The 57,671-nt window shown below is 48.7% G+C and carries 58 protein-coding genes and 1 other annotated feature (1 of these 59 running past the window's edge); of the genes, 52 read left to right on the top strand and 6 right to left on the bottom strand.

The features are described from left to right. Positions 1–3,228, top strand: the 3' portion of a protein-coding gene (locus ON063_RS01945; RefSeq protein ID WP_274664047.1) for a pyruvate carboxylase. Its footprint begins 207 nt before the window's first position; the window shows 3,228 of its 3,435 coding nt (coding positions 208–3,435); its start codon lies beyond the left edge, outside the window; the stop codon is at positions 3,226–3,228. 53 nt (positions 3,229–3,281) lie between these two features. Beyond that, positions 3,282–4,634, top strand: a complete 1,353-nt coding sequence (locus tag ON063_RS01940; RefSeq protein WP_274664046.1) for a cryptochrome/photolyase family protein — start codon at positions 3,282–3,284, stop codon at positions 4,632–4,634. 32 nt (positions 4,635–4,666) lie between these two features. Here the strand turns inward: ON063_RS01940 and ON063_RS01935 are convergent, their stop codons facing one another. Next, a complete protein-coding gene (locus tag ON063_RS01935) occupies positions 4,667–5,572 on the bottom strand; it encodes a COX15/CtaA family protein (protein WP_274664045.1) in 906 nt (301 codons plus the stop codon). 333 nt (positions 5,573–5,905) lie between these two features. Between ON063_RS01935 and cyoE the strand changes: the two genes are divergently transcribed. The 9 genes from cyoE to ON063_RS01890 all read left to right on the top strand — a co-directional run bounded on the left by cyoE (position 5,906) and on the right by ON063_RS01890 (position 13,229). Then, positions 5,906–6,826, top strand: coding sequence for a heme o synthase (cyoE, locus tag ON063_RS01930; RefSeq protein WP_214691742.1), 921 nt, complete (start codon positions 5,906–5,908; stop codon positions 6,824–6,826). Between the two features lie 61 nt (positions 6,827–6,887). Beyond that, a complete protein-coding gene (gene coxB, locus ON063_RS01925) occupies positions 6,888–7,904 on the top strand; it encodes a cytochrome c oxidase subunit II (RefSeq protein WP_442899489.1) in 1,017 nt (338 codons plus the stop codon). 38 nt (positions 7,905–7,942) lie between these two features. Further along, positions 7,943–9,811, top strand: coding sequence for a cytochrome c oxidase subunit I (ctaD, locus tag ON063_RS01920; RefSeq protein ID WP_074035326.1), 1,869 nt, complete (start codon positions 7,943–7,945; stop codon positions 9,809–9,811). Continuing rightward, positions 9,812–10,438 carry a cytochrome (ubi)quinol oxidase subunit III gene (locus ON063_RS01915; RefSeq protein WP_015881284.1) on the top strand — a complete coding sequence of 209 codons (627 nt, stop codon included), beginning with the start codon at positions 9,812–9,814 and terminating at the stop codon, positions 10,436–10,438. Between the two features lies 1 nt (position 10,439). Next, positions 10,440–10,769, top strand: coding sequence for a cytochrome C oxidase subunit IV family protein (locus ON063_RS01910; RefSeq protein ID WP_214691743.1), 330 nt, complete (start codon positions 10,440–10,442; stop codon positions 10,767–10,769). A 134-nt stretch (positions 10,770–10,903) separates the two neighbouring features. After that, positions 10,904–11,827 (top strand): cytochrome c oxidase assembly protein, encoded by a 924-nt coding sequence (locus ON063_RS01905; protein WP_214691744.1) that lies wholly within the window; start codon positions 10,904–10,906, stop codon positions 11,825–11,827. A 23-nt stretch (positions 11,828–11,850) separates the two neighbouring features. Then, positions 11,851–12,312: a DUF420 domain-containing protein gene (locus ON063_RS01900; protein WP_274664044.1), complete on the top strand. Its 462-nt coding sequence runs from the start codon at positions 11,851–11,853 to the stop codon at positions 12,310–12,312. Positions 12,313–12,333: 21 nt separating this feature from the next. Next, positions 12,334–12,948: an SCO family protein gene (locus ON063_RS01895; protein WP_274664043.1), complete on the top strand. Its 615-nt coding sequence runs from the start codon at positions 12,334–12,336 to the stop codon at positions 12,946–12,948. A gap of 5 nt (positions 12,949–12,953) precedes the next feature. After that, positions 12,954–13,229 (top strand): hypothetical protein, encoded by a 276-nt coding sequence (locus ON063_RS01890; RefSeq protein ID WP_214691747.1) that lies wholly within the window; start codon positions 12,954–12,956, stop codon positions 13,227–13,229. A 56-nt stretch (positions 13,230–13,285) separates the two neighbouring features. Here the strand turns inward: ON063_RS01890 and ON063_RS01885 are convergent, their stop codons facing one another. The 4 genes from ON063_RS01885 to ON063_RS01870 form a co-directional block, all read right to left on the bottom strand. Then, positions 13,286–13,639, bottom strand: coding sequence for a hypothetical protein (locus ON063_RS01885; RefSeq protein ID WP_214819577.1), 354 nt, complete (start codon positions 13,637–13,639; stop codon positions 13,286–13,288). Positions 13,640–13,681: 42 nt separating this feature from the next. Beyond that, the gene (locus ON063_RS01880; RefSeq protein ID WP_015881291.1) at positions 13,682–14,044 is read right to left on the bottom strand and encodes a YugN family protein; all 363 of its coding nucleotides are present in this window, start codon (positions 14,042–14,044) and stop codon (positions 13,682–13,684) included. 193 nt (positions 14,045–14,237) lie between these two features. Next, positions 14,238–15,410 carry an IS200/IS605 family element RNA-guided endonuclease TnpB gene (gene tnpB, locus ON063_RS01875; protein ID WP_274664042.1) on the bottom strand — a complete coding sequence of 391 codons (1,173 nt, stop codon included), beginning with the start codon at positions 15,408–15,410 and terminating at the stop codon, positions 14,238–14,240. An 80-nt stretch (positions 15,411–15,490) separates the two neighbouring features. Continuing rightward, positions 15,491–16,249: an ATP-grasp domain-containing protein gene (locus ON063_RS01870; RefSeq protein ID WP_274664041.1), complete on the bottom strand. Its 759-nt coding sequence runs from the start codon at positions 16,247–16,249 to the stop codon at positions 15,491–15,493. Positions 16,250–16,402: 153 nt separating this feature from the next. Between ON063_RS01870 and ON063_RS01865 the strand changes: the two genes are divergently transcribed. From ON063_RS01865 to ON063_RS01845, 5 genes are read left to right on the top strand one after another with little or no spacing between them, the layout of a single operon-like run. Continuing rightward, the gene (locus tag ON063_RS01865; RefSeq protein WP_274664040.1) at positions 16,403–16,852 is read left to right on the top strand and encodes a YlbF family regulator; all 450 of its coding nucleotides are present in this window, start codon (positions 16,403–16,405) and stop codon (positions 16,850–16,852) included. Beyond that, entirely contained in the window at positions 16,806–17,090 is a 285-nt protein-coding gene (locus ON063_RS01860) for a YlbG family protein (protein ID WP_243834772.1), read from the top strand. Before ON063_RS01865 ends, ON063_RS01860 begins: the two co-directional genes overlap by 47 nt. Before the next feature lie 52 nt (positions 17,091–17,142). Next, on the top strand, positions 17,143–17,709 hold the full coding sequence (gene rsmD, locus ON063_RS01855) for a 16S rRNA (guanine(966)-N(2))-methyltransferase RsmD (RefSeq protein ID WP_214691750.1): 567 nt from the start codon (positions 17,143–17,145) through the stop codon (positions 17,707–17,709). A 5-nt stretch (positions 17,710–17,714) separates the two neighbouring features. Beyond that, positions 17,715–18,209, top strand: coding sequence for a pantetheine-phosphate adenylyltransferase (gene coaD / locus ON063_RS01850; RefSeq protein WP_214691751.1), 495 nt, complete (start codon positions 17,715–17,717; stop codon positions 18,207–18,209). Beyond that, positions 18,206–19,198 (top strand): SepM family pheromone-processing serine protease, encoded by a 993-nt coding sequence (locus tag ON063_RS01845; RefSeq protein ID WP_274664039.1) that lies wholly within the window; start codon positions 18,206–18,208, stop codon positions 19,196–19,198. Before coaD ends, ON063_RS01845 begins: the two co-directional genes overlap by 4 nt. Here the strand turns inward: ON063_RS01845 and ON063_RS01840 are convergent. Then, positions 19,177–20,307 carry a tRNA(Met) cytidine acetate ligase gene (locus ON063_RS01840; protein ID WP_274664038.1) on the bottom strand — a complete coding sequence of 377 codons (1,131 nt, stop codon included), beginning with the start codon at positions 20,305–20,307 and terminating at the stop codon, positions 19,177–19,179. The genes ON063_RS01845 and ON063_RS01840 overlap by 22 nt on opposite strands. A 156-nt stretch (positions 20,308–20,463) precedes the next feature. Here ON063_RS01840 and ON063_RS01835 point away from each other — a divergent pair, with 156 nt between their 5' ends. The 36 genes from ON063_RS01835 to ON063_RS01660 all read left to right on the top strand — a co-directional run bounded on the left by ON063_RS01835 (position 20,464) and on the right by ON063_RS01660 (position 57,441). Beyond that, entirely contained in the window at positions 20,464–20,991 is a 528-nt protein-coding gene (locus tag ON063_RS01835) for a YceD family protein (protein ID WP_074034907.1), read from the top strand. A gap of 22 nt (positions 20,992–21,013) precedes the next feature. Further along, positions 21,014–21,187 (top strand): 50S ribosomal protein L32, encoded by a 174-nt coding sequence (gene rpmF, locus ON063_RS01830; RefSeq protein ID WP_015881300.1) that lies wholly within the window; start codon positions 21,014–21,016, stop codon positions 21,185–21,187. 120 nt (positions 21,188–21,307) lie between these two features. Then, the gene (locus ON063_RS01825) at positions 21,308–22,147 is read left to right on the top strand and encodes a ketopantoate reductase family protein (RefSeq protein ID WP_274664037.1); all 840 of its coding nucleotides are present in this window, start codon (positions 21,308–21,310) and stop codon (positions 22,145–22,147) included. Continuing rightward, positions 22,141–22,500 (top strand): DUF3397 domain-containing protein, encoded by a 360-nt coding sequence (locus tag ON063_RS01820; protein ID WP_074034903.1) that lies wholly within the window; start codon positions 22,141–22,143, stop codon positions 22,498–22,500. The genes ON063_RS01825 and ON063_RS01820 overlap by 7 nt, the downstream gene beginning before the upstream one ends. 24 nt (positions 22,501–22,524) lie before the next feature. Continuing rightward, complete coding sequence (bshC, locus tag ON063_RS01815) at positions 22,525–24,081, top strand: bacillithiol biosynthesis cysteine-adding enzyme BshC (RefSeq protein WP_274664036.1); 1,557 nt, start codon at positions 22,525–22,527, stop codon at positions 24,079–24,081. Between the two features lie 159 nt (positions 24,082–24,240). Further along, positions 24,241–25,173, top strand: a complete 933-nt coding sequence (gene rsmH / locus ON063_RS01810; RefSeq protein ID WP_214745610.1) for a 16S rRNA (cytosine(1402)-N(4))-methyltransferase RsmH — start codon at positions 24,241–24,243, stop codon at positions 25,171–25,173. 23 nt (positions 25,174–25,196) lie between these two features. Then, positions 25,197–25,559, top strand: coding sequence for a cell division protein FtsL (ftsL, locus tag ON063_RS01805; RefSeq protein WP_274664035.1), 363 nt, complete (start codon positions 25,197–25,199; stop codon positions 25,557–25,559). Next, complete coding sequence (locus tag ON063_RS01800) at positions 25,559–27,706, top strand: penicillin-binding protein (RefSeq protein WP_274664034.1); 2,148 nt, start codon at positions 25,559–25,561, stop codon at positions 27,704–27,706. Before ftsL ends, ON063_RS01800 begins: the two co-directional genes overlap by 1 nt. A 57-nt stretch (positions 27,707–27,763) precedes the next feature. Continuing rightward, complete coding sequence (locus ON063_RS01795; RefSeq protein ID WP_214745604.1) at positions 27,764–29,068, top strand: UDP-N-acetylmuramoyl-tripeptide--D-alanyl-D-alanine ligase; 1,305 nt, start codon at positions 27,764–27,766, stop codon at positions 29,066–29,068. A 21-nt stretch (positions 29,069–29,089) separates the two neighbouring features. Further along, positions 29,090–30,049 carry a phospho-N-acetylmuramoyl-pentapeptide-transferase gene (gene mraY, locus ON063_RS01790; RefSeq protein WP_214745601.1) on the top strand — a complete coding sequence of 320 codons (960 nt, stop codon included), beginning with the start codon at positions 29,090–29,092 and terminating at the stop codon, positions 30,047–30,049. A gap of 13 nt (positions 30,050–30,062) precedes the next feature. Beyond that, the gene (gene murD, locus ON063_RS01785; protein WP_274664033.1) at positions 30,063–31,397 is read left to right on the top strand and encodes a UDP-N-acetylmuramoyl-L-alanine--D-glutamate ligase; all 1,335 of its coding nucleotides are present in this window, start codon (positions 30,063–30,065) and stop codon (positions 31,395–31,397) included. Further along, positions 31,397–32,473: an undecaprenyldiphospho-muramoylpentapeptide beta-N-acetylglucosaminyltransferase gene (gene murG / locus ON063_RS01780; protein WP_274664032.1), complete on the top strand. Its 1,077-nt coding sequence runs from the start codon at positions 31,397–31,399 to the stop codon at positions 32,471–32,473. The genes murD and murG overlap by 1 nt, the downstream gene beginning before the upstream one ends. A gap of 14 nt (positions 32,474–32,487) precedes the next feature. Then, positions 32,488–33,258, top strand: coding sequence for a cell division protein FtsQ/DivIB (locus ON063_RS01775; protein ID WP_214691763.1), 771 nt, complete (start codon positions 32,488–32,490; stop codon positions 33,256–33,258). A gap of 228 nt (positions 33,259–33,486) precedes the next feature. Next, entirely contained in the window at positions 33,487–34,773 is a 1,287-nt protein-coding gene (gene ftsA / locus ON063_RS01770) for a cell division protein FtsA (protein WP_214691764.1), read from the top strand. Between the two features lie 46 nt (positions 34,774–34,819). Continuing rightward, on the top strand, positions 34,820–35,962 hold the full coding sequence (gene ftsZ / locus ON063_RS01765; RefSeq protein ID WP_274664031.1) for a cell division protein FtsZ: 1,143 nt from the start codon (positions 34,820–34,822) through the stop codon (positions 35,960–35,962). A 54-nt stretch (positions 35,963–36,016) separates the two neighbouring features. After that, positions 36,017–36,778: a peptidoglycan editing factor PgeF gene (gene pgeF, locus ON063_RS01760; protein WP_274664030.1), complete on the top strand. Its 762-nt coding sequence runs from the start codon at positions 36,017–36,019 to the stop codon at positions 36,776–36,778. Further along, positions 36,775–37,428 (top strand): YggS family pyridoxal phosphate-dependent enzyme, encoded by a 654-nt coding sequence (locus ON063_RS01755; RefSeq protein ID WP_274664029.1) that lies wholly within the window; start codon positions 36,775–36,777, stop codon positions 37,426–37,428. Before pgeF ends, ON063_RS01755 begins: the two co-directional genes overlap by 4 nt. A gap of 23 nt (positions 37,429–37,451) precedes the next feature. Continuing rightward, the gene (locus ON063_RS01750) at positions 37,452–37,922 is read left to right on the top strand and encodes a cell division protein SepF (RefSeq protein ID WP_214691768.1); all 471 of its coding nucleotides are present in this window, start codon (positions 37,452–37,454) and stop codon (positions 37,920–37,922) included. A gap of 4 nt (positions 37,923–37,926) precedes the next feature. Next, positions 37,927–38,196 (top strand): YggT family protein, encoded by a 270-nt coding sequence (locus ON063_RS01745; RefSeq protein WP_074034873.1) that lies wholly within the window; start codon positions 37,927–37,929, stop codon positions 38,194–38,196. A gap of 3 nt (positions 38,197–38,199) precedes the next feature. Beyond that, the gene (locus ON063_RS01740) at positions 38,200–38,970 is read left to right on the top strand and encodes a YlmH family RNA-binding protein (protein ID WP_274664028.1); all 771 of its coding nucleotides are present in this window, start codon (positions 38,200–38,202) and stop codon (positions 38,968–38,970) included. Between the two features lie 19 nt (positions 38,971–38,989). Next, the gene (locus tag ON063_RS01735; RefSeq protein ID WP_074034869.1) at positions 38,990–39,538 is read left to right on the top strand and encodes a DivIVA domain-containing protein; all 549 of its coding nucleotides are present in this window, start codon (positions 38,990–38,992) and stop codon (positions 39,536–39,538) included. 3 nt (positions 39,539–39,541) lie between these two features. Further along, positions 39,542–39,761, top strand: a binding site (T-box leader). A gap of 53 nt (positions 39,762–39,814) precedes the next feature. Then, positions 39,815–42,541, top strand: a complete 2,727-nt coding sequence (ileS, locus tag ON063_RS01730) for an isoleucine--tRNA ligase (RefSeq protein WP_274664027.1) — start codon at positions 39,815–39,817, stop codon at positions 42,539–42,541. A gap of 57 nt (positions 42,542–42,598) precedes the next feature. Beyond that, positions 42,599–43,072: a signal peptidase II gene (lspA, locus tag ON063_RS01725; protein WP_214875366.1), complete on the top strand. Its 474-nt coding sequence runs from the start codon at positions 42,599–42,601 to the stop codon at positions 43,070–43,072. After that, positions 43,072–43,983, top strand: coding sequence for an RluA family pseudouridine synthase (locus ON063_RS01720; RefSeq protein WP_214691771.1), 912 nt, complete (start codon positions 43,072–43,074; stop codon positions 43,981–43,983). Before lspA ends, ON063_RS01720 begins: the two co-directional genes overlap by 1 nt. Before the next feature lie 200 nt (positions 43,984–44,183). After that, positions 44,184–44,717, top strand: a complete 534-nt coding sequence (gene pyrR / locus ON063_RS01715) for a bifunctional pyr operon transcriptional regulator/uracil phosphoribosyltransferase PyrR (RefSeq protein ID WP_274664026.1) — start codon at positions 44,184–44,186, stop codon at positions 44,715–44,717. A 50-nt stretch (positions 44,718–44,767) separates the two neighbouring features. Beyond that, positions 44,768–46,072, top strand: coding sequence for a uracil-xanthine permease family protein (locus ON063_RS01710; RefSeq protein ID WP_274664025.1), 1,305 nt, complete (start codon positions 44,768–44,770; stop codon positions 46,070–46,072). A 129-nt stretch (positions 46,073–46,201) separates the two neighbouring features. Then, positions 46,202–47,116, top strand: a complete 915-nt coding sequence (locus ON063_RS01705; protein WP_274664024.1) for an aspartate carbamoyltransferase catalytic subunit — start codon at positions 46,202–46,204, stop codon at positions 47,114–47,116. Then, the gene (locus ON063_RS01700; RefSeq protein WP_274664023.1) at positions 47,113–48,393 is read left to right on the top strand and encodes a dihydroorotase; all 1,281 of its coding nucleotides are present in this window, start codon (positions 47,113–47,115) and stop codon (positions 48,391–48,393) included. Before ON063_RS01705 ends, ON063_RS01700 begins: the two co-directional genes overlap by 4 nt. Then, positions 48,371–49,453 (top strand): carbamoyl phosphate synthase small subunit, encoded by a 1,083-nt coding sequence (locus tag ON063_RS01695; RefSeq protein ID WP_274664022.1) that lies wholly within the window; start codon positions 48,371–48,373, stop codon positions 49,451–49,453. The genes ON063_RS01700 and ON063_RS01695 overlap by 23 nt, the downstream gene beginning before the upstream one ends. A 1-nt stretch (position 49,454) precedes the next feature. Then, the gene (gene carB, locus ON063_RS01690; protein WP_274664021.1) at positions 49,455–52,658 is read left to right on the top strand and encodes a carbamoyl-phosphate synthase large subunit; all 3,204 of its coding nucleotides are present in this window, start codon (positions 49,455–49,457) and stop codon (positions 52,656–52,658) included. Then, complete coding sequence (locus tag ON063_RS01685; protein WP_274664020.1) at positions 52,655–53,374, top strand: dihydroorotate dehydrogenase electron transfer subunit; 720 nt, start codon at positions 52,655–52,657, stop codon at positions 53,372–53,374. The genes carB and ON063_RS01685 overlap by 4 nt, the downstream gene beginning before the upstream one ends. Next, positions 53,371–54,297: a dihydroorotate dehydrogenase gene (locus ON063_RS01680; RefSeq protein ID WP_274664019.1), complete on the top strand. Its 927-nt coding sequence runs from the start codon at positions 53,371–53,373 to the stop codon at positions 54,295–54,297. Before ON063_RS01685 ends, ON063_RS01680 begins: the two co-directional genes overlap by 4 nt. Next, positions 54,272–54,976, top strand: a complete 705-nt coding sequence (gene pyrF / locus ON063_RS01675; RefSeq protein ID WP_274664018.1) for an orotidine-5'-phosphate decarboxylase — start codon at positions 54,272–54,274, stop codon at positions 54,974–54,976. Before ON063_RS01680 ends, pyrF begins: the two co-directional genes overlap by 26 nt. Further along, positions 54,960–55,586 carry an orotate phosphoribosyltransferase gene (gene pyrE / locus ON063_RS01670; protein WP_274664017.1) on the top strand — a complete coding sequence of 209 codons (627 nt, stop codon included), beginning with the start codon at positions 54,960–54,962 and terminating at the stop codon, positions 55,584–55,586. The genes pyrF and pyrE overlap by 17 nt, the downstream gene beginning before the upstream one ends. 89 nt (positions 55,587–55,675) lie before the next feature. Then, positions 55,676–56,506 carry a hypothetical protein gene (locus tag ON063_RS01665; protein WP_274664016.1) on the top strand — a complete coding sequence of 277 codons (831 nt, stop codon included), beginning with the start codon at positions 55,676–55,678 and terminating at the stop codon, positions 56,504–56,506. After that, a complete protein-coding gene (locus tag ON063_RS01660; protein WP_274664015.1) occupies positions 56,503–57,441 on the top strand; it encodes an FUSC family protein in 939 nt (312 codons plus the stop codon). Before ON063_RS01665 ends, ON063_RS01660 begins: the two co-directional genes overlap by 4 nt. Positions 57,442–57,671: the final 230 nt, after the last annotated feature.

Raw genomic sequence — 57,671 nt, 5'->3', positions numbered from 1 at the left:
ATTCGCATCGCCAAGGAGTCAGGCAGTGACGCGATTCACCCGGGATATGGTTTCCTTTCAGAAAACATTGACCTCGCTCGACGTTGCCGTGAAGAGGGCATCATCTTTGTCGGTCCACACGAGTCGCACTTGCATGCGTTCGGGGACAAAGTGCGGGCGCGTCAGAGTGCGATTGCTGCAGGTCTTCCTGTCATCCCAGGCTCGAACGGCCCACTCACATCGTATGAAGATGCTGAAGCGTTTGCGAACGAGCATGGCTTCCCACTCATGGTCAAAGCATCGATGGGCGGCGGAGGACGCGGGATGCGTGTCATCCGTACAGAAGCGGAAATGAAAGATTTGATTGAACGTGCAAAATCGGAAGCGAAACAAGCATTTGGTTCTGATGAAGTGTACATAGAAAAATTAGTCGAACGTCCGAAGCACATCGAGGTCCAAATTCTCGGAGATGAGCACGGTCACATCGTTCACTTGTTCGAGCGTGACTGTTCGGTGCAGCGCCGACATCAAAAGGTCGTCGAAGTGGCACCGTGTGTGACATTGTCTGAAGAATCACGTCAAGCGATTTGTGATGCAGCGGTCCAACTCATGCGTCACGTCGGATACGTCAACGCCGGTACGGTCGAATTTTTAGTGACGGAAGATGAATCATTCTACTTCATCGAAGTAAACCCACGCGTCCAAGTTGAGCATACGATCACGGAGATGGTCACAGGGTTTGATATTGTCCAAACGCAATTGATGATCGCACAAGGAGAGTCGCTTCACGGTGATCTGATTCAAATGCCGAAGCAAGAGGACATTAAACTTCTAGGTTATGCGATTCAATCACGTGTCACGTCAGAAGACCCAGGGAACAACTTCATGCCGGATACAGGGAAAATCATGGCATACCGTTCTCCAGGCGGCTTTGGCGTCCGTCTTGACGGCGGAAACGCGTACGTCGGTGCAGAAATTTCACCGTACTACGACTCGCTTCTCGTAAAACTGTCGACACACGGCATGACATTCGAACAAGCCGCTTCGAAAATGGTCCGAAACTTGAACGAGTTCCGGATTCGTGGAATCAAGACGAACATCCCGTTCTTGATTAACGTCATGAAACATCCGAACTTCATCAATGGGGACTACAACACGTCATTCATCGATGAGACGCCAGAACTGTTCGTCTTCCCGAAACGAAAAGACCGTGGGACGAAGTTGTTGAACTATATCGGCGATGTGACAGTGAACGGATTCCCAGGAGTCGGTCTGAAAGACAAACCGATCAGCCGCTCGGTACGTATCCCACAAGACCTACCGACAGAAGCAAAACCGGGAACGAAACAAATCTTGACGGAACTCGGTCCAGACGGCCTGGCTGACTGGATCAAGCGTCAACCGGAACTGTTATTGACGGATACGACGATGCGAGATGCGCACCAGTCATTGCTCGCGACGCGCATGCGGACGCAAGACATTCTCAATATCGCAGAGCCGACAAGCAAGTTGATGCCAGAATTGTTCTCAGTCGAAGCATGGGGTGGGGCGACGTTCGATGTTGCCTACCGCTTCTTGTCTGAAGACCCATGGGTACGTCTCATGAAACTTCGTGAGAAGATGCCGAACGTCTTGATTCAAATGTTGCTTCGCGGTGCGAACGCGGTCGGCTATAAAAACTATGCGGACAACGTCATTGAGAAGTTTGTGCATGAAGCAGCGTATGCAGGAGTCGACGTATTCCGAATCTTCGATAGTCTTAACAACTTAGAGTCGATTCAATTGGCAATCGATGCAACGCTACCGACAGGGAAAGTAGCGGAGGCGGCGATTTGTTATACAGGTGACTTGTATGACGGCAACCGTCCGAAATACCATCTTCCGTACTACATTGACCTTGCGAAAAAACTTGAGGCGAGTGGTGCCCATATTCTAGCCATTAAAGATATGGCCGGGTTATTGAAACCGGAATCAGCCTATGCGCTCGTGTCAGCATTGAAAGATGCGGTCGATTTACCGATTCACTTGCATACACACGATGCTTCAGGTAACGGAATCTTCACTTACGCACGTGCGACGGATGCTGGTGTCGATATCGTCGACGTTGCCGCAAGTTCGATGTCAGGAATGACGTCGCAACCTTCAGGTGGAAGTTTAGTCTACGCGCTCAACCACCACGAACGTCAACCGAAGATTGATCCGAAACAATACGAAGTGATCAGTGATTACTGGCAAGACGTGCGCCATAACTACGAACCGTTCGAAAGTGATATGCGCGCACCACATCCGTCTGTATACGAACACGAGATGCCAGGTGGTCAATATTCGAACCTTCAGCAACAAGCGAAAGCAGTCGGGCTTGGAGACCGTTGGGGTGAAGTGAAGGCAATGTATGCCCGTGTCAACATGTTGTTCGGCGATATCGTCAAGGTTACCCCTTCTTCAAAAGTCGTCGGTGACATGGCGCTCTTCATGGTGCAGCACAACTTGACAGAAGAGGATGTGATGACGCGTGGCCATCAACTCGACTTCCCAGACTCGGTCGTCGAGATGATGCGCGGCGAGTTAGGTACACCTCCTGGCGGTTTCCCGAAAGATGTCCAACAAGTCATCTTAAAAGGGGAGGAGCCGCTGAACGTTCGTCCTGGTAAACTGATCAAGCCATATGACTTTGAATCAGCACGCCAAGAGTTGTTCGAGAAGTTTGAACGACCGGTCACAGACTTTGAGCTTCTTGCCCACGCGCTCTATCCAAAAGTATACGAAGACTATGTTAAACATACGACGACGTACGGTGACGTATCTGTCCTCGACACGTTGACGTTCTTCTACGGATTAAACGTCGGTGAGACGATTCAAGTGGAGATCGAGACAGGGAAGACGTTGATCATCAAGCTCGTACAAGTGAGTGCGGCAAACGAAGATGGCATTCGTCTCGTCTCTTATGAGATGAACGGCGTACCGCGTGAGATTGAGATTAAAGACGTGAACGTCAAATCCGCGACAACAAGCCGTCCGAAAGTGGACCGTTCGAACCCGAAACAAGTCGGTGCCTCGATGCCAGGCTCTGTTTTGAAAGTGTTGGTCGAACCAGGAAGTCGTGTTCATCGTGGAGAGCAGCTACTCGTCACGGAAGCGATGAAGATGGAAACGACGATTCAGGCAGCACAAGATGGCGAGATCAAAGCCATCCATATTAAAGAAGGCGACACAATACAAAGTGACGACTTGTTGATTGAATTTGTATAATCAAAAGAAGCATAGTTCGCTATGCTTCTTTTTTGTAGATGGGAGTGGGAATGATGAAACGAGTATGTTGGTTTCGATCGGATTTTAGATTGACCGATAATCATATGCTTCACCGGGCGCTGAACGATATGGAAGAGGGGGATGACCTCGCTTTCGTCTTTTGGCTAAACCCGAAATATTGTGACCCGTTCGAAGTCCGTCACGATTATTTCTTCTCGACGATGCGAACGTTTATGGATGATTTGGAAACAAAAGGGTTGGGGCTTCGAGTGCTCGTCGCGGAAACGGAGAAGGATTTCGTGGAACAGCTCGGGGAGATAGATGCTCTATATTTCAATGCGGAGTATGTAGAACCGTTCAAACAGCGAGACGACCGTGTCATCGAGGCACTTGGTGAAGACGTGAAAGTCGTACGACTCCTTGACCGGCATCTGTTTCATCCCGATGCGTTCAGTACGAAGAGTGGAGACCCGTATAAAGTGTTCACCCCGTTCAAAAAAGCGGCTTATGCTGAGCAACCGCCGAAACCGTACGATGTCGATATCAATCGGTTAACGGATTTCATCAGCTCGAAAAACGAGCAGCCGAGTGAACTGAAAGACTTGTTCAAACGCTGTGAGCGAGAGTGGAAAGGGCTAGGGGAGACCGAGGCGAAGAAGCGGTTGACGCGCTTCGTCAATGATCGGATGGTCGATTATGATGAAAAACGTGACATCCCGAGCATTGCCGGGACGAGCCGGTTATCCCCATACTTACGGACCGGTGTATTATCGATTCGTACGATTACCGAGCAGGTGCTGGCCGCCAGAAAATCTAAAGGACGCGACACGTATTACGACGAACTGTTGTGGCGCGAATTTTATTATATGGTGATGGCGAAGTTCAAAGGATTGAAAGATCAACCGTTCAATGACAAATACAAATCGCTCGAATGGGAAGACAATGAGGAGCAGTTCGAAAAGTGGTGTAACGGGGAGACGGGTTATCCGATTGTCGATGCAGCGATGCGTCAATTGAATGAGACCGGATGGATGCACAACCGCCTACGCATGATTGTCGCATCTTTCTTGACGAAACACCTTCTTCTTGATTGGCGGAAAGGGGAACGGTATTTTGAACGAAAGTTGATTGATTACGAGGCCTCTTCGAATATCGGGGGTTGGCAATGGGCCGCCTCGGTCGGGACGGACGCGGTTCCGTATTTCCGAATCTTCAATCCGACGACGCAATCTGAACGGTTCGACCCAGATGGGACGTTCATCCGGAAGTATGTGCCTGAGCTGAAACATGTGACAGACAAATCGATTCATTTTCCGGACCCGTCAGAGCGAGACAATTATGCGATGCCGCTCGTCGATCATAAAGAAGCGCGAGAGCGTGCCCTCGAACGATTTAAGGAATTGTAAACAAAAAAGCGCCTCGGCGCTTTTTTACTTACTTATCCGTTCATGTCTTTTAATTGTGAAACACTTTGTCGGTCCGTCGAACGGTACGCGTGGTAAGCGAGATAGGACAGGATGCCGAAGTAACAAGTGATCAAGAATGCATGGAGGAGCGGCACATATGTGGCATGCCCGCCGAGTACGATCCATGCGCCAGTCCCGACTTGAAGAAGAATGAAGAAAAGGGACGCCATCATGCCGCGTTCGATTAATCGATTCATCTCTTTTCGAGCAAGATAGAGGACATACAACGTGTACAAGACAAGTAGTCCAGCCATCACACGGTGACCCATTTGAACATAAGACTCAAACGTCCACACTTCTTGTTCACAAATCGGCCAACCGACACAAGCGTATGTAGCACCGAGGTGACGGACATAGGCTCCTGTGTACACGACGATCATCGTGTAAATCGAAAGACCGTAAAGGTGGGCTCTCAACCGTTTAGATACGACTTTATGCTCTCGGTCACCTTCGAATAACAGAATCGTCAAAATGAGTAGCGATGCGAACGAGACGAGAGAAATCCCGAAGTGAAGGGCCAAGATGGCATCTGATTGTTGCCAAATAACCGCCCCTGCTCCGATGATCGATTGGATGAGCATAAAGATAAATGCAAGAAACGCAAAGATTTTTACATCGACACGATGTTTGACCGCGATGAACGTCCAAATGGCGAGTGCGATGATCAAGAGACCTTCGATTCCCGAGACGACGCGGTGACTGTACTCGATCATCGTCTCAACACTTGGATTGGTCGGAATCAACTTACCGTGACAGAGTGGCCAGTCTGTTCCACAACCATCCCCTGAGTCTGTCTTCGTCACGGTTCCACCCATGATGAGGACAAGCATCATTCCGAGGGTGACAAACCCTGAGAAAAACGCGAGTTTTTTATGCATGCAATACCACCTGCTTCTAATCAAAATCCGTTAAAAATGTACCTTGTTTATTTATATTTTTTTCGCCATACTTATTATACGGCTTTCCGTTCAAAAAACGAAATGGAAAAGCTTGCAATCGTTATCAAAAACGTTATTCTAATATTAGTAAGGCACATAAGGTGTGACAAATATCACACTATTGACACAAAAAACTCGCTATTTTACAAGCATAAAGGGCGTATTTTATAAAAAAATATGGTATCTTTGTAGAGAGTTAAGTGTATTTTGTTCATATTGTGTTTTTTCTGTGAAGAGAATGCGAGGATTTCGTGATTATGTGGGGGGGTCAGTATGACAAAAGTCAACCCAGGAATGACTGTAGATGTAGAATATACAGAGTCAACGTCATTCCGAGATTACGTCGCCTTAGCGAAAATGGGAATCGTTCGCGCCAACTTGATGTTGGTGTTTGCAGGTTTCTTCGTGGCAGCGACGTATCAGAGCGATACGCCAGTCCTTTATTTGTTTGAAGTTTGGCCACAGCTCTTATTAACGATGTTAGGAAGCGCACTCGTGATTTCGGGGAGTTGTTACCTAAACAACTTTGTGGACCGAGATATCGATTACTTAATGGATCGTACGGACAATCGACCGAGTGTAAACGGCAAGATTTCAGGGGAGAAGATTTTACTCCTCGGATTGACACAACTTGCGTTAGGAACTCTGTTATTGCTCCTTGTATCGTACGTCGCCGCTGTATTCGGTTTAATCGGGGCATTTTTTTATGTCGTGATTTATACGATGTGGCTGAAGCGTACGAGTACGCTCAATACGGTCGTCGGTAGTATTTCGGGAGCCGTTCCACCGCTCATCGGTTGGGCAGCGCTCGACCCGGCACTTCATATCGATGCGTGGCTCATGTTCCTTGTCATGTTCTTATGGCAACCACCTCACTTCTTAGCGCTCGCTATGCGACGGACGGAAGAGTATCGAGCGGCAGGCATTCCGATGCTTCCGGTCGTGAACGGATTTGCCATCACAAAACGGCAAATCATCTGGTGGATTGCGACGCTGATTCCGGCATCGCTCTTATTTATGCATTACGGTCTTGTTTACTTGACAGTCGCAGCCGGTTTAGGGGGCTACTGGTTGTATCTCGGATTGAAAGGATTCAATGCCGAGGACGAAATTAAGTGGGCAAACAAAATGTTCTTCTATTCATTAATTTATTTAGTCGTGTGGATTATCGCGCTGATTTTGACAGCACTCTGATGATTGCACTCACTATATAGAAAACCATTACACATCATTTTGGGAGAAAGTGGGGATTGTTGTGAAATCATTTAAGAAGCTTCTGTTTGGCATCGTCCCGATGATGATGTTCGCAGTCCTGTTGTCAGGTTGCGGTCAAGAGGGATTGTCTGCATTGAAGCCGATGGGAGAAGGCGCTGAGCTTCAGCTCCGCATCATTCTCATCAGTTTGGCGATCATGCTCTTCGTACTCATCATCGTATCGGTCATTTACGTGTACGTGCTCATGAAGTTCCGTCGGAAAGATGAATCGATTCCGAAACAAGTTGAAGGTAGCAGTACACTTGAGATGATTTGGACAGTCGTTCCGATTATCCTTCTCATCATTCTCGCTGTTCCGACAATCACGACGACTGTCGAACTCGCGAAAGCGAAAGAAGCGAAAAAAGAAGAAGAAATCAACGTTACAGCAAACTTGTACTGGTGGGAATTTGAATATCCAGAAGCAGGTGTTGTCACAGGTCAAGAACTCGTCATCCCAGTTGGAAAACGAGTCGGCATCAACTTGACATCAAAAGATGTCATTCACTCATTCTGGGTACCAGCTTTATCTGGTAAAACAGATACGAACCCAGGACTTGATAACGAAATGTGGTTACATGCAAATGAACCAGGTACTTACTACGGGAAATGTGCAGAGCTTTGCGGTCCGTCACATGCCCTTATGGACTTTAAAGTCATCGCGCTCGAGCAAGAAGAATACGATCAATGGCTCGCTGACATGAAAGCCAAGCAAGACGAGAACGGTGAGAAACTCGTCGCAGACAACACGAACTTGACGACAGGTGAAGCCGTGTATGTCGAAAGCTGCTTGAGCTGTCACGGCGGCGGTAAAGTTGCACCAAGTTTAACGAACTTCGGCGATCGCGAATGGCTCGCAGGTTACCTCGAAAACAACGAGGACAACTTGAAAGAGTGGATTCGTAACCCGCAAGATAAGAAACAAGGGGCTCTCATGCCAGGTTTCAATGAAGGTCAAATCAGCAACGAAGAATTAGACGCACTCGTTGACTTCTTGTATGAGCAGAAGATTGACTAACGGGAAAAGGGGGATTTCACGTGGCACAGACCACTGCAATGCAGCAATCGCGTAAATACAATGGCATTATGGATTGGATTACGACGGTTGACCACAAAAAAATCGGTATTTTGTATTTGTTCTCAGGAATCTTCTTCCTCCTTCTCGGTGGAATTGAAGCATTACTGATTCGTTGGCAACTCGTTAAACCAATGAACGATTTCGTCAGCGGTGAAACGTTTAACCAATTGATTACGATGCACGGAACGACGATGATCTTCCTAGCGGCGATGCCGATGCTATTCGGTTTCATGAACGCCGTCGTACCACTTCAAATCGGGGCACGCGACGTCGCGTTCCCATTCATCAACTCATTAGGTTTTTGGTTGTTCTTCTTCGGTGGAGTCATGCTTAACTTGAGCTGGTTCTTCGGAGCAGCACCGAACGCAGGTTGGACAGCTTACGCTCCACTTTCGACACAACCGGAAGCAACAGGGGTAGACTTCTACGCCCTCGGTCTTCAGATTTCAGGTTTCGGTTCATTGATGGCCGGGATTAACTTCCTCGTCACCATCTTGAACATGCGTGCGCCAGGTATGAAGCTCATGCGCATGCCGCTCTTCACATGGACGACTTTCGTTGCATCGGCATTGATCGTCTTCGCATTCCCGCCACTTACGGTCGGATTGTTCATGTTGATGTTCGAGCGACTCTTTGGAGCCGCATACTTCGACCCAGCACTTGGTGGGAACGTTGTCATCTGGGAACACCTTTTCTGGATCTTCGGTCACCCGGAAGTATACATTTTGATCTTACCGGCATTCGGTATTTTCTCGGAAATCATTCCAACATTTGCGCGTAAACGCCTCTTCGGTTACACGACGATGGTCTTCGCGACAATGCTCATCGGTTTCCTTGGATTCATGGTTTGGGTTCACCACATGTTCACAGTCGGTCTTGGTCCAGTTGCGAACTCGATCTTCGCTGTTGCGACGATGGCGATCGCCGTACCGACCGGTGTTAAAATCTTTAACTGGCTCTTCACTCTGTGGGGCGGTCAAATTAAATTCAACGTGGCGATGCTTTACTCAGTCGCGTTCATTCCTTCATTCCTCGTTGGTGGGATGACAGGGGTTATGCTTTCAGTCGCACCGGCCGACTATCAGTACCACGACAGCTACTTCGTTGTCGCTCACTTCCACTACGTTATCGTAGGTGGGGTTGTATACGGTCTCTTCGCAGGTCTTTACTACTGGTTCCCACTTATGTTCGGAAAAGCCCTTTCTGAAAAGCTTGGATACTGGCAGTTCTGGTTGTTCTTTATCGGTTTCCACTTGACGTTCTTCCCGCAACATTTCCTCGGATTGTTCGGTATGCCACGTCGAGTCTTCACGTACCTCGGTGGTCAAGGTTGGGATACACTTAACTTGCTCTCGACAGCCGGAGCATTCTTCATGGGTGTATCAACGATTGTCTTACTCATCGCTGTCGTGAAAGCCTTCTTGTCAAAAGAACGCGTCAAACCAGATCACTGGGGAGATGGACGTACGCTTGAGTGGACACTTCCTGTTCCGACTCCGGAGTACAACTTTGCACAAACGCCACTCGTTAAAGGACTTGATACGTTCTGGCTCGAGAAAATGGCAGGCAACAAACGCGTGTCAGTCGCTGAAGAAGTTTCGGACATCCACATGCCGAACAACTCGCTCATTCCGTTCTTCATGTCACTCGGCCTCTTTATCGCAGGACTCGGTGCCATCTTCCAGATGGATAACACAGTTGTCGGTTGGTCATTGATTGGATTTGGATTAGCGATGACGTTCGTCTCGATGTTCCTACGTTCTTGGATTGACGATCACGGCTACTACATTCCGAAGTCACAAGTCGAAGCTGACTTGAAAGCGATTCGTGAGAAAGGAGAACAATAAATGGCACATGCAGTAGAAAAACACCCAGTGACCGGTATCCCGGCCAATCCAGAGAAAGCAACACTGGAAGGGAAAAATAAATATGTGGCCTTCTGGTTCTTCCTTGGTGGAGAGACAGTCCTCTTCGCCTCGCTCTTTGGAACGTACGTTGGTCTCTTGAACTCTGGTGCGCCAGAGGAGTTACGCTCGTATAACATTTTCGAAATGGAGCTCGTCTTCATCATGACGATGCTCCTCCTCACAAGTTCACTGACAAGTGTCCTTGCGATGATGAACATGAAAGCAAACAATCCAGGGCGTATGAAGCTTTGGTTGATTGTGACGCTCCTTCTTGGTGCAGGATTCCTTGGTGCTGAGATTTACGAGTTCATTCACTACTACCACATCGGTCACACGTTCACGTCGAGCGCATTTGGTTCAGCCTTCTACACGTTGGTCGGCTTCCACGGCGCGCACGTTACGTTCGGTCTCCTTTGGATCACGACACTCTTGATTCGTAACTGGAACCGTCCAATCGATGTGTACAACGCACCGAAGTTTTATGTATCAAGTCTTTACTGGCACTTCATCGATGTTGTTTGGGTCTTCATCTTCTCAATCGTCTACCTCTTAGGGATGGTGAACTAAAATGGAAAAACGAGCAATGAACGAATCGCACAAACAATTAGAGCTTGAAGTAAAAGCAGAATCGAAGCGCGAGTATCAACTTCAGTTGATCAGCTTCGCCATGATGATTTTACTCACGTTCGTGGCATTCGGTGCCGTCTATGCGGAACTGATGCCAGTCTGGGCAGCAGGTGGTTTCTTAATCATCTTGGCGGTCATTCAAGTCTTCCTACAGTTGTATATTTTCATGCATATGAATAACCGTGGGAACACATGGATCGTCGGCATGATGTGGTTAGGCATCTTCGTCGCCATCATCACGGTCGCGGCATTACGCTTACTCATTTGGTAATTGTGACAAAGGATTGAACATCTGTGGAAACACGGATGATTCGGTCCTTTTTCCTTTACTTCAAAAATGAATGAATAGTAATCTTGAAGTGAACGGTTTCAAAGGTTAGGGAGAGAAAGAAAAGGGGTGAACGGATGCTCTGGAATACGTCGGAGCTGCTCAATCAATTTGATTGGCTCACGTTATGGAGTCCGCTGTTCGGATTGCTCATGGTCGGGATTTATGTGTTATACGCCGTCGTGACAGAGAGAATGGCGAAGCGAGGATATGCCTCGACCACGTTATTACAAAAGTTTAGTATGTTGTTTGCGATTGTCTTGTATTATATCGGTTTCGGAAGTCCAATCGATGTGTTGGCACATATCATTTTATCGGTGCATATGTTCCAAATGGTGCTCGTCTATATTTTGGCACCGGCACTCGTCGTTTATGGTCTACCGTACTGGGTGTTTGAAAAAGTACTTAGCTTTAAATTTATTGGGCCAACGTTTAAGTTTTTAACAAAGCCACTCATCGCGCTCATTTTATTCAACGCATTATTCTCGATTTATCACATGCCGGTCGTATTTGACTATGTCTTGACGAACTATGGCGTACACCGCATTTTCCACGGTGCATTAGTCGTCTTTAGTTTGACGATGTGGTACCCGGTCATCGTTCCGCTCGTCACAGACGAAGAGGAAGGCATGTCCGATTTAAAACGAATGGTGTATATCATCGCCAATGGGGTGTTGTTGACACCAGCCTGTGCGCTCATCATCTTCAGTCAAACGACGCTATATAATGCGTATACGGACCCGGAGACGTTCGCTAGGGTACTTGGATACTGTCTACCGAATGGGGACGTGTCGGGGATTAACTTAGAGGCGCTCATGGGAGCGACGAACAGTGCCCTCGAAGATCAACGGTTTGGTGGCGTCTTGATGAAACTCGGTCAAGAAATCGTTTACGGCTTCTTCTTCGGCTGGACGTTCTTCGGTTGGGTACGCCGTACGAAATCTCTTGCGCTCGATGAAGGCATGTCTTTCACTCCGCAAGAAACAAATGAGAAAAATTAAACATAACAAAAGGGGAAACATTGATGAACTATCTTGCCTTAATTAGTGTGACATTCATCGTCATCAGTGCGATTCTTGTCGCTATCGGATGGGTGATTATCGCAAAAGACCGCAGTAACATCGAAAAACATAAGAAAGTGATGACGGCAGCAGCGATTGCAGCGACGACGTTCTTTATCCTTTACGTCTCACGCACGATTTTTGTCGGGAATACGGCATTCGGCGGACCGGATTCTGTCAAACCGTTCTATCTCGGCTTCATGATTTTCCATATCTTGCTCGCGACTACAGGTGGTGTCCTCGGTTTGATCACCTTGTATCTCGGTTATAAAAACAAAATTGAAAAGCACCGTAAAATTGGTCCGAAAGCATCAGTGATTTGGTTCTTCACAGCAATCACAGGTGTGACGGTTTATATCCTTCTCTATGTGGCTTATGACCCGGGTGAAACGACGAACGTATTCCGCGCAATAATCGGAGGATGATCCATAGAGAGGGAGAGTTGTATGAAACGGAATAGCTATATGACGGTCGGTTTGACCGTCCTAACGCTCGTTGTCATCGGAGTAGCCGTGTATTTTATATTCTTTAACGAAGATGACTTGCCGGTCATCCAAGAGCCAACCCCGTTCACATTGACGAACGCATTAAATGATGAGACGTACAATTCCGATAATGGAAAAGTAAAGATTGTCACATTCTTTTATACGAACTGCCCTGATATTTGTCCACTCACGCTACGTGATTTTATGAAGCTTGAGAAAGAGTTGAAGGCAGAGAATTTATACGGTTCAGACGTAGAGCTCGTCGCCATCACGGTCGACCCGAAAGTGGACACGGTCCCCGTACTGAAAAACTATGGGGAAGCTTTCCAGGCGGAGCCTGAAGGATGGAAGATGTTGACGGGTGACCAGGTCGACATTGACCGAATCACACGACAGCTGCAATTTTATTATTCGAAGGCGAACAGCGGGCTTGTGACGCATGCGACGACGATGTACGTCATCGACCGTCATCATGATGTTCGTGCCGTCGCTCAGATGGCGACAGCAGGGGATGAACCCGTTGATATCGAATCTATCATGGAGGACGTTAAAGTACTCGCGAATGAAAAGGAGTGATCACCATGAACGATACGATGGCTGTGATTGGGAATGACTATTCATACGGAGACGTGACGATCGCGGAACGGGCGATAGAGGATTTGATCGCATGTAGCGCCATTGAGTTCGGCTTAAAAGAAGTGAAAGTCGTATCTCGATCGAAAGACCATTATGATTATCAAATCATTGCATCTTTGCCACTCGTCGAGGCGGAACGCTTGTATCGCTACGTTCGAGACCAATTTGATTTATTGCTCGGTCAGGTCGATGTGACGTTGACCATTATTGCGACTAACTAATATAAGCCCACAGAATCGAATTTGCTTCTGTGGGCTTTGTTTTATCATCGTATTTATTAGTGAGCTTGATAAAGGATTAATATCATATTTTTTTGTGGGTCATGAAAAAGTTCTGCGAATAAGCAATATCCATTTTCAAAGTCATCTAAATCTGCTTCATCGGAAAGTACGATGTGTGTCCTGAATGACTCGTTCCATTGGGATCGGATATTGCTGATTGCTTGAGGCTCTAATAGATCTCTATCTTTCATTTGATAAGTTGAGATATAAAGAGTCTGTATTTGATCAGAAAAAATCATTCGTTCCAATTCACGAATTGAATCAGGAAGATGAATCATTTTTAACTGGATGCGTGATGCTTCGGCGCATAAGAGGTTACTCTCTTTTTCAAGATAGATTGAATTCTTCAAGGCTGTGAACCTCCGATATAGCCCAAAAAGAAACCCCTTTGCTTATGCAAGGGGTTTGACTTCTAGTGTTTCTGCGAGTGCTTTTAGGCGACGTTCGCAGTCGCGGACGATTTCTTCTGGGAAGACTTCATCGTATTCAACACCGTGTGGATAATAATGCTTCCCTAAAATCGGTGTAAGCATTTTAACAACAGCGTGACGATCTTCGATTTGACCTTCAATGGCGTATACAGGTAAGCGAAGATAGAATGTTTCGCCAGTCGATTGTTTCTCATATTTCATATCATACGTGGCACGCTCATAATCCCAAGCACCTTCACGGATGAAATGATGATGATCCATGATCGTCTCGAGCAAACCAAAACGGATTTCTTTTCCCTCGATGTGGAACTGCTCAAATTTCATCATAATCCCCCTTTTCGAATAAACCTCATATGTCATCATACCATATTCAAAAACGTTCTTGGAATAACGTGTGTTCAAATTGTGAAAAAAAGATGAACGATTGATCAGCTTAATGTAGTTGAACCACCTCCACCTACGCTTCGCTTAGAGGTGGGGGATTCCTGAGTTATCCGACCTAACAGTCGGAACCTGATCAGGCTAGCCCCGTCGTCCCGACGGTTAAAGAAGCCAAGATGCGCTCGGCTTCTTGTTTGAGGTTCAGTCCTGCGTTCACATCACGGTCGTGGTGGACCCCGCAGTTCGGACATGTCCATTCACGCAAGCCGAGATGCTTCACGTCTTTGTGTCGATGGCCGCAACTCGAACACAATTGGCTCGAGGCGAAGGTCTTCCCGACCTTCACGACGTTCTTCCCGTACCAGCCGGCCTTATACTCGAGCATGCGATGGAACTCCGACCAACTTACATCAGATATCGACTTGCTCAACTTGCGGTCCTGCCGCATGTCCTTGACCTGCAGGGTCTCGATGCCGATGACGTCGTGGTTTTTGACGATCTCGGTCGACACCTTGTGCAGGAAGTCGGCGCGTTTGTTGGCGATTTTCTCATGGATGCGGGCGACTTTCCGCTTCTGCTTCTGGTAGTTCTTCGCCTCGGAGAGTCTCACCTTCTTATTCATGGCGATACGCTGGCGACGGGACAACTTGCGCTGCTCCCTTGCCAGCTTCTTCTCGAGCGTACGGAAATAACGGTCGTTCTTGTACAATGTGCCGTCCGATAGAACGGCAAAGTTCTTCAGCCCGACGTCGACGCCGACCGATGAACCGGTCTTCGGCAGTTCACTGATCTCCTGCTCTGTAAGCAGGGAGACGAAATATTTGCCCGAAGCCGTGCGTCGGATCGTGGCGCTCAGGATGCGACCCTCGACCTGTCTCGATTTGGCGAAACGCACCCATTTCAGCTTCGGGAGTTTGAGTCGATGCCCGACGATCGAGACCTCGGGGAGCTGGGAATTGCCTTGGATGTTCGTCTTGTAGGATTGGACTGGGTTTCGTTTCGACTTGAAACGAGGTCGCTCGTTCTGCTTCTTGAAGAAACGGTCAAACGCATCGGCCAGGTGTCTGACGCTCGTTTGGACAGACGTGCTATCGACCTCCTTCAGCCACTCGAACTCTTGTTTCAAGAGAGGGATTTCTTTCGAACAAGAACCGTAGGACAATCCTTTCCCTGTCAGTCTGTAGCTTTCATCCCATTTCGCCAGGAAGTGGTTGAACACGAACCGGGAACAGCCAATCGTCTTGGCGATCAGAATTTCCTGTTCCTTCGTCGGATAGATCCGAAACTTGTAACCCTTGTGCTTCACCATATGACGTTCACCTCCTTGGTGGAATTATACCCGAAAGACAGGCTAGCGATTCATCTCCCACTTTCACGTAAGCCCTGTCCTTAACGTTTAGAAGTGGGAGTATTCTCGCCTAATTTTGATAAATATTCTTCGATTTTTTGAGGGAGTTTTACCCCGAGTGGGAGCAGTCCTTCCGAACCGAAAAAGACGTTGAATTCCAAGATATAGAATCCTTCTTCCGTCACGATAACGTCAAACGCCGCGTGATTGATGTGCAACGTATTCGCAATCGTTTGAACTTCTTTGACGACGTCTTCAGGAATGTCTTCGTACGAGAAGTTAGCTCCTTGGGCGACGTTATTCAAAAACGCCTCACTGACGCGCCAATACGCACCGACGACTTCTTCACCAATGATGATGACTCGTAAGTCGCGATCATTTGGGATGAACTCTTGGACGTAGAACGTATCGTGAGTTTCGACATACTCTAACCAGTCTTGGTCGTTCTTAATCAACCATACCCCTTGTCCCATCGAAGATTTTGCTTTTTTGGCGACGAACGGATAGTGGAACTCTTCCAACACGCGTTCAATCGTGTATGGATTTTTTCCGTAAATGAGCGTCTTCGGAATACGGTGAGGGTACGTCGCTTTAAAGGCACGTGTCATCTCGATTTTGTCGTGCCCGAGATGATATGTCGCAGGAGACGGAAAAATGGCTTTGTTCATCCCGTAAATGATGGAATTGACCATCCAGTACTCGGGGAACAAAACGAGGTCAGCTTCGCGTACTTTATCGAGTTGATCATAATAATATTCAGGCTTCGCATAATCCGTCTTGATTCCGGCTGATCGAATCATATTAAAAGAAACTTTTTTCATATACAGACGCACTGGGTACGTCTATTCACTTCCTTTCTACATTGAACGCCTTGCGGTCAACTTCAATTATAGTGTGGATTGCTTACATAGGGAAACAATTGTGGTAAAATCATGGCAGAAAGGGTGAGGGGTATGATAATCACTGAACAGACGATTGCCCTGCTCGATCAAACTGAAGAATTGACCGATTTGATTGAAGCAAGCGAATCGTTTCAAACATATATTCAAACGAAAGCGGCACGTCTCGCATCAAAAGAAGCGAAGGAAATCGAGCGCGAGTTCCTGAAGATGAAAGAGGACTATGAGTACGTCCAGCGGTTCGGGAAGCACCATCCAGACCACGACCGCATCAAAAAAGAGATGCATCTTATCAAACGTCGTCTTGACGTCCAACCGGAAATCGCTGCGTTCAAAAAAGCGGAACGAAGCTTGGATAAGTTGTTAGGGGAAGTGAGTGAACTGTTAGCTCATTCGGTCTCTCCTAAAATCAAGGTCCCGACTGGTAATCCATTCTTTGACGAAGGTGGATGTTCCGGTGGTGGCAGTTGCGGAGGAGGCGGAAGTTGTGGATGCGCCGTCTAAGTTGAATGAACGGATTGGCTTCGTCGTATACGTGAATTCCTTGAAACAAGTGAAAGCGTTAAGACGTTATGCGAATCTGTACTTTGTCTCAAAACGAGAGAAGTATGCGTTTCTTTATACAGACCTTGAAGGTCATGAAGCCGTACTCGAACAAGTAAAGGCATTGCCGTTCGTGGAAGCGGTCGTTCGTAGCGAGCGTCCATTCATTTCCGAAACGTACGAGACAAAATCGAAATAAACAAAAAGATGAAGGTGGTATCACCTTCATCTTTTCTGCTGGAGGGAAAGACATGCGTGTCATATCTGGAGAACGAAAAGGGACCCGTTTAAAGGCGGTCCCAGGAACGGCTACGCGGCCGACAACAGATAAAGTAAAGGAATCGTTATTCAACATCATTGGACCCTATTTTTCTGGTGGGAAAGCGTTAGACCTCTATGCGGGCAGTGGTGGACTTGGCATCGAGGCGTTGTCGAGAGGGTGTGACGAAGCGGTGTTTGTCGACCGTCAACCGAAAGCCGTGCAAACGATTCAAGAAAACTTGCGGGCGACCCACTACGAAAAGAAGGCGAACGTGTATCGTCAAGACGCCAAGGCGGTGCTCGAACAGCTTCGCGCACAGAAGGAACAGTTTAAGCTGATCTTTATGGATCCCCCGTATCATGCGGAAGAGCACGAGGCTTTCTTACGTTTGATTGATGAAGCTGACATGTTGATCGACGTTGGTGTCATCGTCTGTGAACACGGGAGTGACGTGACATTGCCGGAGCGTATCGGACGACTTGAACGAATTAAAGAACAGCGATACTCAGAGGTGATCACCATCAGCTTTTATGAGTATGCATCGATTGAGGAGTGAAACAAATGAAGCGGATTGCGATTTGCCCGGGGAGCTTTGACCCGATCACAAATGGACATTTAGACATTATCGAACGAGCGGCGGCCATCTTTGACGAAGTCATTGTTGCTGTCCTTGAAAATTCCAGCAAGGCCCCACTATTTGATGTGGAAGAACGATTAGCACTCATCCGAGAGGTGACGACACATCTTCCGAACGTGTCGGCTGACGCGTTCGGTGGACTTCTCGTCGAATATGCCGCGGAGCGAGAAGCGGCAACGATTGTACGTGGACTGCGGGCCGTATCTGATTTTGAATACGAACTTCAAATCGCATCAATCAATAAGAAGTTGAATGAGAACGTAGAGACGCTATTCATGATGACGAACAGTCAGTACTCATTCCTCAGCTCATCTATCGTGAAAGAAGTAGCGAAATATGGTGCATCAGTCAGTGAACTTGTCCCAGAACAAGTCGAAGTCGCGTTACGTAAAAAGTACCAAGTGAGTTCGGGACAATGAAATCATTAAAAATCGGGCTTGGTCTGCTCGTCACCGTTCTTCTATTCCTCTTCGTTCCGCTCCCTTATTACATCTCTTCACCTGGTGCGGCGACTTCAATCGAAGAATTCTTGACCGTCGAAGGTGGCGAAAAGGATGAAGGGGAACTGATGATGGTGACCATCTCACAAAGGAGAGCGACACCATTTTGGTTAGTGGAGAGTTGGGTCACACCGTTCACAAAAGCCAATTTATCTAGTCGTTATTTGTACGATGGAGAAAGTGAGGCGGACTACGACAGACGTCAACAACTCTTGATGGACTCCTCTCAACAAGCGGCAATCCAATATGCATATGAGCTCGCTGGCGAAGAAGTGACGGTCGATTTTGAAGGGATTTACGTCTCTGCGCCGATTCCGGGATCTCTCGCCGCCAACGTCTTAAAGCCGGGCGATGTCATCACGGCAATCGACGGAATGTCTTTTGCGACACGTATGGACTTTTTAAATCGAGTGATGGAATCGGATGCCGGTGATGAAGTCGAGTTGACGATCGAGCGAGACGGGGAGGAGCGTGTCGTGCAGACGCTCATTCAACCGATTGACCAAAGTGGTGACCGCGTCGGGATCGGTATTTATGAGCCACTCCCTGTCCAGGAAATCACAGCAGACCCTAAAGTCGATGTCGCTTTGACAAATGTCGGGGGACCGTCCGCAGGATTGATGTTCACGTTAGAAATTTATGACCAGTTGACACCGGGCGATTTGGCGAACGGAAAGCGGATCGCCGGCACGGGAACCGTCGATGAGGAAGGAAATGTCGGACCAATCGGAGGCGCGTGGCAAAAGATTGTCGCAGCGGATGAGGAAGGGGCCGAAGTCTTCTTCGTCCCGGCCGGTTCGAATTATGAGGAAGCGCTTGAATCGCGCGACCGTCTCGACAGTGACATAGAAGTCGTCCCTGTCAAGACGGTCGAAGATGCAATCCGTTATTTAGAAAAGATGAACTGAGGTCGCTGACGGTGTTCGATTAATGCGTCGTTATGAAGCGGCAGTCGATATGCCTCAGTGACACGCGCTTCAAAATCGAGCCGTTCATCGTACTTACCGATGAGCGGCAATTCTTGTTTCACATCCCGTAACGCCACACGACCGATGTCATTAAACGCAAGCGGTCTCACGTAGGGGACATCATCAAAACGTGTTGGTGCTTCTTCTTTTAACCAGTGCAGAAGAATGGACACGAACGCTCGTTGAATCGATGTGCGTGTATAGCGACGTGTCGAAACGGATGTGAGGGCACGTTCAAACGATGTTTCGAATCCGGCTCGTTTAAGGCGAGGTGCGAGGGAAGCGTCAATACCGACGAGCTCGCTCAACGTATGGAGCGGTAACGTCCTGAGTTTGTATTGTAAGACGGTCCAATACAGTTCCCAATGCGTCATCGACTGCGATTGGAACATCACTTCTGTCGATGCCGGGACGGCACGAACTTCACCCGTTTCTAGGTAATGGGCCCGAATGCCAGTGGCCGACATGACGTCTGTGAGTGAGGTGTCGTGATAATCTGCCCCGAGACGCTTGACCGTATGTAACTGAATCGTCTTCGCTGCTTTAGCGTAATGATACGCCAAAATATTATTAGGACGTGTCAAATCAAACGACGGGTAGACGGTACGGAAAGCCCGACTCGAAGCTTGCGCCGACGAGTGACCCTCTTGTAGCGCTTGATGGAGTGCCTCTTTATATAGAGGTGTCTCTTCAACATTGGACTGTGCTGCATGAAGGATGGCGTCGACATCACCACTTTCGCTTCCGAACGATAGCGTTTGGCATCGGAGTTGTTCGGCGATTGAGACGGCGGACATGGCGAAGCGATCCGCCCGTTGTACTCCATACTTGGTAGGTAGTTCGACGACGAGATCGATTGCCCCGCTCTCGACGGCCGCTCTTGCCCGTTTCCACTTATCGAATGAGGCTGGTTCTCCTCGTTGAGTGAACTGGGCACTCATGATGGCAATCATGGCATCAGCCCCGGTTTCTTGACGTGCGGTTTGCGCTTGATAATAGTGCCCGTTGTGAAACGGATTGTACTCTGCGATAATGGCCGTCTTTTGCATGATTTACTCCTTTGCATTGTCGTATGGATTGGTGTAAGATGAGTAAGTACGCTTTGGCAAAGCGCCGTCGTCAACTGATTTTAGTGTAAAGAAAAAACATTGACAAAACAAGTTGGCCTATCTATAATTCATATTGTTGCAATTGAGGTGATTCGGATGAAATGGTCTATTGCACAGCTACTTAAGCTCCGAAACCAGGGTGACGGTTTTACGATCGATGAGATGGTAGAACTACCAGAGCTAACTCAGCTCCATCCGGATATCCGTTCGATTCGCCCGGTGCATGTGCACGGGGATGCATCGTTCACATCTAATCAAGTTACATTCAATCTGAAGATTCAAGGTGATTTGACGTTGCCAGATGCGCGAACGTTAGAAGACGTCACTTATGAATTTGATATTGAATCGCTCGAGCCTTTCTTTTTGGAGAATGGGCGTTATACGGAGCAATTCGATGACGTGAATTTGCCAGAAGGAAATACAATCAGTCTTGTACCGATTGTAAAAGAGCTCATCATGTTAGACGTCCCGATGCAAGTTTACGGGAACGAAACAGACAAAACTCAGGTTGAAGGAGAAGGCTGGACGCTCACTGACGAACAGCCGGACGCTCAACCAAAAATTGACCCGCGATTCGCGGGACTGGCCGACCTGTTCTCGAAAAAAGAGAACGAGGAAGGTTAACTTTTCAAGGAGGTGGACAACGATGGCAGTACCATTCCGTAGAACGTCGAAAACTCGCAAACGTCTTCGTCGTACTCACTTCAAACTCAACGTACCTGGTATGAACGAGTGCCCGAACTGTGGCGAAATGAAACTTTCACACCGTGTTTGCAAATCTTGCGGACATTACAACGGTAAAGAAGTAACAAGCAAATAATGCGAGAAGAAGTGATCTGATATCAGGTCACTTCTTTTTTGTTTGTCATTTTTGGGTCATGGCGAGAAGATGTGGTAAACTTTTTGTGCGAAAATAGTTCTATTCAGGAGGAAAGCATGTATGAACTCCATTAAACGCATTGGCATCATCGGGAACGGGGCGATCGGACTATTGATGGCGTCCTTGCTCGCTGATGATTATGAGGTGACGATATACGGACGAAGCGGATCACCTGAAAAGATTTTAATCTCTCGGACAGGTGTGACGAGTGGGTCAGCACGTGTATCGCTACAATCTAGTGCAACATTGGAAGAGACTGACCAAGATCTCTTTTTTGTCACGACAAAAGCTCACCACGTCGAACAGGCGACGGCACGACTCTCTGGAGCGGTTCCAGTCTTCATTTGCTCGAACGGGATTGCCCATCTAGATTATGCGAAACAACGTGGTTTTCATTTAGGTGTCGTCGAACACGGGGTGACGAAACAGGGAAACACCATCGAACATCGTGGACTCGGACGTATTCGAATCGGGAGTATGACAGGCCTCCTTCCGATCACACTTCAAGATAGCCCCCTTCAGGTCATCTGGGAAGAAGACATCGAACAAGTCGTGATCGAAAAGCTATTTGCGAATGCCATCATCAATCCCATTACAGCACTATGCCGTGTTCCGAATGGGTCGCTCGTAAACGCGCCATATCGTGAAATTGCGCATTCTATCTACGAGGAACTAACGCCACTATTTTCAAAGCGTGTTTCGTATACGTATATCGAGTCGATCATCGAACGCACTGCCGAGAATCGTTCTTCCATGTTGCGTGATCTTGAGGAAGGTCGAACGACAGAAGTGGATGCGATTTTAAAACCAGTGATCGAGAAAGCCGAACAAATGAAGATTTCACTTACAGTTATCCCACTGCTACATAAACTGATTATAGGAGCGAGCGCATCGTGTTAGTGTATATCGTTTCATTTCCACTCATCTTATGGTTTATGGTGTATATGATACTTAGAAAAATTATGCCGAAATCAATCAACTCATTCAAACTCGCCTGTGATGCCGGGGTCGTTCTCTGGTTCTATGCATGTGGCGTTTTACTGGAGGCCATCTTCGGGACGGAAGTGTTTCTTCTGTTGCTTGCGGCGTGTTGCGCCATCTTTCCGATCAATGCGATCTGGCAGCGGATTCGTTATGAGGAAGTGTTGTTCACGAAGATGTTCGTTCACGGCTGGCGCTTGCTCTTTTTAATCCTAGTCCCGACGCATGCGATTTTATTTGCGATCGGCGTGGCCCAAGAAATGATTCGTTGATTGATTGAAAGGAAGTTGTTATACGTGAAGGTAGAAGCATTTGATGCCCTATACGCACCCACATCCCCGATGATACAAATTGAAGAAGGGTACGGGCGCTGGCTCGATTATCAAGGTATGGATGAAGTCGAGAAGCGCGCAACGGAGATTGCAGGACGTTCTTACGACCATCTCCATGAACTCGTCCACATTTTAAAACAGCAGCAACGGCAGATCGGGGAACTATCGGAACGTCTATCAGCGAATCTCGATTTGCTCGAACAGCGTGAAGCATACGTCATGGTGACCGGGCAACAAGTCGGCGTATACGGAGGTCCTCTATTCGCTGTATACAAATTGCTAGCGGTCATCAAACGAGCGAAAGAGGCGGAAGCGAAGCTCGGCAAACCGGTCCTTCCGATTTTTTGGATGGCGACGGAAGATCATGACTTCGCGGAAATCAATCATGTCTTCACGACCCAGACGTTTTCGAGAATCTTAAAAAAAGATGCATTATCCACGCTTCCGCTAGCAGGAAAAGCATCTGTAGGGGAGCTTGAGTTCGACCGAGTGAAACTTGAGATGGTACAAATGGCGCAGCGGATGTTGTTGAACGAGACGGAGACGCCCCATACATTACGTCTGTATCAGGAGCTGATTGAACTCATTCAAGAAAGTCATTCGTTCGCGCAGTTTTTCGGAGGGATGATGCGCCGTTTCGTAGGGAACGACTTTTTGTTGTTTGACCCGCACGCGAGAGACGTACGCACACTTGAACGTCCAATGTTCCGTCGACTGATTGAGCAACATGACGCATTGCAACAAGCGCTCGAACATGCCTTTGAAGACGGCATGCCATCCGTCGAGTTAAATAAAGAGGCGGCGCATCTTTTTTACCATGACGGGACGCGTGAGCTGCTCACAAAAATCGACTCGGTATACACGACAAAACGTGGACATCGATTCACGGAGACCGAATTGCTCAATGAGATCGAGGCACACCCGGAACGCTTTTCAAACAACGTCGTCTCTCGACCGCTCATGCAAGACTATTTGTTTCCGACGCTCGGCTATGTCGCTGGTCCTGGGGAAATCGCTTACTGGCTACAACTCCGTCCGTTATTCCACGAGCTTGGATGGAAAATGCCGCTCCTATTACCTCGTCTCGGCGGGTTGATCGTCTCGAGTAATGATGAAAAGAAATTACGACAAGAAGGCGTCACACTTGAGGAATATATGAAGCAACCGCTACCTGATCATCCGTTTGATGATGAGGCGTTCGAAGCGAAGTTATATGCGTATCGGACACTCACGGAGGCGGTCAGCCAGGAAGCCCGCAGTCACGGCAGACGATTTGAGTCGAAGTCGAGACACGTTCTCGAACGGTTGGCAGATGAGATGCGTGCCGAGGCAAAACGTGACCAATATCGATTGAACGCACGACGTATTCAGCTTTCGACCCGACTGTTCCCGATGAATGCGCCTCAGGAACGTATTTTATCGATGGTTCCAATGTTGAATCGTCATGGTCTCGACGTTTTTGAGCGGATGAAGCACGCTTATGAGCAATCGGAAGCGGAGCGATGTTTGTTCAAGGTATAACCTTTTTTTGAACAGCTCTTGACATTTGTCAGGAGCTTTTTTTTGTTGTTACCTTTTTGTTTCCTCTTTTCGCTAAAAACCTGTACGGACCTTGACATTTTTATGATAAAGTAAGTGTAATAAAACAGTTGAAATATGTAGGTTGAGAGGGTTTTTTGAATGTTTGAGCATGAAACGGTTTTAAAAATGGAGTCCATTGAAGGATTGAACATCAAACCAGATGGTATATATGTGGACTGTACGTTAGGTGGAGCGGGTCATAGTGAAGAAATCGCCAAGCGTCTAACGACGGGACAACTATATGCGTTCGACCAAGATGACGTCGCGCTCGCGCATGCGAAAGAGCGATTGGCTCCTTATGAAGGCCGTGTGACGTTTATAAAGAGCAACTTCGTTCACTTGAAAGAAGAACTCGCCCAACATGGCGTGACAAAAGTGGACGGCGTACTATTCGACCTAGGCGTTTCTTCGCCACAGCTTGATGAGGCAGAACGTGGATTCAGTTACAATTACGACGCGCCGCTCGATATGAGAATGGATCGCTCGCGAGAGTTTTCCGCTTATCATGTTGTGAATGAATGGTCGTTTGGAGAACTTGCTCGTATTTTCTTTACATACGGGGAGGAAAAGTTTTCAAAACAAATCGCACGAAAGATTGAGCAAGCCCGTGCCGATAAACCGATTGAGACGACGTTTGAGCTTGTCGACTTGATTAAAGAAGCGATTCCTGCACCAGCAAGACGCAAAGGCGGTCATCCAGCGAAACGAACGTTCCAAGCGATTCGAATCGCCGTCAATGACGAGTTGAACGTATTCGACCGTGCCGTACAAGATGCGATTGATTTACTCGCAGTGAACGGACGCATCTGTGTCATTACATTCCATTCGTTAGAAGACCGAATTTGTAAACAAGTGTTTAAAGAACGGAGCCAACACCCGCCGTTACCACCAGGATTGCCGGTCATCCCGAAAGAGTTCGAACCAGAACTCAAGTTGATCACACGCAAACCAATCGTGGCGAGTGAAGGAGAACTCGAAGATAACCGTCGTTCACGCTCGGCAAAACTGAGAGTGGCCGAAAAACAAAAATAATCACTTTGTAGGAGGGATACCTGATGCCAGAAGCTGCCCGTAAGGCGTTGCAGCCTCAAGTTACACCGAATCGAAATCCGATTCCGCAAGAACGACCAATACCTGCTCCAAAACGACGCACGTTGACCTTGTTTGAATCGATCCTGTATCCAGTGATGATTGGTTCAGTGGTCATGTTCGGTGGCATCACGGTGTCAAAACACAACGAAGCGTATAACATGATGCGTGATACGGCAGCCGTCAACCAGCAGGTAAATGGGGTTGCAAAAGAAAACGAAGAACTAAAGTATGAAATCGCCCAACTAAGCTCGCCAGAACGAATTTACGCGATTGCCGAGAAGCTCGGAATGAAATTCAATGAGAAGAACGTCAAGGTGATTGATTGATGAATTCTCTACAACAGAGTAAAAAAAGAGTGGCGTGGGTAGCGATTGTCTGCTTCACCCCGCTCTTTTTATTTTTTGTCGGATGGTTTCTTTACTTGTCTGTCACGCATACATATAAAGGCGAGAATATGTTGGCGTTCGCTGAAGAGCAGCGGTGGAAGGCAGTCAGTACGTTAGAAGCCGAACGAGGCGAAGTGTACGACCGTTTTGGTCAACCGATTGCCATTAACATTCCTTCGTATCGACTTGTCGCCGTGTTAAAACTTGGCGGCGAACGGGTCGAAGGAAAAACGCTCATGCCAAACGAGTTCGAAGAAGCCGCAAAACAACTCGCGACCGTGCTTCCGATGACAGAAGCCGATATTTTAAAGCGACTTGAGCAAAATGTCGACCGTGGACAGATCGAGTTCGGTGTTCCGGGGCGTGATTTGACCGTTGAACAAAAAGAAGAGATTGAAGCGTTCGAACTTCCGGGTATCACGTTCGTCGAAGAACCGAAACGTTACTACCCGAATAAAGTATTCGCATCTTCGGTCATCGGTTATGCGCAAAAGATTGACCAAAACGGTCGAATCGAGCTCGTCGGTGAACTCGGAATCGAAAAATCGCTCAACGATATTTTAAGTGAGTCGTATGGCTTGTATCGATTCGAAAAAGATTTGGCAGGACGTGAGCTCGTCTCGAGCGACGAACAATTAAAAATCGAGCCAGAAGACGGCGCGGACGTCCAACTGACGATTGATCATCGGATTCAACAGCTGCTCGAGACGAAGATGAATGAGTTATATGAGGAGTATGAACCGAAAAATGCGACGGCCATCATCATGGATCCGAAAACAGGGGAGATCATCGCCTTATCGGACCGTCCATCTTTTGACCCGAATACGCGTGAGATTTCCTCATACAGCAACTTCTCGGTCTCGTCTCGCTTTGAGCCAGGGTCGACGATGAAAATTTTCACGTTGGCGGCTGCAATCAACGAGGGCGTATATAACCCGAACGAGTTGTACAAGTCAGGATCATACAAATACGGTAAGACGGTATTCAATGATTACAACATTACCGGATGGGGTACGATTCCTATGGTAGAAGGCGTCTGGCACTCGTCGAACGTCGCGTTCTCAATCTTAGCGAACGAACGACTCGGTCTCAGTCGCTATGAAGATTACTTCAAAGCGTTCAAGTTCGATCAACGGACCGGAATTGATTTACCTGGCGAGGTGAATAGTCAATTCGACTTTGAGAGTCCGATGAACGTCTTGATCACAGCTTGGGGACAATCGACCGCGGTGACACCGATGCAAATCTTGCAGGCGACATCTGCGATTGCAACGGACGGCACCATGAAACAACCGCACGTCATTAAGAAGATTGTCAATAGTGAGACGGGCGAAACGATTCGGACGACGAATCCGAAAGTGGTCGGTCAACCGATTACCGCGGAGACTGCGAAAAAGACGCGTGAAGCACTTGACGGTGTCGTCAATAGCGATGTGGGAACAGGCCAATTGTATGCGTTAGATAACTATCAAGTGGTCGGGAAGACGGGTACTGCCCAAATCGCTGAGAACGGAAAGTATTTGAGCGGACAGTACATTCACTCATTCGTCGGGATGGCACCGGAAGACGATCCGGAACTCGTCATGTATATCGCAGTCGATCGTCCGAACAGTGACTCGTCGACAACGGGACCACGCATCATGGCGCCACTCTTCAAAGATGTGATGGATGTCGCGTTACGATACCGGAGTGTCGAACCTGAAAAACAAGAAAAAGCAGTCGATGCCTCGACAAAGACGACGACATCGTACATCGGTAAAAACCGTGAAGATGTCGTAAAAGAGGCGACTGACAGCTCATTCAATCCGATCGTCTTAGGTGACGGGGATGAAGTGACGGCTCAAAGTCCTGTAAAAGGACAATCTTATGTCGTCGGTGAGCGACTGTTGCTAAAAACGAGTAATTCGTTTACGATGCCAACATTAAAAGGGTGGTCGTTACGAGATGTAAAACGTTTAGCGACGCTCTATCAATTGAATTTAGAAATCGATGGTACCGGATTTGTCACATCGCAATCGATTGGCAAAGGGAAACCTGTCAAGACGGGTGCCTCCTTGAAAGTGAAATTGGAGACACCATCGAATTAACGCACGAGATGAAGAGGGCTGCGGCTCTCTTTTCCTATGTATGAGGAGGAAGTTTGTATGGAACAATTGACAGTTCAAAAATTAGCGTCCTGGTTTGGGATCGACGTGGAAGACAATCGTCTTGTCGAACGCGTCGCCACAGATTCGAGAGATGAGAATGGGGCAGGACTATTTGTCCCGATCGTCGGTGCACGTGTTGATGGTCATGACTACATCGAAGCAGCGATTGAGAAAGGGGCCATCGTCACGTTTTGGGAAGAAGGTCGCCCTCAACCGGACAATGTGTTCGTCATCCCCGTCAAATCGACGATCGATGCCTTGCAAACGGCAGCGGCACGCTATTTAGAGGAAATCAATCCACTCGTGGTCGCCATTACCGGATCAAACGGAAAAACGTCTACGAAAGATATGATTGCCGTCGTACTTGAAGAAAAATTCAAGACGCACAAGACAGCTGGAAACTTCAACTCGGACGTTGGTTTACCGCTTACCGTCCTTCGCATGCCGCGCGACACGGAAGTGGCCGTGTTAGAGATGGGCATGAACGGATTCGGTCAAATCGAGCAATTGTCGAAACTTGCCAAACCGGACGTGGCATTTGTCACGAACATTGGGGAGTCACATGGTGAACAAGTCGGCGGACGCTCAGGTATCGCGAAAGCGAAGCTTGAGATCAAGGCTGGTCTGAAACCGGACGGACGATTGATCGTCGATGCGGACGAGCCGCTTCTTGCCGGTCAAGGCTATCGAGTTGGATACGATGAGACGGCGGACGGGAAAATCGAAGTGGTCGAGACAACGTTTGACGCATCCATCTTTAAATACAATGGTGACTTGTACGAGCTGAAGGTACTCGGTGCCCATCAAATCCGAAACGCGGCTTATGCGATTGCGTGTGGTCTCGAGTTCGGACTCGATCATACGATGATTCAACGCGGTCTTGACCGCATCAAATTGACGACGATGCGAATGGAGAAGCAGATGTTCGGTGAAGCGCATCTCATCAACGATGCATATAATGCGAGCCCGACATCGATGATTGCGGCGATCGAAACAGTCAAGTCGCTCGAAGGCTTCTCGAAGCGCGTGCTCGTCCTTGGAGATATGTATGAGCTCGGAGCGGATGAACAAGCCCAGCACACACAAGTGGGCGGCGTCGTGACATCTCCTGTGACGGATTGTATTCTCGTCGGTGAAAAGGCGAAATGGATTGCGGATGGGATTGAAGACACGCGTGTGAACGTCACATCTGTTCCGACCGTGGAGGAAGCGAAAGCGCTCCTTCATCGTTATCAACGACCGGATACTGTGGTATTGTTAAAGGCATCTCGAGGACTGGCGCTTGAGCGTCTCGTTCAATAAATAGAGTAGTGAGGTAGCAACATGTTAATTAGTTTAATCGTCTTAATCAGTGCATTATTAAGTGTATTAATCGTCATGCCGCGAGCTATTCCGGCATTGCGTCAGTTAAAATTTGGACAAGAGATTCGTGATGAAGGTCCAGGTTGGCACCAGAAGAAATCGGGAACACCGACGATGGGCGGAATTGTGATCTTGCTCGCCATCTTAGTCGGCTTCATCGTATCTGTCATCTTCGGGGAAGCGGTCGCCGGATTCGGGACACTTCTATTCGTGACGATGGCGTTCGGGGTAATCGGCTTTTTGGATGACTATATTAAAGTCGTCAATAAACGAAACCTTGGGTTGACTTCACTTCAGAAGTTGATTGGTCAAATTGTCGTATCCGTTCTGTTCGCCTGGTTCCTATCACTTGGTGGAGAGCTTGATACGTCGATTTCGATTCCATTCACATCGATTTCATTTGAGACGGGTTGGTTCTATATCGCCATCGTCATCTTCTGGCTCGTCGGCTTCTCAAATGCCGTCAACTTGACGGACGGCCTTGACGGTCTCGTCTCGTTCTCGGCGATTCCGACGTTCACGTTCTTTGGGATCTATGCGCTCGCACAAGATGAGCTTGGGATTGCATGGTTCGCATTTGCCGTCGTCGGCGCATTGATCGGGTTCCTCGTTTTCAATAAGTATCCGGCGAAGATTTTCATGGGCGATACGGGTTCACTCGCATTAGGTGGAGCCGTTGCAGGGCTGGCGCTCATGTTGAAACTTGAGTTGCTCCTCGTCTTCGTCGGGATCATCTTTGTCATCGAGACATTGAGCGTCATCTTGCAAGTTCTTTCATTCAAAACGACAGGGAAGCGCATCTTCAAAATGAGCCCGATTCATCACCACTTCGAAATGGTCGGTTGGTCGGAATGGCGAATCGTTCTTACTTTCGGTGGAATCAGTTTAATTACAGCAGGTTTATCATTACTACTCATGTAAAAGGGTGAGACAGATGGAAAAGCAATGGCACGGTAAAAAAGTTCTCGTCCTCGGCGCCGCTAAGAGCGGAATCGCAGCGGCGACGTATCTGCATCATGCGGGAGCGGATGTGACAATCAATACGGGAAATATCCCTCCCGAAGACGAGCAGGAAAAAATTCAGGCACTTGGGATTCAATCGGTATTTAATGAACATCCCCTCGCTTTGTTGAATGAGACAGAGTTGATTGTCAAAAATCCAGGGATCCCGTATCACATTCCGTTGCTTCAAGAAGCGATGTCCCGTGAGATTCCAATCTACACGGAAGTCGAGCTCGCCTACATGGCAACCGAGGCAGAATTCGTCGCAATCACAGGCTCGAACGGAAAGACGACGACAACGACACTCGTCTATGAGTTACTCAAAGGCGGAGAGCGCCCGGTTCATCTCGCGGGAAACATCGGATTCCCGGCCATCGAGGTCGCGACAAACGCGAAAGCGGGCGAATTGATTGTCATTGAACTGTCGAGCTTTCAGTTGATGGGGGTTGAGTCCTTCCATCCGCGTTCGGCAGCGTTGCTGAATCTATCAGAAGCCCATCTCGATTATCACGGCGACTTCGACTCCTATGCAGATGCAAAAGGAAACTTGTTCCGTCAGATGACACGTGACGACCAAATCGTCGTCAAAGTGACAGACGCTGAAGTGATGAAACGTGTCCCGGCTCATCTTGAACCGAATACGTTCAGCTTTGAGCGAGGAGATGCTTCCGTTGTGGACGGTTGGGTCACGGTACGCGGAGAGCGAATCATTCGTGTGAATGAATTGGCATTAGGTGGTGCCCATAACGTCGAGAACGTACTAGCGGCTCTTCTGTTGGTCGAACCGTTTGCACTTCCAAAAGCACACGTCGAGCGTGTATTACGAAACTTTGGCGGTGTCGCACATCGAACTGAAAGTTTAGGTGATGTTCTCGGACGTGCCGTCTACAATGATTCGAAGGCGACGAACAACGTTGCGGCGGAAGCGGCGCTACGAGGATTTGATGCTCCGATCGTATGGCTATGTGGAGGACTCGAACGTGGAGCGGACTTGTCTTCGCTCGCGCCAGCTCTCTCAAACGTAAAAGCTGTCGTCGCGTATGGTGAGACAAAAGAGCGTTTTAAAGAGCTTGGGGAATCCCGACAGATTCCATCTTTCACGGTCGAGACGTTAGCAGACGCCGTTCCACTCGCGTTTGAACAATCTGAGACGGGAGATGTCATTCTCTTATCTCCTGCTTGTGCGAGTTGGGACCAATTTAAGACGTTTGAAGAACGAGGCGAACAGTTCGTCCATCTCGTTCGCGCATATGAGGAGGCGAACTGATGAAAGTCATGATTTCTGGTGGAGGTACCGGCGGTCATATTTATCCGGCCCTCGCATTGATTGAGACGTTACAAAAACGTCACCCGAATTTACAGGTACAATACGTCGGAACGGAGAATGGGTTAGAAGCCGATCTCGTTCCTCGAGCAGGTGTCCCGTTCAAGTCGATTCAAATCGCTGGATTGAAACGGTCCCTCTCCCTCGAGAACTTAAAGACGGCGTATTGGTTCTTGAAAGCTGTCCGCTCTCTGAAAAAAGATATGGCAACATTCAAGCCGGATGTCGTCATCGGAACGGGCGGATTCGTCTCAGGACCGGTCGTCTATACGGCGCAACAACTCGGCATCCCGACCATTTTGCATGAACAAAACAGCATCCCAGGGTTAACGAATAAGTTTTTATCGAAAAAAGCGGATCGGGTCGCCCTTTCCTTTAAAGGGTCCGATGTTCATTTCCCTGGGGCAAACGTGCGCTTGATTGGAAACCCGCGTGGAAGTGAAGTGCTACAAACGAAAGTCGACGATGCAGCTGTACGAGAACAGTACAATCTCGATGAACGACCAATCGTACTGATTTACGGAGGGAGCCGTGGCGCCGAAGCAATCAACCGTGCCGTCACTGAGGCCATCCCGGCGCTTTCAGACTTACCGATCAACGTGCTCTACGTCACCGGGAAAGTGCATTACGAATCTGTATCGAAACAAGCCCCAACGTCTGAAAACGTACACGTTCATCCGTACGTCTATGACATGCCGGCCTTGCTCGCTTGTACGTCAATCGTCGTCTCGCGTGCAGGAGCTTCGACCATATCTGAATTGACCGCACTCGGCTTACCGAGCGTATTGATTCCGAGCCCTTACGTGACAGCAGACCATCAGACGAAGAACGCTTCTGCCCTTGTTGAAAACGGTGCAGCGTTACTCGTAAAAGAGGAGTCGTTGTCAGGAGAGACGCTCGTCGAAGCGATTCGCCAAGTGCTTGGCAAACAAAATGAGATGGCGAACGCATCCCGTGCCCTCGGATTCCCGGACGCGTCGGATGCATTAGCCGACTTAGTAGAAGAAGTCATTCGATAAAGGAGTAGAATCCGATGGAACCAAGCCAACAAACGGTACGCAGTCTAGAAGACCGTATTCCGTACATGAAAAAGCAGCGACGGAAAAAAGCGAACCGTCGGATGTTCTCCGTGCTTTCCTTGTTTGGAATTCTCATCCTACTCGTGGTCTATATGCAAACTTCGATGTCGAACGTGAAAGAAGTGAACGTATCTGGGCTATACTGGCTTGATGAATCTTACGTGTTTCAAGACATGGAGCTCGACACATCGACAAAATTTGTCAGTCTATCACCGAGCAAGATGAGTGACCAAATGGAAAAGTTGCCGGGTGTCAAACGGGTAGACATGGACCGATCTTGGTATAACGTGGTTCACGTCAATGTGACAGAAGAGAAGATGATTGCCTATGCTCGTGCGGAGACGGGAGATGTCGTCGTTTTAGCAGACGGCTCACTTCATCCGACCGGCACCATCACCGACCCTCAGAAGTTAAAAGATGGTCCACTGCTTAGAGAGTTCAATTCGGAAAAAGAACTCGAAAAGATTGCCAGTGAGTTGGAACAAGTCGATGACGCGACGCGAGCCCGTATGTCGGAAGTCATCTTGTCTAAACAAGAGGGAGAGCCGACACGTTACGAGATTTTTATGAATGACGGAAATACGCTTCTCACCCCGACGCTGAAGTTAAGTGAGACCGTTTCGAAATATGGAGAAATCTATGAAAACATTCCGAAAGGTCAGCAAGGAACAGTCGTCATGGATGGTGGTTTTTACTTTGTTCCATACAAGAAAACGAATGAATAATCAGTTATATTACAGCCCTTAGACACATAAGGGCTGTTTTTTTGTCTTTTGTAAACGAATTGATAACGCGAAACCGCTTAAATTGTAGGATTCTACCTTTTCTCACTATCTTATTTGTTGTAAACTTAGACGTGAGATATCTTGTCGAAACCAACAATTTTTTTGGATATCTGTCATATTTGTCATGTAATTTGTAAAGGAAAATTATAGAGCGGAGGTGTTTCCCTTTTGGAAGCGAATGGTTATGTGGCCGCATTAGATATTGGAACGTCAGAGATTAAGCTCGTCGTCGGTGAATTGCTCGGCGGAACGCTTAATATTTTGGCAGAAGGGTGTGCACCGTCTGCAGGGGTGAAACGTGGTGCTGTCGTAGACATCGATAAAACAGTCCAAGCGATCAAACAGGCCGTTGAACACGCGGAGACATCGTTAGGTGATCAAATTCGATCTGTATACGTTGCCATCGAAGGGGAACATATCCAAATTGCCCCATGTCATGGAATCGCATCCGTGAAGCGGGAAGATCAGGAAATTACAGATGCAGACGTGATGGAAGTCATCAATTCAGCACAAGTGATGCGATTACCGGATGAGATGAGTGTCATCGACGTAATCCCATCATCATTCACAGTGGATCAACAAACGGGTGTCGTCGATCCTCGTGGAATGCTTGGTTATCGACTTGAAATGCATGGAAAAATGGTTACTGGATCGAAGACAATTTTACATAGTATTCGTCGTTCGATTGAACGTGCCGGATTACACCTCGAAGGATTTATTTTAGGGAACCTCGCGCTCGGCATGAGTGCAGCTTCTGTAGATGAAATCGACCTCGGCATTGGTCTTGTCGATGTCGGGCACGAAAAGACGACGGTCTCGGTATTTTATCGTGGAGATCTCGTTTACTCGTATATCCTTCCAGTCGGTGGAGACCATATGACAAGAGACTTGGTCTATAAGCTAAATTGCAAATATCAAGACGCCAAAGTGGCGAAAGAAGAATACGGTCTCGCACTCGAAGAAATGGCCGATGGAACAGAAGGTTTCTCCTACACGAACATCAATGGGGAAGTGGCGTTCGAACCACAGTCAGAAATTAGCTATGTTTTAGAGGCGAGAATAGAGGAAATGTTTACCCTTATGTTGAATAAGGTTCAAAAAGTAGGTGTTCCGATGCTGAATGGCGGATATCTACTTTGTGGTGGAGCTGCTGCTCTACCAGGTATTCAAGAGTTAGCGACTCGTGTCATGGGTCAAAAGACGAGATTATATCAACCGTCGTCGATTGGCGTCAGACATCCAAAATACGCGACAGCAGTCGGTGTTTTGAAATATGTCTTAATGAGTGATCATCACGTTTCAAAATCTCAACTCGAAAAACCGGAAGTTCGCTACGAAACGCTTCACAATAAGCAGGAACCGACCGATACTCATGTTGGAGAGAACGAATACGAGACCGATCAAGAGTCGAAAAAAGGTTTTAGTCGTTTGATGGAAAAATTATTTGGCGTTTAAGCTGACGTTGTAATACAACTTGGAAAATAAGTAGGGGGATACCTGAATGATGTACTTTGATGAGGCGATTGACGCCGTAGCAAAAATTAAAGTAATTGGAGTCGGAGGCGGCGGTTCAAACGCCGTTAACCGTATGATTGAACACGGGGTACAAGGAGTTGAGTTCATCGCTGTCAACACAGATGCTCAAGCCTTGAATATGTCGAAAGCCGATGTGAAGCTTCAACTTGGTGCCAAATTGACACGTGGTCTCGGTGCTGGTGCGAATCCTGATATCGGTAAAAAAGCGGCAGAAGAAAGCCGCGAACAATTGATTGAAGCGCTTGATGGAGCGGATATGGTCTTCGTCACGGCTGGTATGGGTGGCGGAACAGGAACTGGAGCTGCACCGGTCATCGCTGAGATTTCAAAAGAAATCGGCGCGCTCACAGTCGGTGTCGTCACAAAACCATTCATGTTCGAAGGCCGGAAGCGCATGCAACACGCGCAACATGGGATTCAAGCGTTTAAGGAAAAAGTCGATACACTCATCGTCATTCCAAACGATAAGCTTCTTGAAATCGTAGAACGCAACACACCGATGATTGAAGCGTTCCGTGAAGCGGACAACGTCCTTCGTCAAGGTGTTCAAGGGATTACCGACTTGATCGCCATCCCTGGTCTCATCAACCTTGACTTCGCTGACGTGAAGACGATCATGACGGAAAAAGGATCTGCACTTATGGGTGTAGGTGTTGCTACAGGTGAAAACCGTGCCGTTGAAGCAGCGAAGAAAGCAATCTCTTCACCACTTCTCGAATCTTCAATCGAAGGAGCGAAAGGTGTCTTGATGAACATTACAGGTGGGCTCAGCCTTAGCTTGTATGAAGTGACAGAAGCAGCTCAAATCGTTCAAAGTGCCGCAGATGAAGAAGTGAACTTGATCTTCGGTTCAGTCATCAACGAAAACTTGAACGATGAAATCATCGTCACCGTGATTGCAACTGAATTTGCTGAGGAAACGCAAGGGACAAACCCGTTCCTTCAGCAGCCGAAAAAACAGCCAGAGGTTGAGAACAAGGAACCCCAACCAAAAGCAAATGAAGCGGCTCAACAAGACGAAGGGAACTTCCATCGCCCAGTGTATGGAGGAGACGTCCCAGACGAGACGATCAACATCCCTGCGTTCGTGAGACAACGCCGTAACTAAACAACAAGGGGGTGCCGTGACTCGGCATCCCTTTTTCTAAAAAAGGAGAAACCGATGCAACTGTTACATACATGGGAAACCGAAACGAATCGCTATCACGCTTACGTGACGACACGGACGAACGGACACAATGCCGGAAACGTCGGTCTTCATGTCGGCGATGATATTGAGGGAGTCATTCAAAATCGTCAATGGTTCTTTCAACAGGCGAATCTTTCGCTAGAAGACTCCGTTTGGGCCGACCAAGTGCACGGGACAACGGTCCAAAGCGTGGATTCAGCGGACAAGGGCAAAGGTGCATTTCGATATGACGAGGCGATTTCGCAAACAGACGGACTGATCACAAAAGAAGAAGCATTGCCGCTCGCTCTCGTCTTTGCAGATTGCGTACCTCTCTTTTTCTGTGCGAAAGACCATGGAGTCATCGGTGTCGCTCATGCGGGTTGGAAAGGGACCGTCGGCAATATCGTCACGTCCATGATCCAAGCGTTTGAAGAACAAGGCATCGATGCGACAGAAGTGGACATGCTCGTCGGTCCAGCGATTGCTGGGAATGAATATGAGGTCGATCGTCGAGTGCTAGATGCGGTTCAATCCGTTTCGCCGACTGCCTATCAAAAAGCCGTTCGACAGGAGTCAGGCGACCACGCCTTGTTGTCACTCCAAGCCGTCAATGAAGTGTTGGCAAACGAACATGACACGTCCGTCATGCAATCGAATTTATCGACTGGCGCAAGCACCCCGTTTTTCTCGTATCGAGACGGAGAAACGAAACGTCGATTTGCGGCAGTCATCGTCAAGGAGCGTAAATTGTGAGTATTTCAGATAACGTAAAACAAGTTCAATCCATCATGGCAGCTCACGTTCAAGATGTGGAGCCTACTTTGATTGCCGTCACGAAGTCGGTAGGCGTAGATGTGGCTAATGCTCTCTACGCAGAAGGGATTCGTGACTTCGGTGAAAATCGTCCAGATTCCTTACTTGAGAAAGTGAACGGCATGCCAGAAGACGCAAAGTTTCACTTCATCGGCACGTTACAGACACGTAAAGTGAGACAAATCATCGATCACGTGGCAGCTATTCACTCATTGGACCGTTTATCACTCGCTGCAGAGATCGATAAACGAGCGAGCGAGACGATCGATTGTTTCGTTCAAGTGAATACGTCAGGAGAAGATTCAAAACATGGTCTTGAAATAGAGGAAGTTATGCCTTTCATCGAGAACTGTAAACAGTATCCTCATATTCGAATCATCGGGTTGATGACGATGGCACCGTTCACGGAAGAAGAGTCAGTCCTTCGTGAGACGTTCGGTCGTTTACGTCGATTACGTGATGAAGTGACCGCAAAAGGGTTTGAACACGCCCCTTGCACGGAGCTATCGATGGGGATGTCAAACGATTATCCAATCGCGATTGAAGAAGGCGCATCGTTTGTTCGTATTGGTACCGTACTTGTGCAATAATATATCTTAAGGAGGAATCCGTTATGTCAATCAAAAACAAAATGAAAGATTTCTTTGGACTCGAGGAAGATCCGAACAGCACATACGAAGAAGAAGAGTTTGCCGTCGCAAACACATCAGCAACTTCTTCAACTGAAACAGCGGTCGTGAGACAAGAAGATCGCCCAAAATCAGCAAATAATCTCGTGGCATTGAATACGAAGAAGAAAGAACGCTCGAAAGTCGTATTGGCTGAACCACGTGTATTCGCTGAAGCGCAAGATATTAGCGATCAATTGAAAGAAAACCGTGCTGTCATCGTCAATCTTCAGCGCATGTCAAAAGAGCAATCACGTCAAGTCGTCAACTTCCTTTCTGGTGTCGTATATGCGCTAGAAGGATCGATGACTTCGATTGGACATAACACGATTCTGTGTACTCCGAACAATGTCGAATTGACTGGTTCAATCTCAAACTTGATTTCGGAGGATGAACTTCACAGTAAAGGGTGGTAACTGAATGGAAAACGTAATCCCTGCCTTAGGCAATACGTTAAGTACTTTGCTTGGTATTTATAGTTGGGTCCTGATTGGCTATATCTTATTATCATGGTTCCCGAACGCACGTGAATCCATGTTCGGACAAATTTTATCGTTTTTATGTGAACCATTTTTAGCACCGTTCCGACGGATTATCCCACCAATCGGTGGCATGCTCGATATCTCTCCAATCGTCGCATTGTTCGTGCTTCGGATGGCACAAGCCGGTATCGCTGCCATTTTCGGGTGATGTATGAGTGTTTATGATCACTACCGACCAACTGAACGGGCGTTCGTTGAACAAGTGTTGGATTGGGTACAACAAGTCGAGAACAGCTATGTATTGAAGTTGACGGACTTTTTAGACCCTCGCGAACAGCAAATCGTCAAACAGCTTGTCGGTAAACAGCTCGTCATTCACGACGATGGCGGGTTTGAAGGAGCTGAACGACGTCGGCTGATTTTGGCGCCAGAGTATTATGAGCTGAATACCGATGATTTTGAAATTGAGATTCGTCGCATCGAATATCCGACAAAATTTGTTGACCTGACACATCGGCAAGTGACTGGAACTTTACTCAACGCAGGGTTGAAGCGTCAAAAATTTGGCGACGTCGTCCTTGAAGAGGAGATTGTCCAGTTTGCTACGACTCGCGAAGCGGTCGGGTTCATCGAAATGAACTTGGAACGTGTCGGAAAAGCAAGAGTTCGCATTTCTTCTGTTGCGAAGGAAGACATTCTCGTCGTTCCGAAAACAGAGTGGGTCGAAGGTTTCGGCATCGTGTCCTCGTTACGATTTGATACGGTCGTGAGCGAGGTACTCAACATATCTCGTCAGAAAGCTCAGGCGCTCGTGAAACACGGTGACTGTAAAGTGAATCATAAAGTCATTGAAGATCCGAGCTTCTTGCTTGAACCAGATGATCTTTTATCCGTCCGTGGATACGGTCGTATTAAGATGATGGAGATTCTGGGTTCGACTAAACGTGAAAAGATTAAAATCCAGTATGGGACCATACGTTAAATTTTAGGAGGAAAGTCGAATGGCGTTGACACCGATTGATATTCATAATAAAGAATTCTCTTCCCGTTTTCGTGGGTACGACATCGATGAGGTCAATGAATTTTTAGATCAAATCATTAAAGAGTTTGAACTATTGATTCGTGAGAATCGACGGTATGAAGAACTTGTCAACGATATGCAAGCTCGCATTGACTACTTCTCCTCGATGGAAGATACATTGAACAAGTCAATCATCGTCGCGCAGGAAGCAGCGGAAGAAGTGAAGAACAACGCGCAAAAAGAAGCGAGCCTCATCTTGAAACAAGCGGAGCGTGAAGCGTACGCTCGTGAAGAAGAAGCGGCACGTAAAGAGCAACTTGCAGAACGTGAAGTCGTTCAAATGCTCAAAAAAGTCGAGTTGTATCGAACACGTTTCCGTGTCCTCGTCGACGCCCAAATGGAGCTTTTAAACAGCACCGAGTGGGAGACGATTGTCGGGGAGCCGCCTGTGCAGACGGTTCTTGACGATAGATCAGAACTTGCGTATAATGACCACGAAGTCACACAGAATGAAGAACAACATGGATAAATGATCAACACGTTGAGTAGGACGCGTCGATCGAGTCATACCTACGAAGCGACTTAGGGACGGTGAGAGCCTAAGAGAAAGACTCGAATCGGTATCCCCTATGAGTCGTCACGCTGAACCAGAGTAAGCGTGACCGCCTGACCTCGTTATCGGTTACCGAGAGCGGTCTCACGAACGTGAGACTAGTAGGGTGGTACCGCGAGTCAACCAACTCGTCCCTATCAGGGATGGGTTGGTTTTTTTTGTTTTCTAAAAAATGTTGATGGAGGAGTTTCGATGAACTACAAAGACACGCTATTAATGCCAAACACAGAATTCGCAATGCGTGGGAATTTACCAAAACGCGAACCAGCGATGCAAACAGAATGGGAAGACATGGACCTTTACAACAAGGTGCAAGAAAAAAATGCAGGGAAACCACAATACATCTTACATGATGGTCCTCCATATGCGAACGGCGACATCCACATGGGACATGCGATGAACAAAGTCTTAAAAGACATCATCGTCCGTTTCAAAGGGATGAACGGATACCAGTCTCCAATGATTCCAGGTTGGGATACGCACGGTCTTCCAATCGAGAACGCCCTTCAAAAAGCTGGCGTCAACCGTAAAGAAATGACGGTCGCTGAATTCCGTGAAAAGTGTGCAGAATATGCGATGGAACAAGTGAACTCACAACGTGAACAGTTCAAACGTCTCGGTCTTCTTGCAGACTTTGAAAATCCATATATCACGCTCCTTCCGGAATATGAGGCGGCACAAATCCGCTTGTTCGGAACGATGGCTGAAAAAGGATACATCTACAAAGGGAAGAAACCAGTCTACTGGTCGCCGTCTTCGGAGTCTGCACTCGCAGAAGCGGAAATTGAATATTACGATAAAAAATCACCAGCCATCTACGTGGCATTCCGCGTCGTAGACGGAAAAGACACATTGACGTCTGACGATCATTTCGTCATCTGGACGACGACGCCTTGGACAATCCCGGCGAACCTCGGAATCGCAGTGAGTGATGAATTGACGTACACGCGCATCGAACACGAAGGAAAAGGCTATATCGTCGCAGAGACGCTCGTTGAAGAAGTGACGACTGCGCTCGGCTGGACTGATTACACTGTGAGCGGTTCATGGAACGGTCGCGACTTTGAATATATGACGGCTCAACATCCGTTGTATGACCGCACATCACTCGTCATGCTCGGCGACCACGTCACAGCGGATGCGACTGGACTCGTCCATACAGCACCAGGGCACGGGGAAGATGACTATCGTGTCGGACAGGCTTACGGCTTGGATGTCCTTTGCCCGGTCGATGACCGTGGTTACATGACGGCAGAAGCGCCTGGTTTCGAAGGGTTGTTCTATGAAGATGCGAATAAACAAATCGGGATGAAACTTGAAGAGAACGGCTACTTGCTCAACTTGAAGTTCATCAAACACTCGTACCCGCATGACTGGCGTACGAAAAAACCGGTCATCTTCCGTGCGACACCGCAATGGTTCGCTTCCATCAAAGATTTCCGTGAAGATATGCTCCGTGAAATCGAAGAAGTGAACTGGGTTCCGGAATGGGGAATGACACGTCTTTACAACATGGTCCGTGACCGTGGAGATTGGGTCATCAGTCGTCAACGTGCATGGGGCGTGCCGATCCCAATCTTCTATGCAGAGGATGGAACGGAAATCATCACGAACGAGACGATCGACCACGTCGCAAACTTATTCCGTGAGCACGGCTCGAACGTCTGGTATGAGCGTGAAGCAAAAGACCTTCTTCCTGAAGGATTCACGCATCCGAACAGCCCGAACGGCGAATTCCGTAAAGAACTCGACATCATGGACGTCTGGTTCGATTCAGGTTCTTCACACGCTGGTGTATTAGAGGAACGTGAAAACCTACGTCGCCCGGCTGACCTTTATCTTGAAGGATCTGACCAATACCGCGGTTGGTTCAACTCGTCACTCTCAACAGCTGTTGCGACGACGGGCAAAGCGCCATACCGAAACGTCTTGAGCCACGGTTTCGTTCTTGACGGTGATGGACGTAAGATGTCGAAATCACTCGGTAACACGATTGCGCCAAACGACCTCGTGAAGCAATATGGTGCTGAAATCGTTCGTCTTTGGGTCGCGTCGGTCGACTATCAGTCTGATGTTCGCGCTTCACACGACAACTTTAAACAAGTGTCAGAAGTATACCGTAAGATGCGTAACACGATTCGTTTCCTTCTTGGAAACTTGAACGGATTTAATCCGTCGATGCGTGTCGCATTCAACGACATGCCAGAGGCAGATCGCTTCATGGCAACGAAACTGAAACAACTCCAAGCAAAAGTGGTCAAAGCGTATGACACGTTTGACTTCATGGCGGTGTATCATCTCGTTCATAACTTCTGCGTTAACGAGTTGTCATCGTTCTATCTCGACTTTACAAAAGATATCCTTTATATCGAGCGTGAAGACGATCTCCGCCGTCGTGCCGTTCAGACGGTCATGTACGATGCGGTCGTCCTTTTGACGAAGCTCTTGGCTCCAGTCCTTCCACACACTGCCGATGAGGCGTGGAAAGAGGTTCCTGGGAAGTCGGAAGCAAGCATCTTCTTGACGGATCTAGAAGAAGTGGATGCATTGACTGCTGACGAGCAAGCGTTGCTTGAGAAATGGTCGAAATTCCTCGTCTTCCGTGACGATGTCCTCAAAGCGATCGAAATCGCACGTGGCGAGAAATTGATCGGGAAACCGCTCGAGGCAAAATTGATTCTCGCACCGAAAGCAGAGACTGCCGCGTTATTGGAAACAATCGATAACGTCAGTCAGTTGCTTCAAGTATCACAAGTAGAATGGGCTGAGACGGCAGACGTCGATTATGCGACGACGAAAATCACAGTCAAGAAAGCAGATGGTGCCGCTTGTGCACGTTGTTGGACATACTCGACAGAGCTTGGACAAAACGAAGAGCATCCTGAGCTTTGCCCACGCTGTGCATCAGTAATCGGTTAAGACGAACCGGAGTGGCGTCCCCACTCCGGTTTCTTAACGGCTTGAAAGGAGACGCATATGAAACGATATTACGGATTGGCCGTCATCTTGATTCTGCTCGATCAACTCACAAAATGGGTGGTCGTTCAGACGATGACAATCGGTCAATCGATTGAAGTCATCCCGAACTTGTTATACTGGACCTCTTATCGCAATAAAGGAGCGGCTTGGGGGATGTTAGAAGGACAGATGGCGTTCTTCTTCGTCATCACGATTCTCGTCGTTGCGGGTCTTGTTTACTTCCTGCATAAAGAAGTGAACGGGTATCAGCTTCTCGGATACAGTGTTGGACTGCTCCTGGCCGGTGCGATTGGTAACTTTATCGATCGACTGTTCCGCGGTGAAGTCGTCGATTTTGTTGATACGTATCCGTTTGGCTACAACTTCCCGATTTTTAACGTGGCCGATATGGCACTCACGTTTGGTGTCATCTTGATGGTCATCGGGATTTTATTTGAAGAAAAATTACACAAAGAAAGGGGACAATCGTAATGGAATCCTATACTTTTGTCGCCGATGAAAAGGCAAGGATCGACAAGTGGGTGAGCGACCGTGGAGAATGGTCACGCTCACAAGTACAAGAATGGATTAAGACAGGGGCACTTCTCGTCAATGGGAGTGCTGTCAAACCAAACTATAAGCTCCAAGTGGGCGATGAAATCGAAGTGAACGTCCCGGAAGCGGTGGAACTCGAAGTGTTACCTGAACACATTCCGCTTGAAATCGTATATGAAGATGAAGATATGATTGTCGTCAATAAAGCACGTGGGATGGTCGTTCATCCTGCTGCCGGTCACACGTCCGGAACGCTCGTCAATGCACTTCTCGGACATTGTGATGACCTCTCAGGCATCAATGGCGTCAAGCGCCCTGGAATCGTGCATCGAATCGACAAAGATACGACAGGTCTCCTTATGGTCGCTAAAAATGACTTGGCTCATGAATCACTTGCGAGTCAATTGAAAGACAAGACGATCAAGCGTGAATATATCGCGCTCGTTCACGGCGAACTCGTGCACGAACTCGGGACGATCGAGGCACCGATTGGTCGCGATACGAATGATCGTCAGCGTATGACCGTGACGGACAAGAATGCGAAAGAAGCGGTGACGCATTTCCGCTTGCTCGAGCGCTACAAAGACTTCACGCTCGTCGAGTGTAAACTCGAGACAGGTCGCACACACCAAATCCGTGTGCACATGCGCTATATCGGGCATCCGCTCGCAGGAGACCCGAAATATGGACCACGTCGCACGATTGATTTGGGCGGTCAAGCCCTCCATGCGGCGACGCTCGGTTTCCACCATCCACGTACGAAAGAATGGATGGAATTTGAGGCACCACTTCCTGAAGACTTTAAGGCAGAACTTGCAAAGTTAGATAAAATCGAGAAAACTCGTTGACTTCTGTCACGTTCCGATTTATAGTCTAGGAAGCATAACACCTTTAAACCCAGTCCAGAGAGGCTGTGAAAGGATTGTGACCGCGGTCACACTAACGTCAATTCAACCCGGCACCAGACTGCCGTTTTTGATGAAGACTCCCTTTCCAGCCGGACGAGGGAGTCTTCTTTTTTTGAATGAAGCATGAAAGGAGGAGTGACGTGAAACAGTCCGTCATTTTAGATGAATCAGCCATCCGTCGAGCGTTGACACGAATCGCTCATGAAATCATCGAGCGGAACAAAGGAATCGACGATGTCGTCCTCGTCGGGATCAAGACGAGAGGCGAGACGCTCGCTGACCGACTCGCACGCCGCATCGAAGAGATTGAAGGCAAGCCGGTCGCAATCGGGAATCTCGACATCACGCTTTACCGGGATGACTTATCGAAGAAGTCGTTAGACCCAGAAGTGAAGGCAACGGAGTTGCCACATGACATTAATGGGAAGACCGTCGTCCTCGTCGACGACGTCCTATATACCGGTCGAACGGTCCGTGCCGCAATGGACGCACTCGTTGACCATGGTCGCCCAGACTACATCCAACTCGCGGTCTTGATTGACCGAGGACATCGGGAGCTTCCGATTCGACCTGATTTCATCGGGAAGAACGTTCCGACATCGAAGTCCGAGCAAGTCGTCGTCCGACTCAGTGAAGTCGACACGGCAGATGAAGTGACAATCAATCAGCAATAATCTTAAAACCTTTAAGGTGGTCCAGAGAGGCCAGGAAGGAGAAATTCAATATGAAACAACCCGTTCTACACATCCACGAGCGTCCAGCTCACTTTCCACAATGGCTGTTATTCAGTCTTCAACACGTCTTCGCCATGTTCGGAGCGACGATTTTAGTCCCGATTTTAACAGGATTGAATACATCGGTCGCCCTCGTCGCTTCAGGAGTGGCCACGCTCTCATTCTTAGCGATTACGCGCTTCAAAGTCCCAACATACCTCGGTTCAAGTTTTGCCTACATCGCCCCAATCATTGCGGTCAGTCAGCAATGGGGTGTCGAAGCCGCACTGTTCGGCGGAATCATTGCCGGCTCAGTATACGGTGTCGTTTCCTTGATCATCTATAAGACAGGCGTCAACTGGTTGCTCCGGTTGCTCCCACCAGTCGTCGTCGGACCGGTCATCATGGTCATCGGTTTGTCGCTCGCGCCGGTCGCCATCGACATGTCGATGAATCAAGACGGAGCTTATAATGGAACGTTCATGACAATCGCACTCTTGACACTTGGAATCACGATGCTCGCCATGACAAAACTGAAAGGGGTTTGGGGAGCGGTTCCAATCCTTTTCGGAATCGTCGGAGGCTACGGGATTGCTGCAGCATTCGGAATCATCGACTACTCACCAATCCAACAAGCAAGCTTGTTCCAAATCCCTGACTTCACGATGGTGTTCGTCGACTACATGCCGATGTGGCAAGTCGGTGCACTCCTCGCGATCGTACCGGTCGCACTCGTCACAATGACCGAGCATATCGGCGATCAAATGGTCACATCTAAAATCATCGGACGAGAGACGATGAAAGATCCTGGCCTCCATCGCACGCTACTCGGTGACGGGGTAGGGAAAGCAGTCGCTTCCGCACTCGGTGGTCCACCATGTACGACATACGGTGAAAACAACGGCGTCATGGCCATCACACGCGTCTACAGTGTCTATGTCATCGCTGGAGCGGCGCTCATGGCTATCAGCTTCGGATTCCTCGGTCATATCGAGGCATTCATCTCAACGATTCCGAATCCGGTCAAAGGGGGCATCTCGATCCTCTTATTCGGGGTCATCGCGTCGAACGGACTACGGACGATGGTGGAGAGCAACGTCGATTTGGCAGAAAAACGCAACTTGATCATCTCATCGGTCATCCTCGTCATCGGGCTAGGTGGTGCGATGATTCAACTCGGCAGCTTCCCTGTACAAGGGATGGCGCTCGCGACGGTCGTCGGGATTCTCTTAAACGCCATCTTACCGAAAGAAGAAGTCGAGACGGTCGTGCAAGTCAACACAACTGAAGAAACGAAACAAGCAAGTAACTTTTAATTCGATCCCGTGAGGTCGGCAAAGTGAAGGCTCGTTTATTTGGGTGTACCTTGCCCAAATAAAGGCGTCCCTTCACATCGGTGAAGAGGCGCCTTTTCTCTTTGCCTCTAACAAAAGGAGGAGACGAACATGAATACGATGCAAACGAATGTCAAACCAGTCAAACACTTCGTCAGCTTAGACACACTCTCACTCGATGAGATCATGGGCATGATTGAAGAGTCATTGCGCTATAAGCAAGGGGACCTACCCCCGCTATTTGATGGGAAGACGGTCGCAAACCTGTTCTTTGAAAACTCGACGCGTACGAAAAACTCGTTTCAAATGGCCGAGCGACACTTGAATATGCAAGAGATTCCGTTCGATGTGACGACGTCATCGGTCACGAAAGGAGAGACACTGTACGACACATGCAAGACGCTCGAAGCGATTGGAGTTGACGCACTCGTCATCCGACATCCGGAAGCGGGATACTACCATGAACTCGTTGAGAAGTTGAATATTCCCGTACTCAATGGGGGCGACGGGAGTGGCGAACATCCTTCCCAATCCCTACTCGACCTCGTCACGATCTTTGAAGAGTTCAGAACGTTCCAAGGATTGAACGTTGCCATCTGTGGAGACCTCGTTCACAGCCGCGTCGCTCGATCGAATGCGAGTGTGTTGAAGCGTCTCGGGGCAAACGTCGTCGGATGCAGCCCAGCCTCATGGTGGGATGATTCCATGGGGCTTGAGCGTAAAGAACTTGATGATGTGCTAGCAAAAAGTGACGTCATCATGCTGTTACGGGTTCAGCACGAGCGTCATATCATGGGAGACATTTTCTCGAAAGAGGAATATCACACACGATATGGACTGACGGTCGAGCGAGTCGAGCGGATGAAAGAAGGAGCCATCATCATGCATCCGGCACCGGTCAATCGAGATGTCGAGATTGCGGGCAGTCTGATCGAGCATGAACGCTCACGCATCTTCCCGCAAATGAAGAACGGCGTCTATGCACGCATGAGCATCTTAAATCGAGCATTAGGAGGACAACAATGATACTTCAAAACGCGACATGGTATGACAACGGGACAAAACGAACGACAAACATCCTCTTGAAAGACGGGAAAATCGAATCGCTCGATTATAACGGGTCGACAGCCGGGGAAGAAGTCATCGATGCGACGAGTTACTTGCTCGCACCAGGACTTGTCGATGTCCACGTCCACTTGCGTGAGCCGGGAGGCGAAGCGAAAGAAACGATCAAAACGGGAACGATGGCGGCAGCGGCGGGCGGATTCACGACAATCTGTTCGATGCCCAACACGCGACCGGTACCAGACAATCGCGTCACGATGGACGCGCTCCTCCAAAAGATTGAGCAAGATGCAATCGTCCGTGTCCTTCCATACGCTGCCATCACGAAGCGGCAGCTCGGTGAAGAACAGGTTGATATGGAATCTCTATCAGATGCATTCGCCTTCACCGATGACGGGGTCGGTGTTCAATCAGCGGCGATGATGCGACAAGCGATGCGTGAAGCGAAACGCTTGAACAAGGCCGTCGTTGCACACTGTGAAGACAATACGCTAAAAGCAGGATCGGTCCACGAAGGGAAGTTCAGTGAGGCGCACGGGATTCAAGGGATTCCAAGTCTTGCAGAGAGTATCCATATCGCCCGAGATGTGCTGATTGCTGAAGAAACGGGCTGTCATTATCACGTGTGTCACGTCTCATCGCGGCAATCGGTCCGTGTCATCCGTGATGCGAAGCGGGCAGGTATTCAAGTGACCGCCGAAGTGACTCCTCACCACCTCGTCTTGAGCGAAGACGATATCCCAGGGCTCGATGCCAACTTCAAGATGAATCCTCCGCTCCGAAGCGAGGACGATCGACAGGCGCTTCTTGAAGGATTATTCGATGGAACGATCGACATGATTGCGACAGACCATGCCCCACATACGGCTGAGGAAAAAGCGCAAGGGATCGAGCGTGCACCATTCGGGATTACCGGATTTGAGACGGCGTTCCCGCTTCTGTACACGACGTTCGTGAAGACGGGCATCATGGAAGAACATCAGTTAATCGACTGGATGACGAAGCGTCCGAGCGACGTATTTGGATTATCAAGAGGTGAACTGAAAGTTGGGGCGGATGCCGATTTGGTACTGATCGATACAGATACGACGCGAGTGGTGGATCCGTCGACGTTCTATTCAAAAGGAAAGAACACACCGTTTACGGGGAAACAACTTGTCGGATGGCCGGTCATGACGATGGTCGGTGGCGAAATTGTATATAAGGGGCGATTTGATGAAACGAACATTATGGCTTGAGGATGGAATGAAATTTGTCGGTAAAGGATTCGGGGCACCAGCGGATACGATGGGGGAAGTCGTCTTCCAAACAGGTATGACCGGTTATCAAGAAATTTTGTCGGATCCGTCGTATTGCGACCAGATGATCGTGCTGACGAACCCGTTGATCGGAAACTACGGTGTCAATCGTGAAGACTTCGAAACGACAGTTCCGATGGCAAAAGCATTGATTGTAAAAGAGGCTTGCGGCACACCGTCGAACTTCCGTTCCACGGCGACGCTAGATGCAACGCTTACTCGCTTTGGTATCCCAGGGTTATCCGATATCGACACGCGTATGTTGACACGTCACTTACGGGCGCAAGGTGTCATGCGAGGTGTCCTCGTCGATGGTGAGTTGACATGGAACGAGGTAAAGTCTCGCTTTAACGAACTGTCTCCGAACGATCAAGTCGCACGCGTCTCGACGAAACGGACGTATGTAAGTACGGGTACGGGTCCACGGATCGCGTTGATCGACTTCGGGGCCAAACTTGGCATCATGCGCGAGTTGATGAAGCGGGACTGTGAAGTCATCGTCTTCCCACATGACACTACTGCAGAAGACGTGTTGCGGTACGAGCCAGATGGCATCATGTTGTCGAACGGACCGGGGGATCCGAAAGACGTCCCGACAGCGATTCCACTCATTCAACAACTCATGACGACGACACCGATGTTCGGGATTTGTCTCGGTCATCAACTGATCGCGCTCGCGAACGGGGCAAACACATTCAAACTTCCGTTCGGACACCGTGGGGCGAACCATCCTGTCCTTGAATTAGAGACAGGCGCCGTGACGATCACATCTCAAAACCATGGATACGCAGTAGAGGAGGCATCACTACTCGATACAGCGCTCATCGTGACGCATCGCGCGGTCAACGACGGCACGATCGAAGGAGTGAAACATCTGCATCATCCGACATTCTCGGTACAGTATCACCCGGAAGCGGCACCAGGACCATTTGACGCCAACGATTTATTTGACCGTTTCATGCAACTCGTTCAAGAAAACAAACAGAAAGTGGGAATTTGACATGCCAAAACGACCAGATATTCAGAAAATCCTTGTGATCGGATCAGGACCGATTGTGATCGGACAAGCAGCAGAATTTGATTATGCTGGTACACAGGCATGTCTCGCCTTGAAAGAAGAAGGATACGAGGTCATTCTCGTCAACTCGAACCCGGCGACGATCATGACGGACCCGACGACAGCGGACCGCGTCTATATCGAACCGCTCGAACCCGAATTCGTCGAGCGAATCATCCGCCAAGAACGCCCGGATGCGCTACTCGCGACACTCGGTGGTCAGACAGGATTGAACTTGGCGTTTGAACTCGATAAGCGGGGAGTATTACGCGATTGTGGGGTGGAATTACTCGGAACGAACCTAGCGGCCATCGTGCAAGCTGAAGACCGTGAGCAGTTCCGAAACCTCATGTTCGAACTCGGGCATGGCGTTCCTGAGAGTGAAATCGTCCATACGCTCGATTCTGCTTGGGGATTTGCAGAGCGTATCGGATATCCGATCATCATTCGACCTGCTTACACGCTCGGCGGAACCGGTGGAGGGATTGCCCATGACCGTGAATCATTTGAGCAAATCGTCGAATCTGGTTTAAAGGCGAGTCCAGTGACGCAAGTGTTGTTAGAGAAGTCGATTGCCGGGATGAAAGAAGTTGAATTTGAGGTGATGCGTGACTCGAGCGACCAGGCCATCATCGTCTGTGCGATGGAAAACTTTGACCCGGTCGGTGTCCATACGGGAGACTCAATCGTATTCGCACCGACTCAGACGTTATCGGACCGCGATTATCAGATGCTTCGTAGCGTCTCGCTCGACATCATCCGGGCACTCGGGATTGAAGGAGGATGTAACATCCAGTTCGCTCTCGACCCAGATAGCTTCACATACTACGTCATCGAAGTGAACCCACGGGTTTCACGAAGCTCGGCGCTCGCATCAAAAGCGACAGGCTATCCGATTGCCAAACTCGCTGCAAAAGTCGCTGTCGGCTATAAGTTGTCAGAACTGAAAAACCCGGTCACCGAGACGAGTTACGCATCATTTGAGCCAGCACTTGATTATGTTGTCGCCAAAATCCCTCGTTTCGCTTTCGATAAGTTTGAGTCCGCGGATCGCCGCTTAGGCACACAAATGAAAGCGACGGGTGAAGTCATGGCCATCGGTCGAAACTTAGAAGAGGCGCTATTAAAAGCCGTGCGCTCGCTCGAACTCGGGATGGAGGAATTATATCTCCCGCAACTTAAGGACTTGGGCACGGAACAGCTCGAGCATGGTCTCGTTCATCCGACGGACGAGCGCTTGTTCATGGTATACGAGGCTCTTCGCCGCGGATACACGGTAGAAGCGCTTCATCAATTGACGAAGATCGATCGTTTCTACTTACACAAACTGAACCATATTTGGCAGACCGAGCAACAGCTCGCATCGGAGCCATTGACGTCAGAGCGTTTGCTCGACGTGAAGCGACTTGGCTTCAGTGACGTCGCCATTGCCCGAATCCTTGAGACAGACGTTGAGACGATTCGTGCGCAACGTCACGGATGGAACATCCGCCCTGTGTATAAGATGGTCGATACGTGTGCGGCGGAATTCGCATCGGAGACGCCATATTTTTACGGAACATATGAAGTGGAGAACGAAGCGGTGAAGACAGACCGCCCATCAATCCTCGTCCTCGGATCAGGACCGATTCGAATCGGTCAAGGTGTCGAGTTCGACTATGCGACCGTTCATTCGATTCAGACGATTCGTGATGCCGGATATGAAGCCATTATCATCAACAACAACCCAGAGACGGTCTCGACAGACTTCTCCATCTCTGATCGTCTGTACTTCGAGCCATTGACGACAGAAGATGTGTTAGAAGTCATCGATAACGAGAATCCGCTCGGCGTCATCGTTCAATTCGGTGGACAGACCGCCATCAACTTAGCGGCATCGCTCGAAGCGAACGGCGTGAAAATTCTTGGGACATCATTAGAAGACATCGATCGCGCCGAAGACCGGAAAGCGTTCGAAGCTACCTTGTCGGCTGAACGATTGGCCCAACCACCAGGGAAGACGGCGACGAATGTCGAAGAGGCGGTTGCATGTGCGAATGAACTCGGTTATCCGGTACTCGTCCGACCATCTTACGTCCTCGGGGGACGGGCGATGGAGATTGTATATGAACAGTCAGAGCTCGAGCGTTACATGCGAAACGCCGTCATCGCCTCGAAAGATCGCCCAGTTCTTATCGACCGCTATTTAACGGGGATTGAGATTGAAGTCGACGCGATTTGTGACGGGACGGACGTCTATATCCCAGGCATCATGGAGCATATCGAACGAGCCGGTGTACACTCTGGTGACTCGATTGCAGTATATCCACCACAACGCCTCAGTGACGCGCTGAAGCAAAAAGTCGTCGACTACACAATCAAGTTGGCGAAAGCGTTCCGCATCAAAGGGCTTCTGAACATCCAGTTCGTCTATGCAGATGATTTGTATGTCATCGAAGTAAACCCGCGTGCGAGCCGAACGGTTCCGTTCATCTCAAAAGTGACAGGTTTACCGGTCGCACGAATTGCGACGCAAACAATTCTCGGAACGAGCTTGAAAGAACTTGGTCTTGGAACAGGCATCCATCCCGAGTCAGACAGCATCTCTGTCAAAGTGCCGGTCTTCTCTTTCGCGAAATTGAAAGAAGTCGATCCGTCGCTTGGACCTGAGATGAAATCGACAGGGGAAGTCATGGCAACAGACCGGACTCTTGAAAAGGCACTCTATAAAGGTCTTGTGGCAGCTGGAATGAACATCGCCTTAAAAGGAAACGTCCTCATGACAATCGCAGATCACGACAAGGATGAGGCGATTGCCTTAGCCAAACGATTTGACCGTCTCGGCTTCCGTCTCATGGCGACGAGCGGTACGGCAGATGGACTAGAAGCGGAGCAGATGCGCGTTCGTCGGGTCGGGAAGATTCAAGAATCAGGTGAGACGATGCTCAGCGTGATCGAACGCGGGGAAGTCGACTTGATCATCAATACGACGAGTCGCGACGCACTCGTGACGAAAGACGGCTTCTTGATTCGTCGTACGGCCGCCGAGCAAGGCACAGTGTGCCTCACGTCGCTCGACACGGTCGAAGCGCTACTACAAGTCATTGAAAGCCTGTCGTTCCAAACGGTCAGCATTCCGGCATTCACGAAGTTTGGGGTGATGGTATGAGACGTGACGTCACCATCATCAGCAATCGCCAAATCGCAAAAGCGACGATGGAGATGAAAGTACGTTGTCCTGGGGTGGAAATCGCCCCAGGGACGTTCTTTCACATCAAGACGTCCGGTCTGTTACGTCGACCGTTGTCGGTGGCGAACGTTGAAGGAGAAGAAGTCACATTTTTATATAAGATAATCGGAGAAGGGACTTCCGAGTTGGCAAGAAAGCGTGTCGGGGACACGCTTGACGTCCTTGGACCGCTCGGCAACGGGTTTCCGCTCGCACAACATGGGAAACGGATTGTCCTTGTCGGTGGTGGAATCGGGGTACCTCCCCTTTACTACGTCAGACGTCGTCTACATGAGATGGGGATTGAGACGATTGCGATACTTGGGTTTGATTCAAAAGAGAGCGTCTTTTATGAAGAAGCATTTCAAGAGCTCGGGGAAACAATCATCACGACCGTTGACGGGAGCCACGGGGAACGCGGATTTGTGACGGGACCACTCGCACGCATCGATGCGGACGTGTTATTCAGCTGTGGTCCAGAAGCGATGTTGAAGGCGGTCGCCGCTTCACCGATTCCTGAGCGTTACGTCTCGATTGAAAATCGAATGGGTTGTGGCATTGGCGCTTGTTTTGCTTGCGTCTGCAAAGCGCCGGAAGGCTATGTGAAAGTATGTAGCGATGGACCGGTATTCAATGCGGAAGAGGTGCTGTTATGAGATTACATGTCGAGTTACCAGGACTCCAGTTGAAAAATCCGATCATCCCGGCTTCTGGATGTTTCGGATTCGGGGAAGAGTTTGCCAAACTGTATGACCTCTCCATCTTAGGCGGCATCATGATCAAGGCAGCGACAGAAGAGTCCCGATTCGGAAATGCGACGCCACGTGTCGCAGAGACGGCGCAAGGGATGCTCAATGCAATCGGCCTTCAAAATCCAGGGGTCGATGCAATCATCGAGGAGAAATTGCCGTTCCTCTCCACTTTCGATACAGAGATCATCGCCAACGTCGCCGGGTCGACGCCTGATGAATATGTGGAAGTCGCACGTCGCATCAGTACGGACCCGACCATCAAAGCCATCGAGCTGAACATCTCATGTCCGAACGTGAAGTGTGGGGGCATGCAGTTTGGGACGGATCCTGTGATGGCTGCGGAATTGACGAGACTCGTCAAAGCGGCTTCAAGTAAGCCGGTCTATGTGAAGCTGTCCCCGAACGTCACGTCGATCACTGACATGGCGCGTGCAGTCGAAGCGGCTGGGGCGGACGGCTTGACGATGATCAATACGCTCGTCGGGATGCGAATCGATATCCAGACCGGGCAACCGATCTTGGCGAATCGAATCGGCGGATTATCAGGTCCAGCCATTAAACCGGTGGCGGTCCGGATGGTATATGAAGTCGCGCAAGCGGTCGATATTCCAATCATCGCCATGGGCGGCGTTCGGACGGTCGACGACGTTCTCGAATTCATCTATGCGGGAGCGTCCGCCGTTGCGGTCGGTACCGCAAATTTTGAAAATCCATATGTTTGTCAAGAAATCATCGAGGCATTACCGGCACGACTCGATTCACTTGGAATCGATCATATAATGGACGTGAGGGGGAAAGCATATGCACAACTTGTATCTCGCCCTTGACGTGGAGACACGCGATGAGGCGCTTCATTTATTAAAACCGTTCCCGGACCGTCCTGCTGTCAAAGTAGGGATGGAACTGTTTTATCGGGAAGGTGGACGCTTTGTCGAAGAGTTGGTCGACCTCGGATATCCGGTCTTTCTCGATGTGAAAGTACATGACATTCCAGAGACGGCACGTCGCACGATGCGTCAAATCGGAAAGCTTGGGGTCGCGAAGACGAACGTGCATACGCTAGGCGGTGAAAAGATGATGCGCTACGCGTTGGATGGGCTTCGTCAAGGAAATGACACGACCCGTTTGATCGGTGTCACCCAATTGACATCCACGGATGAACGGATGATGCAGACGGAGCTCGGGATTCCGGGACGCCTCGACCAAGCTGTAATCCGTCAGGCATCGCTCGCTAAGCAGGCGGGACTTGATGGTGTCGTCGCCTCTGTTCAGGAAGCGAAGATGATTCATCAGGAACTCGGTGACGCGTTTATGACGGTCACACCTGGGATTCGACTCGGTCAAACCGATGACGACCAGGTACGTGTCGCGACGCCGCATGAAGCGAGACTGGCCGGTGTTCATGCGATCGTCGTCGGTCGCCCGATCACACGCGCAAATGATCCGTTAGCCATGTACGAACAATTTATGATGGAATGGGGACAATCATATGAAACAAATCGCTGAAGCCTTATTACAAATCAAAGCCGTCACATTATCACCGACGGAGCCATATACATGGTCGAGCGGGTTGAGAAGCCCAATCTATTGTGACAACCGGTTAACGCTCAGTTATCCCGACATCCGTAACATAATCATCGATGGATTGGTGGATGCAGTCGGATCAACAGAAGTCGATGTCATCGCGGGAACGGCAACAGCCGGTATCCCACACGGCGCTTTACTTGCCGACCGTCTCGGTCTACCATTCATTTACGTCCGCTCGAGTGCGAAAGGACATGGGAAAGGGAATCAAATCGAAGGGAAACTCGATCGCGGGGCACGCGTGCTCGTCATCGAAGATTTGTTGTCGACGGGTATGTCGAGTATTGATGCAACCCATGCGATTCGTGAAGCGGGCGGTGAGGTCGTCTGCATTCAAGCCATCTTCTCTTACGGATTGCCGATTTTAGAGAAGAATTTAGCGGATGCAAATATCAATGCCACTTCATTGACGACATTCCCTGAATTGGTCGAGGTTGCGGAATCGACAGGGAACTTAACCCAATCAGAGATTCACTCTCTTCGCGAGTGGCAACAAGACCCTCGCGCCTGGAGCGACCTCGTCACATCTTAAGAATCCACCTTCGGGCGGATTCTTTTTCGATTCGGCATATGTCATACTTCATGGTAAACTGATGAAAGTGAACCAAGAAGGAGAGGCATATGGCGTATTCAAGAAGCAAAGAAAAAACATGGAGCGCACGATTTCGGGCAATCCCGAAACATCGTAAAATCGCCTTCGGTCTCGTCTTGACGGTCATCCCAACGCTCTTTCTCGTGAATTTATTCGTATTCAGCCATTTGTTGGCGTTAGGGGACCAGTATGAAGATCGATACCAAATGAAGAAGTTACGACTCGAGACGTATCATGGGAATGTCGAGTTCGTGCGTAGTCCAAATGAAAAAGTACAGATCGAAGTGGTGCAGACCAATTCGAAAGAACGACGTATCAAAGTCAAATCGGTCGGCGATACTATCTATGTCGTCGAGCGGTATGGATGGTTCAGTTATTTCGGCAGTCGGGCAAGTGATGAACCGTCCCGCTATAAGCTTCGCGTTGCCTTACCGAGTTCGATGACCTCGGTCCATCTCGGTGCTGAACAAGTGACCGGGCAAGGGTTAAACGTGAAAACGATTGTGATGAATGCGAACGCCGTCAATTTGAAGCAAATTGATAGTGATCGTCTGCGAATTGAGACGAAGAGTGATACGACAATCGAATCCGCACGTCTCGTAACGGGAGATATCCGTTCTTATCGTCATGCGACCATCACAGACGTCGTCGTGAACCAGGCGATGACGGTTCAAACGGAAGCAGGAACGCTTAGTTATGCGCCAAAACACGCGACAGGGCAAGTGAACGTGACGACGACTGGGAAAATTTCAAGTAGCGACCGTTACAAAGAAGTCGAACCGGGTGTCTATCAGTTGTCGACATCGAATCGACCTGTCGTTGAGTTGATTTCTGAGACAGGGAAGGTCGAACTGAAATGAATGGAAAACGCTACATCCCGAAAATCGGGCTTCGTACGTTAAAGACCGGGATTGCCGTATCAATCACCGTCGCAATCTCGTGGTATGTATTCGGAATTTATTCTGGAATGGGTGCAATCGCAGCAGTCGTGGCGATGCAACCGACCGTCAAGCGCTCGTCTAAAATCGTGTTCAGTCGAATATTCGGAACGGTCGTCGGTCTCATGTGTGGGCTGTTCATCGTCTATTTGTTCGGCGTCAATCCCATTTCCATTGGTCTAGCGGTCATCGTGTCGCTCACGCTCAATACGACATTCGATAAGACACACATGTCGACGTACGCGGCGTTCGCCATCGTCATGATGTTAGAAAACCCGACTTCGGATTTCTTCCATTATGCATGGACACGCTCATTGTTGACGGCAGTCGGTGTATTCGTCTCACTCGGTGTGAACTATGCGTTCTTGCCACCGCGGTATGAAGATCGTTTGTTGAGCGAGGTCAGAAAGACTTCATCTTATTTGTTCCACCATTGGCGTGAACTTGTCGGTTCACCGGCGGAACTGTTAGAGACGCGCGCCCGCATCCTCGGTCATCAGGAGCTGCATATGATGCTTCAAGAGGATATGAAAGTGACGAACGTGAAATTGAAGTATATGACAATCAAGCAGTATCGCTTGCTCATTCATCTCGAAGACAAGCTCGTCTTGTTGCTAGAAAGTCTAGCCGAGCATCGGGAAGCCTTTTTACTCATGAGCGAGGAAGAACGTCAGGCGTTCGAATCGGAGTTCTTATACTTACTCGCGCATCATCACGATATTCTCTATACGTGCGATAAACCGTATTCGCTCTTTAGGTTGCCGCATGAAGATTTATCCGTTTCAGAAATTTTACACGGGCATTTGCTCGATTATCATGAACAGCTCGAGGCATTTAAGCATGACCCGACAAACTGACTTTGAACTAATACAAGGGTTTAATTTTTTTATGACGAATATAAACATACACATGTGGTAATGAATTTTTATAATAAATTCTAACCAAGAGGCAGGTAAATTAAATGAAAATTAAATGGGAAAGATTAGCTAATATAAAGAGCGCGGAATTAGAGATAGATGATTTCACCGTAATTTGTATTTTGCAATACAAATGTGCACAATAATGCAACGAAAAGTACAGAACTTTG

It is taken from the genome of Exiguobacterium sp. B2(2022), from assembly GCF_028823655.1.
Taxonomy (GTDB): Bacteria; Bacillota; Bacilli; order Exiguobacteriales; family Exiguobacteriaceae; genus Exiguobacterium; species Exiguobacterium aestuarii_A.
Note: the sequence above shows the minus strand (reverse complement) of the source record. Positions and strands in the feature narration are given on the sequence as shown.

Bases quoted from the DNA above. Each gene is read 5' to 3' on its own strand.
- ftsZ (WP_274664031.1), top strand. From the start codon at position 34,820: ATGATGTACTTTGATGAGGCGATTGACGCCGTAGCAAAAATTAAAGTA.
- ON063_RS01915 (WP_015881284.1), top strand. From the start codon at position 9,812: ATGGCACATGCAGTAGAAAAACACCCAGTGACCGGTATCCCGGCCAAT.
- ON063_RS01825 (WP_274664037.1), top strand. From the start codon at position 21,308: ATGAACTCCATTAAACGCATTGGCATCATCGGGAACGGGGCGATCGGA.
- ON063_RS01935 (WP_274664045.1), bottom strand. From the start codon at position 5,572: ATGCATAAAAAACTCGCGTTTTTCTCAGGGTTTGTCACCCTCGGAATG.
- rsmD (WP_214691750.1), top strand. From the start codon at position 17,143: ATGCGTGTCATATCTGGAGAACGAAAAGGGACCCGTTTAAAGGCGGTC.
- tnpB (WP_274664042.1), bottom strand. From the start codon at position 15,410: ATGGTGAAGCACAAGGGTTACAAGTTTCGGATCTATCCGACGAAGGAA.
- murG (WP_274664032.1), top strand. From the start codon at position 31,397: ATGAAAGTCATGATTTCTGGTGGAGGTACCGGCGGTCATATTTATCCG.
- ON063_RS01660 (WP_274664015.1), top strand. From the start codon at position 56,503: ATGAATGGAAAACGCTACATCCCGAAAATCGGGCTTCGTACGTTAAAG.
- coaD (WP_214691751.1), top strand. From the start codon at position 17,715: ATGAAGCGGATTGCGATTTGCCCGGGGAGCTTTGACCCGATCACAAAT.
- ON063_RS01745 (WP_074034873.1), top strand. From the start codon at position 37,927: ATGGAAAACGTAATCCCTGCCTTAGGCAATACGTTAAGTACTTTGCTT.
- ON063_RS01895 (WP_274664043.1), top strand. From the start codon at position 12,334: ATGAAACGGAATAGCTATATGACGGTCGGTTTGACCGTCCTAACGCTC.
- ON063_RS01910 (WP_214691743.1), top strand. From the start codon at position 10,440: ATGGAAAAACGAGCAATGAACGAATCGCACAAACAATTAGAGCTTGAA.
- ON063_RS01685 (WP_274664020.1), top strand. From the start codon at position 52,655: ATGAGACGTGACGTCACCATCATCAGCAATCGCCAAATCGCAAAAGCG.
- pyrE (WP_274664017.1), top strand. From the start codon at position 54,960: ATGAAACAAATCGCTGAAGCCTTATTACAAATCAAAGCCGTCACATTA.
- ON063_RS01890 (WP_214691747.1), top strand. From the start codon at position 12,954: ATGAACGATACGATGGCTGTGATTGGGAATGACTATTCATACGGAGAC.
- mraY (WP_214745601.1), top strand. From the start codon at position 29,090: ATGTTAATTAGTTTAATCGTCTTAATCAGTGCATTATTAAGTGTATTA.
- ON063_RS01705 (WP_274664024.1), top strand. From the start codon at position 46,202: ATGAATACGATGCAAACGAATGTCAAACCAGTCAAACACTTCGTCAGC.
- ON063_RS01840 (WP_274664038.1), bottom strand. From the start codon at position 20,307: ATGCAAAAGACGGCCATTATCGCAGAGTACAATCCGTTTCACAACGGG.
- ON063_RS01665 (WP_274664016.1), top strand. From the start codon at position 55,676: ATGGCGTATTCAAGAAGCAAAGAAAAAACATGGAGCGCACGATTTCGG.
- ON063_RS01710 (WP_274664025.1), top strand. From the start codon at position 44,768: ATGAAACAACCCGTTCTACACATCCACGAGCGTCCAGCTCACTTTCCA.
- ON063_RS01800 (WP_274664034.1), top strand. From the start codon at position 25,559: ATGAATTCTCTACAACAGAGTAAAAAAAGAGTGGCGTGGGTAGCGATT.
- rsmH (WP_214745610.1), top strand. From the start codon at position 24,241: ATGTTTGAGCATGAAACGGTTTTAAAAATGGAGTCCATTGAAGGATTG.
- ON063_RS01740 (WP_274664028.1), top strand. From the start codon at position 38,200: ATGAGTGTTTATGATCACTACCGACCAACTGAACGGGCGTTCGTTGAA.
- ON063_RS01940 (WP_274664046.1), top strand. From the start codon at position 3,282: ATGAAACGAGTATGTTGGTTTCGATCGGATTTTAGATTGACCGATAAT.
- lspA (WP_214875366.1), top strand. From the start codon at position 42,599: ATGAAACGATATTACGGATTGGCCGTCATCTTGATTCTGCTCGATCAA.
- ON063_RS01835 (WP_074034907.1), top strand. From the start codon at position 20,464: ATGAAATGGTCTATTGCACAGCTACTTAAGCTCCGAAACCAGGGTGAC.
- ON063_RS01720 (WP_214691771.1), top strand. From the start codon at position 43,072: ATGGAATCCTATACTTTTGTCGCCGATGAAAAGGCAAGGATCGACAAG.
- ON063_RS01880 (WP_015881291.1), bottom strand. From the start codon at position 14,044: ATGAAATTTGAGCAGTTCCACATCGAGGGAAAAGAAATCCGTTTTGGT.
- ON063_RS01905 (WP_214691744.1), top strand. From the start codon at position 10,904: ATGCTCTGGAATACGTCGGAGCTGCTCAATCAATTTGATTGGCTCACG.
- ON063_RS01700 (WP_274664023.1), top strand. From the start codon at position 47,113: ATGATACTTCAAAACGCGACATGGTATGACAACGGGACAAAACGAACG.
- ON063_RS01865 (WP_274664040.1), top strand. From the start codon at position 16,403: ATGATAATCACTGAACAGACGATTGCCCTGCTCGATCAAACTGAAGAA.
- ON063_RS01900 (WP_274664044.1), top strand. From the start codon at position 11,851: ATGAACTATCTTGCCTTAATTAGTGTGACATTCATCGTCATCAGTGCG.
- ON063_RS01870 (WP_274664041.1), bottom strand. From the start codon at position 16,249: ATGATTCGATCAGCCGGAATCAAGACGGATTATGCGAAGCCTGAATAT.
- ON063_RS01735 (WP_074034869.1), top strand. From the start codon at position 38,990: ATGGCGTTGACACCGATTGATATTCATAATAAAGAATTCTCTTCCCGT.
- rpmF (WP_015881300.1), top strand. From the start codon at position 21,014: ATGGCAGTACCATTCCGTAGAACGTCGAAAACTCGCAAACGTCTTCGT.
- ON063_RS01775 (WP_214691763.1), top strand. From the start codon at position 32,488: ATGGAACCAAGCCAACAAACGGTACGCAGTCTAGAAGACCGTATTCCG.
- ctaD (WP_074035326.1), top strand. From the start codon at position 7,943: ATGCAGCAATCGCGTAAATACAATGGCATTATGGATTGGATTACGACG.
- ON063_RS01680 (WP_274664019.1), top strand. From the start codon at position 53,371: ATGAGATTACATGTCGAGTTACCAGGACTCCAGTTGAAAAATCCGATC.
- ON063_RS01845 (WP_274664039.1), top strand. From the start codon at position 18,206: ATGAAATCATTAAAAATCGGGCTTGGTCTGCTCGTCACCGTTCTTCTA.
- ftsL (WP_274664035.1), top strand. From the start codon at position 25,197: ATGCCAGAAGCTGCCCGTAAGGCGTTGCAGCCTCAAGTTACACCGAAT.
- cyoE (WP_214691742.1), top strand. From the start codon at position 5,906: ATGACAAAAGTCAACCCAGGAATGACTGTAGATGTAGAATATACAGAG.
- ON063_RS01795 (WP_214745604.1), top strand. From the start codon at position 27,764: ATGGAACAATTGACAGTTCAAAAATTAGCGTCCTGGTTTGGGATCGAC.
- pyrF (WP_274664018.1), top strand. From the start codon at position 54,272: ATGCACAACTTGTATCTCGCCCTTGACGTGGAGACACGCGATGAGGCG.
- ON063_RS01695 (WP_274664022.1), top strand. From the start codon at position 48,371: ATGAAACGAACATTATGGCTTGAGGATGGAATGAAATTTGTCGGTAAA.
- pgeF (WP_274664030.1), top strand. From the start codon at position 36,017: ATGCAACTGTTACATACATGGGAAACCGAAACGAATCGCTATCACGCT.
- murD (WP_274664033.1), top strand. From the start codon at position 30,063: ATGGAAAAGCAATGGCACGGTAAAAAAGTTCTCGTCCTCGGCGCCGCT.
- ileS (WP_274664027.1), top strand. From the start codon at position 39,815: ATGAACTACAAAGACACGCTATTAATGCCAAACACAGAATTCGCAATG.
- ON063_RS01750 (WP_214691768.1), top strand. From the start codon at position 37,452: ATGTCAATCAAAAACAAAATGAAAGATTTCTTTGGACTCGAGGAAGAT.
- carB (WP_274664021.1), top strand. From the start codon at position 49,455: ATGCCAAAACGACCAGATATTCAGAAAATCCTTGTGATCGGATCAGGA.